Origin of the sequence: Parafilimonas sp. (assembly GCF_051953455.1) — a bacterium.
Taxonomy (GTDB): Bacteria; Bacteroidota; Bacteroidia; order Chitinophagales; family Chitinophagaceae; genus Parafilimonas.
In genome coordinates this window covers 1-48,766 of the sequence record NZ_JBQCIT010000049.1, presented here as the reverse complement: position 1 = coordinate 48,766, position 48,766 = coordinate 1, and the positions used below count along the sequence as shown (strand labels likewise).

Below are 48,766 nucleotides of genomic sequence, written 5' to 3'. Positions count from 1 at the left end.
TAACGATGGGTTTTCTGTTAGGCATCCATCGCTGCAAACTGTTTACCAGCCGCATTTTCAGACGCTGGAAGAAATTGTTTTCAGATGCATGCTTCGTATCTTCTTCCGTGTGCATTACTACTTCATCAACCTCTTTTTCATCCAGCGCCAGGCCTGCATGCGCATGGTCAATTGTTGTATGCTGATATTGAAATTTTTCTGCTTTTAGCATCCAGTTTGATATAACCGGCACCAGCGTTTGCGCCGCGGTATAAGAAACGATCATGGCAAAGCCAATGGATAAAGACAACGGAAGGAACATGGCTTTGGGTTTCCCAAAACCACCGTAACATTAAAACCCGACTGCCATTCCTATTAACGTTATTAAGTTTCACTGCGACATGCGCATTTGCTCAGCCAGGCACATTAGATAAAACCTTTAATGATAGTAGGAAGGTGCATGTTCCCGATTATAAACTTTACAGGAATGACAGCTGAAGAAAATATTCCCTCACTATCCGTGCGACATAAAACCTGATTTAAGAAGTGGACAGATCAATCAACACCTGTATCACTATAAATCCAAACAATCCTTTTGCTATAAAAATCCGATTTCCCAGGCGGTCGGATAATTTACCCCACATCAAGGCAAAAACCAGTTGAAAAAACGGGTAAATACTGGTAAGCGCCCCAAATATGAAAATTGATCGCCTTTTGATCAACCCCCCACTTTTTAAGGCAAGCCTTTCGGCAAAAAATGCAAGCACAGCAACACCCCGTAGCCTGTCCTAATAACAAATAAGCTGAACAGGATGGCTGTTACTTCACCCGTGTGTGCCTTTTGGATAGACGGTTATTTATTCCCGATCTTCCTTTTTAAAAGTTGTGCGTTCATTGCTACAATGATCGTGCTCAGGCTCATAAATACGGCGCCTACCGCCGGGCCTAATACAAATCCTGATGAATATAAAACCCCCGCTGCTAAGGGAATGGCTATTGTATTATATCCGGTAGCCCACACGAGGTTCTGGATCATTTTGGTATAAGTAGCCTTACCAAAAAGAATAAGATTGGCAATATCTTTCGGGTTACTGTTTACCAAAATAATGTCGGCGGTTTCGGCTGCCACATCCGTACCCGAACCAACTGCGATTCCAACATCCGCCTGCGCCAGTGCAGGCGCATCATTTACACCATCGCCGGTCATCGCAACAAATTCCTTTTTGTCCTGCAACTGTTTAACGATTTCTACTTTCTGGTGTGGCAGTACTTCGGCATAAAAGCCGTCCAGTCCCAATTCTTTACTTACCGCTTCGCCCACTATTTTGTTATCGCCGGTAACCATATAGGTTTTAACACCATTACGCTTAAACATTTCAATAGCCACTTTACTTTCCGGTCTTACGGTATCTGCCAAAGCAATAAACCCCGTTACCTTTTCATTCACCAGTACAAAGACAACGGTTTCTGCTTTGCTGGAAACAGCATCCGTGGGGAGTAAAATATTTTTTTCTTTTAAATAACCGGGGCTCACCACTTTTACATTTTTCCCTTCTACTTCGGCCTCCACACCCTTCCCGGTAATGGCATTGAACTGATCGGCCCGGGGAACCTTGATGTTCAGTTCTTTTACTTTTTGAATAATACCAACCGCTATGGGATGCTCGGAAGTTTGCTCTAAAGCGCTGGCCAGCCGCAGTACTTCTTCTTTTGTGAAAGTTGGATCAATAGCCTCAAACCGGTTAACCCCAAACACGCCGGTTGTAAGTGTTCCGGTTTTATCGAACAGAAGCGCTGTTATTTTTCGTGATTCTTCAAATGCGGTACGGTTGCGTATCAGCAAACCGTTTTGTGCAGACACCGCCGTAGAAATGGCAACGACTAACGGTATAGCCAGACCCAGTGCATGCGGGCATGCAATGACCATTACTGTTACCATCCGTTCCAGTGCAAATACAAAGGGCTGGCCTGCAATTAACCATACCGCCAGTGTTCCGAAGCCAATCAATAAGGCAATATAGGTAAGCCATTTAGCAGCCCGGTCCGACAGGTTTTGCATCTTCGATTTGGCTTTCTGGGCTTCCTCCACCAATTTGATTACCTTGTTCAGGTAGCTGTCTTTGCCGGTATGTTCTACCTGTACCTTCAGCGAACCATTGCCGTTTACAGACCCGCCAATTACTTTATTCCCTTTTTCTTTTTTTATGGGTTTTGACTCGCCTGTCAGCATGGATTCATTCAAGTAGCTGCTTCCTTCCACAATGATGCTGTCGGCAGGCACTTTTTCACCCGGCTTGATCAATATGATATCATTTTTTTCCAGCACTTCGAGTTTTACCTCTTCTACCTGCCCGTCGGCTTTCACCCGATGGGCTTCTGCTGGCATCATGCTTACCAGCAGTTGTAATGCTTTGGATGCTCCCAATACGGACTTCATCTCCAGCCAGTGACCCAGCAACATGATATCAATAAGCGTGGCCAACTCCCAGAAAAAGTCAACACCCTTCAATCCAAATACCGTAGCTGTGCTATAAAAATAGGCTACCGATATCGCCATTGCAATCAGCGTCATCATGCCGGGGCCTTTCGATTTGAGTTCATTATAAAAACCCTTCAGGAAAGGCCACCCTCCCCAAAAGTAAATGATGGATGAAAAGGCAAAAAGAAAATAGAATTGCCCGGAAGGAGCAAGGTGTATCCAAAGAAATCCTGGATCATAGGAGAGAAAACGAGGATTGGAATGGTAATGAGAGTGGAAATCCAGAACCGTTTCCGGAAATCCTGTATCATCATTTTATGATGGTCATGCCCCGGCATACCCATGGGGATGGCGCCGTGATCGTGTTGCATTTTGGCATGATCCATTTTGGAATGGTCCATGGTAGCCTGCTCCGTTTTGCTGTGATGCATCTGTTCATGTTCATATTGATCCATGGTAACTAACTTTTATGATTGAGAGTATTTTAATTCAAGCGATCTCAAATGCTTGAACACCGTTTCAGCTACTTTGTAATTCCTGTACCAGTGCTTGCCTGCTGGGATGATATGCCAGGGATGCAGGCCGCAATTTTGATTGATATTTCCTGCATTTCTGCAGAGCTACGTTGACCTACTGAAAGATAATGACTCTATTCTATTGAGATTTAAGTTTATTTCTCACCTGATAACAGAATCGGCATAGCTAGTTTGTAAAATACATACCAGCGATTTGATCAATAATTAATTCAGGCGAACATCCGCTAAGATTAGTCAGCAGTATAATCGATAAATTATCTTCCGGGTAAATCATAAATGCCGCCCGGCCGCCTCCAATTGGGGCAATAGCTGGATGCCTGCTTCGAACAACTACCGGCCAGCCTAGTGCATAACCATTTAAAATATCACCAAAACCTTCAATTTTCCCGTTGTTCAATTTCACAGGCTCCCACATTGTTTTAATATTTTCTTTTTTCCTGAGAAGCCGGTTATCCTGCAGAGCGATAATCCATCGGGCCATTTCCTCTGCTGTACTGAACATACCTGCATCAGCCCTGAATATTTTCGGAAAATTTTCATAAGTTTCAAGCAGTTGATCGCGCTTTACATATTCCCCCGACTCTTTATCGAAATAATAGTAGCAATAAGTCGGGGCTTTATTTTTTTCGACATCATAAGAATTTCCAAAAATGGTTTTCGTCATTCCTACAGGGTTTAGTTGATATTTCCGGATGAATTGTTCGAAAGGAAGTTTGCCATACTTTTCAATTACTTTTTGCAGTAACAGATAATTAGTGGCGTTATAACTGAACCGGTCTCCCGGCTCAGCTTGCATGGGCATTGCTTGAACTGTTTTCCATGCAGTGGCTTCCCCCTTGTTGCCCACAAGCCCTCCGGTGGAATCATCTTCGATGTCAGGAAGACCGGAAGTGTGACCGAGCAATTGCCTGAGCGTAACCGGTTGCCAGTTTGCCGGTAAACTGTCCAGGTAATCCCCGACCGGCTTTTGGATGCCAATTTTACCTTCCTCAACCAATTGCATAATTGCGGTCCCTGTAAACACTTTGGCTATGGAGTTTATTGAAAACAAAGTATTTTTTGTAACCGGAACTGAAAAAGCAACATTTGCCATTCCCATCGCTTCCGACAATACTATTTTGTTGCCTCTGATAACAACCACCTGAAGCCCGGGAATCTGTTCATCCACCATTTTTTCATGAAGAAACTTATTTATTTTTTCAGTGGTTGTTTGTGCTACTGATGCTTTGCCAGCGAGCAATAGAATACTATAAAGAAGTATTGATAAACTATGTCTGATCATTGACATACTATATTAAAATCATGAATAATGAGAACATGTAAAAAAACAGTTGTTTCCAATCAAATATACAGGATGATGCGAATAGGCTAAACAGCCTATAATGGTGCCTTCCGGCACAACACCTTACCGGACATTCGAACAGCAGTACCAAGTTCATACCCGTACAAAAACTGTTCGTTTCCGAACAATAACCAAAATTGTTTTTCCTGAAATGCTTGCTGAATAAGGGTTTTGGTATTGGCATACTCGTTGAAACAGCTTAGCTTGATGAGTTCCGTTCGTGAAGGATTACGCTTTTAAATACTTTCTGCCGGCAGATGGGAAATCGGCAGATTTTTAATCAGGCTGCTTTCATCACTAAATCAACTTGTATGTTTAAAAATTATTGCAAAACCGCGTGGCGCAATCTTGTACGCAATAAAACCTATGCTGCTCTAAATATTGTCGGCTTGTCATTGGGCATTGCCTGCAGCATATTAATTTTTACGATTGTTTCTTATCATTTAAGCTTTGACCAGTTCAATAAAAATAAAGACAGGATTTATCGCATCGTTACTGAAATACATGTTGGCAATATTTTTTATTCACGGGGCACACCTTCGCCATTGGCAAAAGCAATGAGCAGTGATTACACGTTTACTGATAAGGTTGCAAGAGTAAATGTATTCTGGAAGGCATCTGTTACCATTCCATCATCACAAAATGAAAGCAAAAAATTCAGTGAAGAAAATGGCTTTGCTATAACTACTTCAGATTTCTTTGACATTTTTAATTTTCCGCTTGCAGAAGGAAATATAAAAACAGCACTTGCTGAACCGAACACAGCCATCATCACCCAAAAACTAGCAGAAAAATATTTTGGTAATACAGATGCAATGGGCAAAGTGATACGCATTAATAATATTGCTGATTGTAAGATAACGGGCGTATTAAAAGACATTCCTCTAAACACTGACAGAACGCAGGAAATTTATGTAAGCGATAAAACTTTAAAAGCATTTAGCGACTGGCTGGCAAGTGATGACAGTTGGGACGGATTTAGCAGTGAAACCAACACTTTTCTTTTGTTGAAGCCAGGCATAACAGCAGCAGCAGTTGAAAAAGTGTTTCCCCAACTGATGAATAAATATTACGCAAACAGAGAAAACAAAAATGCTTTTAAATTTAAAATGCAGCCATTGAGTGATATTCATTTTAATGCTGATTACGATGGTTATGCAGATAAAAAGTATTTATGGGCCGCTGCTTTTATAGGATTGTTTTTGATAATAACTGCCTGTGTCAACTTCATCAACCTTGCCACAGCGCAGGCATTAAACAGAAGTAAAGAAATTGGAATAAGAAAAGTGTTAGGCAGCATGCGCAAACAATTGTTTCGGCAGTTTATTGCAGAAACAGCGCTGATTACGCTGTTTGCGGTTTTACTCGCTTTTTGTTTGGCAGAATTAAGTTTACCTTTTGTAAACAGCCTGTTCAAAACGGAGCTTACAATTAATCCTGTTTATAATTTATCGCTCTTATTATTTATTGCTATTACAGCCATTGTAGTTGTTTTTCTTTCAGGTTCATACCCGGCGTTAATATTATCAGGCTTTAAACCAATTACAGCTTTAAAAGGAAAACTTTCTCAGAAAAATGTTGGCGGGTTCTCTTTACGTCGAGGGTTGGTAATCACACAGTTTGCCATATCTCAACTCTTAATCATCGGCACTATTATCATAGCGGCACAAATGCATTTTTCAAAAAATACAGATTTGGGTTTTGATAAGGATGATATAGTTATGCTGCCTGTTCCGATCAACGACAGCACCGGTAATTTAAAAATGCACTTATTAAAAAATGAATTGAAAGAAATTCCAAATATTAAGGATGTTAGCTTATGCACGGAAGCGCCAGGTTCAAACCATAGTTATTTGAAAGGCATACGTTATGATAATAAAGCAAAAAACGAGCTATGGTCAGTCAATGGAAAAGGCATTGACGAAAATTATCTTTCCTTATTTAACTTAAAACTCGTTGCAGGCAGGAATATTTACGCTTCGGATACTATTAATCAATATATAGTAAATGAAACGATGATTAAAAAACTTGGCTTAAAATCTCCGCAGGAAATCATCAATAAAATTATAACAGTAGATGGCGTTAGTGCCCCTGTTGTTGGTGTAGTAAAAGACTTTTATGATAAATCATTTCGTGCGGACATAGACCCTGTGGCTATGTTTCCATCTTATGCTTACAGCGAGCATTTTGCAGTGAAGATGAATATGCGGAATATGCAACCGACGCTTACAGCCATAGAAAAATCATGGAACAGTGTTTACCCTCAATATGTTTACAACAAAGAATTTTTAGATGATAAGATTGCGAAGTATTATGAGCTCGACGACATCATGCTAAAGCTGATTGAATTTTTTGCAGGCATAGCTATTTTAATTGGCTGCCTTGGTTTATATGGATTGGTTTCGTTTATGGCTATACAGAAAACAAAAGAGATAGGCGTACGCAAAGTATTGGGCGCACGTATTGAAAGTATTTTATGGTTGTTTGGAAAAGAGTTCGGCCGTTTATTGATAGTTGCATTTGCTATAGCTGCTCCCATCGGCTGGTTGCTTATGAACAAATACTTGCAGGACTTTAAGTATCGAATACAAATAGGCTTTGGTGTTTTTCTTTTAGCTATTTCCATAACGTTTGTTATAGCATTGCTCACAGTTGGTTATCGGTCATTAAAAGCAGCCATTGCCAATCCGGTGAAGAGTTTGAGAACAGAATGAAGAATTATAAATGATGAGTAAAAGCTAACAGCTTACTTATATATAAAATGTACAACTTAAAAAATTGCACAACGTGTTTAAAAATTATTTCAAAACTGCATGGCGCAGCATAATGAAGAATAAAATTTATTCCTTCATTAATATCTCCGGGCTAACTATTGGCATTGCGGCAACGCTGTTAATTTTTATGGTGGTATCGTATGAACTAAGCTATGATACGTTTCAAAAAAACTATAACAGTATTTATCGCATTGTAACCAATACAAGCCATAAAGATGGTAATACCGAACACAATCCGGGAATGGAAGTGCCTGCAATAAATGCGGTTACTGCCAGCTTTCCGCAGTTTACAAAAACAGTTCCTGTAACAGAAGCCGACTGGCCGCAGTTTACAGTTTTAAGTAACAACAAAAACGATGTTGCCGCATCCGATAAAAAATTTATAGAGCAGGAAAAAACAGCGCTTTTCACAAAGCCTTCTTACTTCGATGTTTTTAATACAACCTGGCTCGCTGGAAATAAAAATGTTTTGAATGACCCTTCGTCTGTTATTTTAAACAGAACACTTGCTAATAAATATTTTGGCGACTGGAAGAATGCGATGGGCAAATTTTTAAAACTGGATAACACCATCTTATTACAGGTAAAGGGTGTTGTAGAAGATGCGCCGGAAAATTCGGATTTTCCCATCATTGCATTCCTGCCGTATGATGCGCTTAAAATATATGGAACCATGTACGGGCATTCAGATAATTGGGGCAGCCTGGGAAGCAATAACCAGTTGTATGTGGTGTTACCGCAAACAGGCAATGTTGCTTCCGTAAATGCACAGCTTAATACATTCATCACCAAACAAAAGGAAAAAGATTTAAGCAGTAGCAGGCATTACGAATTGCAACCCTTAAAAGATATGCATTTCAACCGGCATTACGGAACTTTCGGCGACCACATCAGCAACAAGAATATCTTACTAACGCTTGCCTTAATTGGACTGCTGATTATTGTAATGGCATCCATCAATTATATAAATCTTGCAACAGCGCAGGCAATTGGCAGAAGCAAAGAAATTGGAATACGCAAAGTGTTGGGCAGCACACGCAGCCGTTTAATTGCACAGGTAATGAGTGAAACGTTTATAGTGGTGGTTATATCAACCTGCATTGCTGTGCTTATTGCAAAATTATCGCTGCCATATTTATCGCACGTGGCAACCGTACCGGCTGATATCAGCCTTGTTAACGCATCAACTGTATTTTTTCTGTTAGCTGAAGTTGTTATCGTTACTATTCTTTCAGGCATTTATCCTGCTATTGTTTTATCGCGATACAAACCTGTGCAGGCATTAAAAAGCAAGATGGCTTCTGCAAGTATTGGCGGTATGTCGTTAAGAAGAATTTTAGTGGTAACACAATTTGCCATTTCGCAAATGCTGATTATAGGAACTATTGTTGCGGTAAGCCAGATGAATTATGTGCGCAATGCAGACCTTGGATTTGATAAAGATGCCGTGCTGATTTTGCCTGCTTATGCTGACAGTGGACACCGCTACCGCATGGAGCCGTTAAAACAGCAGTTACTTCACAACCCTGGCGTAGAAAGTGTTTCATTTACAAGCGACGAACCTTCATCTAACAATAAATCTGCTACCAATTTTGCATTCAATCATACAGAAGATAAAGACTTTCCCTTGTACCTGAAAAACGGTGATGAAGATTATATAAAAACATTTGGTTTGCACATTATTGCCGGCAAAAATTTTACAGCAAGCGATACTTTAAAAGAAGTAGTAGTGAATGAAGCGTTGCTGAAAAAGCTTGGTATTACTGATGCACAAAAAGCCGTTGGAAAAGATATACGCATTGGTGGCGGCGAATGGGTGCCTATAGCTGGCGTAGTAAAAGATTTTAAAACGACTTCTTTAAGAGATGCCGTGCCTGTGCTTGCTATTTTTCCCGGGAAAGATAATTACTACGAAGTGGCAGTAAAGCTTCGCAAAGGCAACATTGCGCAAACAGTTGCGCAGGTAAAAAGCATATGGGAAAAAACATATCCTGAGTATGCATTCATGAGCCATTTTACTGATGAAACCATTACAAAGTTTTATGCACAGGAAACAAGGCTTGCATTGCTGTATAAAATTTTCGCAGGCATCGCTATTTTTATTTCGTGCTTAGGTTTGTATGGCTTGGTTTCTTTTATGGCAGTGCAGAAAACGAAAGAAGTGGGCATACGCAAAGTGTTGGGCGCCGGTGTTGCCAATATTGTTTACCTGTTTTCAAAAGAATATGTATGGCTTATTGCTGTTGCTTTTGCCGTAGCCGCGCCGGTTGCATGGTATTTTATGAATAACTGGCTGCAGGGTTTTGTGTACAGGATAAATATCAGCTTTGGCATATTTGTACTGGCGGTTGTTGTTTCATTTTTAATCGCATTGTTTACCGTTAGCTATCGTGCCATCAGAGCTGCAAATGCCAACCCGGTAAAAAGTTTAAGAACGGAATAAATCTGTTAACAACGAATAGTCAGCATTAAATCAGCTATCGCAAATCAAATTTTATGTTCAAAAATTATTTCAAAAATGCCTGGAGAAATTTATTGAAGAATAAAATTTCTTCTATCATTAATATCAGCGGGCTTGCTGCCGGAATGGCTGTGGCCATGCTGATTGGTTTATGGATTTGGGATGAAATTTCATTTAATGATTATCATAAAAACCATAACAGAATTGCCCAGGTTATAGATTTTCAAACTTTCAATAACCAAACAAGCAGCAGTGAACTGGCGTCGATACCAATGGCTGAAGTGTTGCGTAATAACTATGCTTCTGATTTTAAGCGTGTGGCGCTTGTTTGGCAGAACTTTACTCATATTTTATCACTGGGTGAAAAAAAACTTTCTGTTTCCGGTGTATGGACCCAGCCTGCGTTGCCTGAAATGCTTACACTTGATATGCTTGAAGGCAGCCGTAATGCGTTAAACGACCCTTCTTCTGTTTTAATTGCACAATCCGTTGCCAAAGCTATGTTTGGCGATGCCGATCCTATGAACAGAACAATAAAGATGGATAACATGATGCAACTGAAGGTAGCCGGTGTTTTTAAAGATTTGCCTAAAAATTCATCTTTCTATGAAACTAAAATATTTCTTCCATTTGACAAAGCCGTAAATGAATTTGCAGGCTGGGTAAAAGATGCACAAGGCGACTGGAACACACGCTTCTGGAAATTATATGTGCAGATGAATGATTATGCCGACATAGAAAAAGTGAGCAGCAAGATAAAAAATATTCCTTCCGCCCATGTGAAAGATGGCAATGAGCAGGTAATGCTCTACCCAATGAATAAATGGCACTTGTACAATGAATTTGAAAACGGAAAGCTGGCTGAAGGGCGTATTCGCATTGTGTGGATGTTTGGCACTATTGGTTTGTTTGTATTGCTGCTTGCCTGCATCAATTTTATGAATTTGTCAACTGCAAGAAGTGCCAAAAGAGCAAAGGAGGTTGGCGTTAGAAAAACACTTGGCTCATTGCGTATTCAGTTAATAAAACAATTTCTTACAGAGGCCTTATTAAATGCATTCATCGCACTGGTAATTGCCGTTGCCATCACTCAATTATCCCTTCCTTTCTTTAACAGGCTTACAGATAAAGCAATTGTTATTCCATATAGTTCTACCCTTTACTGGATATTAATATTAAGCTTCACTGTTTTTACCGGTGTTATTGCAGGCAGTTATCCTGCATTTTATTTGTCGGCATTTAACCCTTTAAAAGTTTTAAAAGGAAACTTTAAAACAGGGCGCTTTGCTTCGGTCCCCCGTAAAGTATTACTGGTGGTGCAATTTTCTGTTTCTATAACACTCATCATTGCCACAATCGTTGTTTACAAACAGATTCAGTTTGCAAAAAACCGCCCTGTTGGTTATGCAACTAATGGATTAATTACCGTTAGCATGAACACGTCCGATCTATACCAGGCTTCTTATAATAACATGCGAAATGATTTAATAGAAACAGGCGCAGCTTTAAACATGACCAAATCATCTGTAAGTTCAACGGAAGTACCAGAAGATGAAAAAGGTTTAAGTTGGGAAGGAAAAGCGCCCGGCACAACGCCCCTTTTCAAAATTATCAGGGCAACGCATGATTATGGCAATACGCTCGGATGGCACCTTTTGGCAGGAAGGGATTTCTCAAGAATTTTTGCAACAGACAGCAGTGGAATAATAATTAATGAAGCTGCTTTAAAGTTAATGGGTTTTAGACAACCCGTTGGAAAAACAATAAGATGGAACGGAAGAAATTTTACGGTGCTTGGTGTAGTAAAAAACCTGGTTATGGGTTCCCCCTATCAACCTGCAGAGCCATCCTTATTTGTATTGGATTATGATTATGCCAATTTTATTACCGTGCGTATAAATCCACAAATGCCTGTACGTATCGCATTAAGCAAAATTGAAACTGTTTTTAAAAAATACAATCCCGCAAGCCCGTTCATTTTCAAGTTCACGGATGAAGAATTTGCAAAAAAATTCGCAGATGAAGAACAAATGGGAAGCCTTGCAACTATTTTTTCCTTGTTGGCCATCTTTATTTCCTGTCTCGGCCTGTTCGGGTTGGCTTCATTTGTTGCGGAACAACGCACCAAAGAAATTGGTATAAGAAAAGTTTTAGGCGCATCGGTATTCAACCTCTGGCATTTATTAGCCAAAGAATTTATCTTGATAGTCATCTTATCCTTTATTATAGCGGTGCCGGTTTCTCATTATTTTATACATCACTGGCTGCAGCATTATCAATACCGCATAGAAGTATCATGGTGGTTCTTTGCATTGGCAGGTATTGGCACAATCATGATCACATTGTCTATAGTAAGCTTTCAATCCATCAAAGCAGCGATAACAAATCCGGTAAAAAGTTTAAGAACGGAGTAAAACTATCTAATAGCTCAAACAAACTTCTATGTTTAAAAATTATTTCAAAATAGCCTGGCGCAATATTTCAAAATATAAATTCCATTCATTCATTAATGTTGGCGGACTTGCAATAGGTATTGCATTTGCATTTTTAATTGGTGCCTATGTTTGGAATGCTTTGCGCGTAAACGCTTCGCTTAAAAATGAAAATGATCAATACATCATTCAAACAAAATATGGAACTGACCCGACTTTTTATTTAACAACATTCGGCAATCTTGCAAAGGCATTGAAAGAACAATACCCGGGTTTGGTTGCCAACTATTATCGCTGGGATGGTATTACTTCAACTGTATCAAAAGGAGATAAACATTTTCGCGAAGGCATTCAAATAAATGACAGCACGCTCTTTTCAATGTATGGCTTTCCGGTTTTACATGGCAATATCAAAACTGCTTTTAATGACCCATATTCCGCAGTAATTACAGAAGAAACTGCAAAGAAATATTTTGGCAGAACAAATGTTGTTGGGCAAACATTTACCATAGATAATTTTTCAGGCGGCCAACACGGTTTTATGATTACGGCAGTATTAAAATCAATGCCGGAAAATTCTATAAGCAAAATAAATGATGATAATATCAACGGCGTTTTTTTATCGCCTGGTTCTATAAATTTTTTTAACAGGCAACAAATGGATAGCTGGAACAACGCATCAATTGTTAGCTATATTCAATTACAAAAAGGTGTTACACCAAAACAACTTGAAGAACCTATCAGGCATTTGATTCATCAAAACACTTCAGTTGATTTAAAGCAAACGCATACGGTGATTGTATCGTTAAACGATTATTATTTGCAGGCGAATAATAACCTGGTTGAAAAAATGTTATACACGCTTTCGTGCATTGCTGCATTTATTTTATTGATGGCTATTATCAATTTCATAAATATTTCCATCAGCAAAGCATCATCACGCATGAAAGAAATTGGTGTGCGCAAAGTGCTTGGCGGCATGCGAAAACAATTAATACTTCAATTCTTAACTGAATCTGTTTTGCTTGTTTTCTTTTCGACGATGGTAGCGCTTATAATTTATGTGTTCATGCGTCCTTATTTAAGTAATGTATTGGGCAAAAACATTCCAACATTCTTCAGTTTTCCTGTTTATATATATTTCATACCAATATTGCTTACGCTTATCATTGGTTTGCTCGCCGGCATTTATCCTGCAACCGTTTTATCATCTCTAAAATCTGCTGAAGTAATCAAAGGAAAGCTTACATCAATAAAAGAAAATATTTTACTGCGTAAATCGTTGGTCGCTTTTCAATTTTGTATTGCAGCAATTGTTTTAATCGGCAGCATCGTTATTTCGAAACAGGTAAATTATTTGTTTGGTAAAGATTTGGGTTATGATAAAGAATATCTCATATCTGCGCAGGTGCCAAGAGACTGGAGTGCACAAGGCGTTGCGCACATGGAAACCATTCGCAATGAAATTGCATCCATGCCGCAGGTAAGTAATGCCGCAGTATCATGGGAAATTCCAAACGGAAATAACGGAAGTAGCGCAGCTTATAAATTAGGGCAAGATTCAACCCAGGCAATTTATACAGAGCTTTATACCACGGATGAAAATTATGCATCAACGTATAAAGTACCCATGGCGGCCGGTAATTTTTTTAATACCAATGAAGCGAACGATTCTTCAAAAATTGTTATCAACGAAACGTTCGCAAAAGCCTTTGGCTGGAGGGATGCACATGATGCCATCAACCAGCAAATAAAATTACAAGGTTTCGGCAATACCCTCTTTACTATTTCAGGCGTGGTTAAAGATTTTCATTTATGGAGCATGCAGGGAACCATCCCGGTAATGTGTTTTGTGAATGTAAAACTCAATCCGTTTTATCGTTATCTCACCATCAGGTTAAAGCCAGGAAATATTCCGGATGAAATAAATGCGCTGCAAAAAAAATGGTCTGCATTAATGCCTGGCGCTCCATTTGAATATCGCTTTATGGATGAAACGCTGCAAAAGATTTACAGCACCGAACTGCAGTTGAAACAAGCTGCTTATACATCAACTGTTTTATCATTAATTATTGTGTTGCTTGGTGTGCTTGGATTGATTTCATTAAGCATTCAAAAACGCACGAAAGAAATAGGTATCAGGAAAGTGTTGGGTTCTTCAGTAAGTGGTATTATTAGTTTATTCATGAAAGAATTTTTATGGATTATTGTTATTGCTGCGATTGTTGCATGCCCGCTTGCTTACATGATTATGCATGGCTGGCTGCAAGGTTATGCTTACAGAATTAATGTAACAGCAACACCATTTATTATTTCAATTATTTGTCTGGGGTTGATAACAGCATTATTGATTTGCATTCAAACAATAAAAGCAGCAATCGCAAATCCTGTAAAGAGTTTAAGAACAGAATAAATCTTAGATAACAGCTAATGACTGAAAGCTATTAACCAAACAAAAACTTATGTTTAAAAATTATTTTAAAACAACATTTCGGCACCTATGGCGGCAACGACTATTTACTGCATTAAACATTTTAGGGCTGGCCATCAGCATCAGCGCCTGCTGGGTTATTTACTGCATCGTAAGTTATGAGTTCAGCTACGAAAAAAATCTTCCCGGTAAAGAAAACATTTATCGTGTACTAACGGGCTTTGTGTTTGATGAAAAAGAGCAATACAATGGTGGTGTGTCTAAACCAATGTACCAGGGCATTCGCCAGGAAATTGTCGGTATTGATTATACAGTGCCTTTGCTTGGTGCAGGGCTTAAAGCGCTCCAGGTAAATTACAGCAATGGTAAACCGTTAATGGTTGACGAGCCTGAAAATGTGGCAGCAACCGATTCCACCTATTTTACTATGCTGCCTTACCATTGGCTGGCAGGCAATAAGCGATCAGCTTTTACTGCGCCAAACAGTGTTGTACTTACAGAGAGCCGGGCAAAAAAATATTTTCCTAATCAAAAACTGGCCGGTATACTCAATCAAACTATTACCTATTATGGCTACCAGGATACCGTTACGCGTACTATTACCGGTATTGTTGCCGATTACCCAACGCCTACAGAATTTACTACACAGGAGTTTTGTTCGCTGCCAGCGAAAGCCTATGAAATGGCGCAATGGACAAACACCAACGGCTCAGATAAGCTTTACCTGCAATTAAAACAAGGTGTAAATCCTGCTGAAATAACAGCAAAAATTGACAGCCTTTCTGCTAAAAAAAGACGAGCATTTGAAGCAACACGAACTGATAATTTCAAATACAAACAATGGTATGAATTACTCCCGTTGAAAGAATCGCATTTCGCTACCATGCTTCAATGGGAAGAGCGCAAAGCCAGCAAACCCGTGTTATATGGTTTGATGGGCATTGCCCTGTTCCTGCTGCTGCTGGCTTGCATCAATTACATTAACATGAGTATTGCCGGCCTTCCGCAACGGGCAAAAGAAATTGGTGTGCGCAAAACGCTGGGCAGTAGCCGCAGCCGGTTAATCAGCCAGTTTTTAAGCGAAACCTTTATTACAACTATACTGGCAGGCGTTTCTTCATTCGTGCTAAGCCAGCTTGGTTTCTGGTTGTTAAGCGATATTATTCCGCAAGGAATAACGCCCTTTGCCAACGTATGGCAGCTCATTATTTTTATCATCATACTGGCAATTATTGTAACGGTATTAGCGGGTCTTTACCCGGGCTGGCTCATCACAAAAGTGAAGGCAGTAAATGTATTCAGAAATACGTCGCTCAGGCAAAAAAACAGCAGCGGCTTTAGCCTGCAAAAAGCGTTAATCGTGTTTCAGTTTGTAATTGCACTGGTGTTTATTACAAGCGCCATTATTGTAGCAAAACAGTTACAGTATGTGCTTAACAGTGATATGGGTTTTAATAAAGATGCGGTAGTGCTGGCAGATGTACCATGGAAATATGCAAGCAATAAAAACTATGCAGGCAAACAATTTACGCTGCTGGCAGAACTGAAAAATATTCCCGGCGTACAAAATGCTGCTTTAGGCGATGCGCCGATGAGCAGGAATTACTCATCAAGCCAGTATGATTATACACCCAATGGAAAAGAACCCGTTAGCAGGCAGGTTTTCAGGAAAGAAGTGGATACAGCCTACCTCCGTTTATATGGTATGAAACTGGTAGCCGGAAGAAATATTTATGCATCAGACACTACCAATGAATATGTAATTAATGAAACGGCTGTACATGCTTTTGGGTTCGCATCGCCGCAGGATGCACTTGGTAAAATGATTGGACAGCAGCATGCAAAGTTTCCCATTGTTGGTGTGGTAAAAGATTTTCACCAGCAAAATTTTTACACCACCATCGACCCGATGGCTTTTGAAAGCGATAAAGAAGGCCTCTCTTCATTTAATATCAAACTTGCAGGCGATCCATCGCGGTGGCAAAAAACATTGAAGGCTATTGAAAAAACCTGGTACCAGTTTTATCCACCCGAAAGTTTTACCTATAAATTTTACGATGAAGCCATTGCCAACATGTACCAACAGGAAGAAAACCTGGCGAAGCTTATCAATCTTGCTACAGCCATTTCTATATTCATCAGTTGCCTTGGCTTATTTGGAATTGCCGTGCTTACTGCATTTCAGCGAACCAAAGAAATTGGTATCAGGAAAGTGCTGGGTGCATCTGTTGCGGGTATTGTGCAGTTGTTATCTAAAGAATATGTAGTGCTGGTTATTATCGCCACGCTCATTGCATCGCCGCTTGTGTGGTGGGCAATGAACAAATGGCTGCAAAAATTTGCTTACCGCATCAGTATAGAATGGTGGATGTTTTTACTGGCAGGCATGGTGGCATTATTGCTTGCACTGATAACGGTAAGCTTCCAGGTAATTAAAGCAGCAAGAGTGAACCCGGTGAAGAGTTTAAAAACGGAATAAAAATTAGCTAACAGCTAATGGCTGGTAGCTATTAGCTTAAACAAAACGTATGTTTAAAAATTATTACAAGATCGCCTGGCGCAATAAAGCTTATTCAATACTAAGTGTTATCGGAAAAAAATTCATGGAAAAGTTTTTAAATCAAAATTGATCTTGCAATAAAACGTTTGGAGAAAGTCTATCAGTGCACAAGACTATTCTTTGAAATCTTAAATGTGCTTAACGATTTTTTCAGCTTCTTATTTATCGATAGCCGCTATTAATGCAGGGCAATTTTGTGCTGTGATTGAAACAGTATTTTTTAGATATTAGCGGATCATCTCGATAATGCGGAGGGTAAATAGTACTCAAACAGAAGTTGCCAGCCTCTATGAAGATTGGCTATAGCTTTGGCATATCACCCGCTTACGTAAAAGCCCTTGCGACAGCATATTGCTGCAAAAACCATTTGAAAAGGAAAAGATTGTTAATTGTATCTCGGTTGCAGAAAATCTCATCAATTTTTTATCAAAGGAATGCCATTATAGCGGCTAATGAACCATTCAGTGGATGTGTTGGTGCCGCATTAGTTTGGCAGCCAATAACCGGTAGAATGTTTTATGGAGGATTAAGGCCAGGATGAAATAACGGACGATGAAACAGGCGTGTTGATTTTATGCTCGTATATTTTTCCAATTAAAAACTTTTTGTTATTATCCGGCTTGTGTTTGCAATCGCGCAACAATAATTGTATTTACCTGTAAAATTTGAATCATGAATAACCTTTTAAACAATGTTTATTTTGGAAACACCTTGCTTACATGGATAATCGTTATTGGCGGCATTTTGGTCGGATTGGCTATGTTAAAATTAATCAAAGGTGGTTTGCTTAAACGGCTTAAAAAATGGTCACAAAAAACAAAAACCTCGTTGGACGATTTTATCATAGAGTCATTTGAAAGATCACTAATACCTATTTTATATACCCTTGTGGTCTATGGAGGTTTAAACTACCTCAATTTTCCGAAAAAAATAGATGACATTATCCATGTCGCGTTGCTGTTGGTTTGCACTTTCTTTATTTTAAAATTTATTAGTGCAACCGTACAATATTTTGTATTAAGCTTTTTAAAACACCAGGATGATGCTGATCTTAAGCAAAAGCAGGCACGAGGTTTATTGGTTATTATCAAAATAATCATATGGATGCTCGGCATCGTTTTTCTACTCGATAATTTAGGATATAATGTAACTACAATTATTGCAGGTTTGGGTATTGGCGGTATTGCCATAGCATTGGCAGCACAAGCTATTTTGGGTGATCTCTTCAGTTATTTTGTAATTCTTTTTGATAGGCCATTTGAAATAGGCGATTTTATTATTGTTGATGATAAAATAGGGCTTGTTGAATACATTGGCATTAAAACAACAAGGATTAAGGCTATTACAGGCGAACAACTTGTTTTCTCCAACAAAGACCTCACTGATTCCCGCGTACATAATTTCAAACGTATGGAAAGAAGAAGAGTGGTCTTTAATATTGGCGTTACCTATCAAACGCCTGCTGATGTATTGGAAGCTATTCCGGAAATAGTAAAAGATATTATCACAAGCAATGAAGATCTAACTTACGATCGTGGTCATTTTTCAGGCTTTGGAGATTTCAGTTTAAACTTTGAGTTTGTTTACTTCGTACTTACGGCAGATTATAATCTTTATATGGACAGGCAGCAGGCTGTATACCTTAACCTTTACAGGATATTTGAGAGCAAAGGGATTGAATTTGCTTATCCAACACAAACATTGTTTGTTAACCGGAATACGCCTGAACAGAAAATCGCTTAAGCTGGTTAAGCTTATAAATAATTAAAGTGAAAAAGAGGTTGAAAATGGCATTATTTTGACTTCATTTGATTTCTGCCATATAGGTAACGCTGAACACCGAAGAGGTTTGCTTTATAGTAGCTGCCATATATGTCCTGATGATCTTATGTGTTTTGAACTTTGATCATTTCAGATGGAATGATGGTAACTTTTGCCAAACCCATACTGTGCGTAAAATAATGCGGGAATAACGCCACAAAACAAATTACTAGTTACTCAGAGCTGTTCCAGGCATAGTCTGCCCGCTGACGCTAACTCAAAAAAAGTAAATGATGGAAAGCGACTTGAAGACATATTGCCAATATTTGGTGTGGAGCATGATTGCATCCTTTCAAAGCAAGGTGACATTACCATTGCTTATGAAGTGCGGCTGCCGGAACTCTTCACCTTATCCGACCAGAAATACGAAGCTTTACATCAATCATTGATCAAGGCGGTGCGCATACTGCCAAAGCATGCGGTATTTCATAAACAGGATTGGTTTGCGGAAGCAAAGTATGCTGCAGATTTCAGTAAAGAGGATACCAGCTTTTTGACGAGAAGGAGTGAACGCTTTTTTAATGAACGCCCTTACCTCAATCATCTCTGTTTTATCCTGTTGACAAAGAAGCCTGCCGGAAGGAAAGTAAGCAGTTCTGTTTTCTCCAACCTGCTGTGTTCTTCCATCGTTCCCGAACGAACATTAAAGCCCCAACTGTTGCAGGATTTTTAGACAGCACGGGGTAATTTGAAAGAATTTTAACGGATAGCGGTTTTGTACAATTGGCGCGGTTAAATGATGATGCCTGTTGGGCACTCGTTGAAAAGTATATGAATCTGGAGCCGGAGGATGATTCTATCATACTGAAAGATATACTGGATATTTCGCCCCATAGTTTACCAGTTATTTCGGAGGGTAGTTTACCAATTATTTCGCGGCAAAGTTTACCAGTGTCTGATGTATAAGCACGTGTATTTCGGAGTAAACTTTACTACAGGTTATTAGTTTTTTCGCGCTGACAATACGGCACAAAGTTTATCACTTTCTTAAATAGTATAAGAGCATTTTATCACCGGCTTCGTCTTGCATTCAAAAGCAAAGCATGCCCAATAAAGTGATTACGATACATTTTGTACGTTCCGTTATCAGTTATCTTTCAAAAGGTTGCTCCCTTCGTTGTATCAGCAGAGAATTAAATGTATCACGCCCTACCATTACTGCGTATACTTCCGCTTAAAAAGCCATCCAGGTTCGCATTTGATGATTTATAGTCATTGGATGATGCGCTCGCTTCCATTGTATATGCACCCATAAAACCAATAACAGAAGATGCCCGTAAAGCAGACTTTAGCCAACGGGTTTGTTACTTTTTAAGCGAGCTTAAACGTACCGGCGTCAGACTGTGAAAAAACTCTTTAGAATTAAAAACGCGGGCTGGTAAATATATTATAAGCGTAATAGCTTTGCCCTTACTCCATTGTTTATTTTGTTGATGACTTTATAGGCAACAACTAAAGCAGCACATTTTTGAAGATAGAGTTGTGCGATTTCTTCAGATATGTTGCGGTCATACCGATCTCTAAAGTATGTAATTGTATAGGAAATAAGTTCTTTTGAAAACACATAAACATTGTTTCAAAAAAGATCGGTAGAAATAGGTTGAATTATGTTGCAGTCAGCTTCATTTCTCACTAGTAAAAAATGTTGCAGTTAGAATAACGCGGCCTGACGGTTATCGGTGAGGCCTATCTAGTTGTATAAAATGAGTTATAGTTTGATTGTATTTGGCAAATGCTTCCGTTCTTAAGCCTGTAAACTGAAAAGAATTTTCTTTGGATATAGCAAAAAAATGTATGAGATATGTTGGTATTTACAAAATGCACCATTTTTAGTACAGAAAGATCTGAACCGAATATTTCAACTAAAAGTTCGTACTGATCCTGATCTAATGCCAGTATATATTCCTTACTTAAAGCCTTTAAATACTTTACCTTGAGCGTTTGCGATAATAAATTACGATTTAGTTCATCTAAAAACTCTAGTGAGATTTCCATATAGTCGAACAAATCAATGGTGTTGTTCGCGTCTTCCCAGGTTTCCATAAACCACTTTATATGAAATTTAGCCGGATCAGTATGTTCTTGATATAACATTCTTTTCTGTTCAGACGCTGGTTCAGTAGGTGGAAAAGGAGAGATACTTACAGATGAATCAGTTTGATGCAATTGTAAGCCTGGCAGTCTATTGTATATCCGTACTTTCAAAAATTGCTTCAGATGGCTATTTCCTCTTAAAAAATCATAGAGACTTATAAGGTTTGTATTTATAGAAGGTATGACGCCCCCATGGCGTTCTGCATCACGTTGCCTGGCAATTATTGATGAAGGATTTAATAATAGAATTTGCACTTGCGGACGCTTTTTTTCTGATACAAAGCATGCATGCAATTTTTAAAGTCATGCCAATTACCTTGATTCTCAGCCTTTTTCTCCTGGTTTGGGTGATGGTTACGCTTAATTAAATACGAGAATGTAGAATGAATTCTAATTATCCGACTTGAATTTCGCATTTGTATGATAAAGTCAGAATATTTAAGGGACTTGCCAAAAAAAAATTTAATCTGATTCAAAAAAATTTCTCCTCACTGATTGTAAGATCAAGTATAAAGTTTTACAATTTATACTATGCATTATTTGGATTGATACATACATTATAATTGCTGACACCTAAACAAATCTCTATCTTCTCAAACCCTTCTCTTTGTTCTCCTGAAGTATACGTTGTATGTCTTCATAATCGAAGAAATGAACACCGCCGATTTTGCTATAAGGAAGTACGCCTGATGACTTAAGCGTTTGAAGGGTTCCGATTGAGATATTCAACAATTTGCGTACCTGGTGTGCTTTTAACCACCGCTTTTGTGTTTGCGCTGAATAAGATTTAAAAAGCTGTTCAAACTCTGATAATAGCTCGCTTTTAAATTCAATCAGATGTTCAGCTGTAATAATTTGGTTTGCGAACAATCTTGTTCCCTGGGGATATGGCATTCCCATTCTGATAGATTTTTTTGATTCCATAACTCACCGTTCTTTTTCACATTAATCAAAAATAAATTCAATAGCAAAGTAGTGATTAATCATATCAAATGATATGGTGCTCATAACTCAATTTGAGCTGCATGTTAAGCGATGTTCAAATAGATAAAACTCAATAAAGCATAATTTGTTAAATCATGCTTTATCATAAAAATTCTATTCATTTCATCCAATAATCATATTGCTTTCAGTTTGCTGTTTATAATATCCAACTTGTTTTGCAGTCTTTCCATATCCATTCCAATTTTTGTTTGCGTAACCTTTGCATAGATCATTGTTGTGCTCAGCTTTGTATGTCCCAGCATCTTGCTGATTGATTCGATGGGAACGCCATTGACAAGCGTAACAGTTGTAGCAAACGTATGCCGGGCCAAATGAAAGGTAAGGTGCTTTTTAATGCCGCATACTGCTGCAATTACCTTAAGGCTCCTATTTATTTCCTGGTTGCTTATCCAGGGAAATATTGTTTCCCTTATTTGTTTCTTATTTTCCTGTACATATTTTTCAAGAATCAATAACGCTGGTTTTAATAATGGAACCTGCACGCTCGTTTCCGTTTTTGCCCTGCTTGTCTTTATCCATTTTGAACCATCTATATTATTGATAATATTTTCAGGCTTAAGCATTATTACATCAATATAGGCCAGGCCTGTATAACAACAAAACACAAACAGGTCCTTTACTTTTTGCAATATTTCATTATCGAATATTTGTGTTTCAATAGAAGCAAGTTCATTCAACTGTAAAAACTCCCTTTCGTATCTTTTAAATTTCAACTGGTAATTAATAAACGGATTTTTTTCCATCCATTCATTTTTCACGGCCCAGGTAACCATCTTTTTTAAACGTTCCAGATGTTTCATAGTGCCGTTGTTTGTACAGGGGTCATTTTGTTTTCTTGGATTTGAACGCACATAAAATTCAAAAGCAGTGATGAATTCATAAGTAAGATCTTTTAAGTGGATATCTGCTTTATGAAATTTCTTTTCCAGAAAGCTTTTCAGGTACTTTTCCGTAGTGAGATAATTTTTCATGCTGCCTCTTTTCAGCACCGCATTCATGACAGTATTATGTTCCTGCACAAGCCACAGCATCGTATAATTTTTCTGTTCTTCTGTTTTGCCAATAAGAGCATTTTTTACACTCTCCGCTGTCACTTCTTTTTCCTGCATCAAAAGCTCCCGGTAATGCCTGGCAAGCTTTCCTCTTGTTTCTTCAAGGTAACTGTTGAGTTGTCTTAGTTCTTCATTAAGCGGCCTCGCAATACCCTTGCCTTCATTCCAGTTTTTCTTTTCAAGATAATACTTCAACGATAGTTCGCATCGGGTTTTGTTCACTGTAATCCTTGCATACACGGGCTGTTTACCATCAGCCGGTCTGTTACGGAGTATAAAATGCACTCCGAAAGTGTTTGAACTTCTCATAGAAAATCATTTTTGTGTTATTAAATCTATTTTGCTCATCAGTTTACACGAAACACAGAAAAATGAACTTTAAAAGCTTTTAAATCTACTGCTAACGACAATATCCAAATTGCCTAGCAACTGAAAGCAAGTGCAGTGCACCCGAATTTGCGAACTGGAAGATAATTCACCTTTCAGTTCACCTTATTGTTCGCACAACATTTGATATTTTTTGCAATGATTTGATACGGTAAAAAACAGAAAAGCTTGTAAATCAATGATTTTTTACAAGCTTTTGATGCGGTTGAAGTCTTAAAAGTCGGGTGGACTGGATTCGAACCAGCGACCCCTTGCACCCCATGCAAATACGCTACCGGACTGCGCCACCACCCGAAACCTTTTTTGTTTGCACTTAAAAGGGCTGCAAATGTAAAGGGCTTTTAATTAAAATCAGGTTATATTTGCCAAATTTTGCCGAATTACATGAATATTATACTGCAGCAGGTTTCAATTGCAGATTCAAACTCTCCTTATAACGGAAATAAGAAAGATATTTTAATTACAGATGGCATTATTGCTAAAATTGATAATGCCATTACAGATGAATCTGCACAGGTTTTTACATCAGAAAATACATTTGTTTCTCCCGGCTGGATAGATATTTTTTCGCATGCCTGCGACCCGGGTTATGAATACCGCGAAACAATAGAATCGCTTGCCGCCGCCGCTGCCGCCGGCGGGTTTACGCAGGTGTTTACATTGCCCGATACAAACCCGGTTGTTGATAACAAAACGCAGGTGGAATATGTAAAGCAAAAATCAGCCAACACTAAAATGAATGTGCACCCGCTTGGCGCTATATCTAAAAAAAGAGAAGGCACAGCGTTGGCTGAAATGTATGATATGAAGCAAAGCGGCGCCATTGCTTTTACAGATGGCCTTTACCCGGTTCAAAATTCAGGGTTGTTTTTAAAGGCGCTTCAATATGTAAAAACTTTTGATGGCGTTATCATACAATTGCCGCAGGATAAATCCATCAATGCTTCGGGTTTAATGAATGAAGGAATTGTATCAACCCGCATGGGTTTGCAGGGCATTCCTGCCATCGCAGAAGAACTATTAATTGCAAGGGATATTGAACTGCTTCGTTACACACAATCTAAGTTGCATATAACGGCAATTACTACAAGAAAATCGATCGGATTAATTAAAGCAGCTAAGGCTGAGGGCTTAAAGATCAGTTGCTCTGTTACGCCTTACCACCTGTTTTTTTGTGATGAGGATTTAAAGAATTATGACACTAATCTTAAAGTAAACCCGCCGTTGCGCAGCAAAAGCGATATGATGGCTTTACGCGAAGCTGTATTGCATGGCGATATTGATTGCATCGCCTCGCATCACCTGCCGCAGGATTGGGATAATAAAGCCTGTGAATTTGAATATGCAAAACCCGGTATGATTGGTTTGCAAACCGCATACAGTGTTGTGCAAACCGTACTGCCGGAATTACCGGCAGAAAAAATTGCTGCTTTATTTTCTGTAAATGCCGGTAAAATATTTCAGTTGCCTGCAAGCATAAAAGAAGGCGAAAAAGCATCGCTTACGCTTTTTAATAGAAATGAATTTGTGTTTACAAAAGAAAAAAATAAAAGTAAGTCGTTTAATTCACCGTTTTTTAATGTTGAATTGAAAGGAAGTGTGGTGGGTGTGGTTTCAAAAGGAGCGTTAATTTTAAACAATTAATAAAACTTATTATGGAAAACAAAATAACAACACCACAGGTAAAGGGCTTTATTATATCATTAATATTGATCGTGTACGGCCTTATCATATATTTTGTAGATGGCATGAAGCATCCTGAGCTTTCTTATGTGCAGTATGTGCTTTTCTTAGCCGGCATTATATGGGCTTGCGTCAGTTATTCAAACCAGTTAAATGCCAATGTTACTTTTGGTAATTTATTTGCTCATGGGTTTAAAACCACGGCAGTTATAACGGTGATAGTATTACTTTATACCATACTTGCTTTTAAGGTTTTATTCCCTGAAATGATTGATAAGAGCATTGAAATGACAAGGCAAAAGATGGAAGCAGACGGTAAAGCTTCGGATAGCCAGATAGACCAGACCATTAGTATGATGAGAGAACATTATGTGTTATTTGCAATAGTTGGAGTTATAGTAGGTTTCGCAATCATAGGCGCCATTAGTTCATTAATTGGCGCGGCTATTGCTAAGAAGAAGCCACAGGACCCCTTCGGTAATCAACCAATTTAATTAAATGGATCTTTCGATAGTTATTCCTTTATATAATGAAGAAGAATCGCTGCCTGAATTGTGCGACTGGATTGTACGTGTGGTAACTGCCCATAATTTTTCTTATGAAATTATTATGGTGGATGACGGCAGCACAGATGATAGCTGGTGCATCATTGAAAAATTAAGTGCAGATAATCCGAATATCAAAGGCATAAAATTTCAGCGCAATTACGGCAAATCTGCAGCATTGAATGAGGGTTTTAAAGCAGCACGGGGCAATGTGGTTATTACGATGGACGCCGATATGCAGGATTCTCCCGATGAAATTCCGGAACTCTACCGCATGATAACGGAAGATAAGCTTGATATGGTGAGCGGCTGGAAAAAAGTGCGGTACGATAATAAGCTCACTAAAAATTTCCCTTCAAAGATATTTAATGCCATGGCGAGAAGCATATCCGGCATTAAGCTGCACGACTTTAATTGCGGCCTTAAAGCCTATCGTAAAAAAGTGGTAAAGAGCATTGAAATTTATGGTGAAATGCACCGCAATATCCCGGTGCTTGCAAAATGGTCGGGCTTTAGAAAAATAGGAGAGAAAGTGGTGGAGCACAGGCCCAGGAAATACGGTGTTACCAAATTTGGGTGGGACAGGTTTATTAATGGCTTTCTTGACCTTGCAACATTAACTTTTGTTGGCCGATTCAGTAAAAGGCCTATGCATTTTTTTGGGTTATATGGCACGTTCTTTTTTATCATCGGTTTTTTTAGCAGCCTATACCTCGTCATTGCCAAAATTGTTGATGCAAATTATGGCATTACCAATAAAGCGCTTTTCTATATTGCATTAGCTGTTATGATCATCGGTATGCAATTGTTCCTTACCGGTTTTATTGCAGAGCTGGTAGTGCGCAATGCAACCGACAGGAACAATTACCTTATTGAAAGGAAAGCAGGGTTTAATTAATGCTATCTATAGTTATCATAGGGCCAGCTTACCCGTTGCGTGGCGGCGGGCTTGCGTCTTTTAACGAAAGGCTGGCAAGGGAATTTCAATACCAGCATGATAACGTCACCATATATACATTCTCTTTACAATATCCTTCATTTCTTTTTCCAGGCACTTCTCAGTATTCAAATGAGCCGGCGCCAACAGATTTGAATATTAAAGAAGGTATCAATTCAATCAATCCTTTTAACTGGATTAAGATTGGTCATGAACTAAAAAAATTGCGGCCCGATATTATCGTTGTGCGTTACTGGCTGCCTTTTATGGGGCCATGTCTTGGAACTATTTTACGCGTTGCAAAAAAAAATCATCATACTAAAATCATTTGTATTGCCGATAATATTTTGCCGCATGAAAAACGTGTGGGCGATAAACAATTCACTTCTTACTTTATAAAACCGGTCGATGCTTTTATTACAATGAGTGATAGAGTGATGAATGACCTGCGCTTATTCACTAATAAACCTGCACAAAAACTCGTGCACCCCTTGTATGATAATTTTGGTGATAGGATTGATAAAGCTGAAGCGCGAAAGCATTTGAATTTAAATGTTGATGACCGGATTATTTTATTCTTCGGCTTTATACGTGAATACAAAGGCCTTGATATTTTGCTGGAAGCCATGGCGTTGCTAAAGCAGTCAGCAGTCAGCAATCAGCCATCAGCAATTCCCAAACTGCTCGTTGCCGGTGAGTTTTACAAAGACCGCAAATTATATGATGATATTATCGAACAAAACAATCTTCAGTCGCTGGTAATCTTAAGAACAAATTTTATAGCCGACAGTGAAGTGAAATATTACTTAAGCGCCGCCGATTTTGTTATCCAGCCATACCGGAATGCCACGCAAAGCGGCGTTACGCCTTTAGCCTATCATTTTGAAAAACCAATGCTCGTTACCAATGTGGGCGGCCTGCCGGATCTTGTGCCTGATGAAAAGGTTGGTTTAATTGCAGAGCCCAATGCTGAAAGCATTGCACAAAAAATTAAACAGCTTTATGCGCTTGGTGAAACACACTTTTTACCTTATTTAAAAGAAGAGAAAAAGAAATACAGTTGGGCAAAACTGGTTGAAGCTATTAAACAATCTGTGACCTCATAAACTCTTAAACTCATTTGATTCAATCAGCCGGCAGGCATTAAAGCAACTGCGAACCCGCAATCTTGTGAACTTTTAAACTTCATACAACTTAAATTTGCAGCCTCGTTAAAAGAGGTGCAAGTAAATGAAAGAGCAATTGCAGCAGTTAGCCCAAAGTCTGGATGGTGAATTTTATACAGATAAAACAATGCGCATTTTATACGCTACCGATGCGTCGGCGTACCGCGAAATGCCGTTGGCAGTTGCTATCCCCAAAACCAAAGAAGATATAAAAAAACTGATTGCCTTTGCCCGCGATAATAAAACTTCATTAATTCCAAGGACTGCAGGAACATCACTTGCCGGGCAGGTGGTGGGTAACGGGATTATTGTGGATGTGTCAAAAAATTTTACAAAAATTCTTGAATTAAATCCGGCAGAAAGATGGGTGCGTGTACAGCCCGGCGTTATACGCGATGAGCTTAACATGTTTTTAAAACCACATGGTTTTTTATTCGGGCCTGAAACTTCAACTGCCAACCGCGCCATGATGGGCGGCATGGTGGGCAATAATTCCTGCGGCTCTAACTCTGTTGTTTACAGAAGCACCCGCGAACATTTGCTGGAAGTAAAAGCTTTTTTAAGCGATGGCAGCGAAGCGGAGTTTAAAGCATTAAACATTGATGAATTTCATGCAAAATGCGAAGGCGAAACCCTTGAAGCAAACATCTATAAAAACATCCGCAGCTTATTAAGCAATTATGAAAACCAGCAGGAGATAAGAAAAGAATTTCCGAAGAAAAGTATTGAAAGAAGAAATACGGGGTATGCTGTTGATGTGTTATTGGATACAGCGCCTTTCACTGCGGGCGAACCGGATTTTAATTTCTGCAAACTCATTGCCGGTTCTGAAGGAACGCTTGCCTTCATCACTGAAATAAAACTGAATGTTGTTCCGCTGCCGCCAAAAGAAACGGGCCTGCTTTGTGTGCATTTTAATAATGTGGATGAATCGCTGCGGGCAAACCTTATCGCTTTACAATATCATCCCACAGCAAGTGAGCTCATCGATCATTTTATTTTAGAGTGTACAAAGGATAATATCGAACAAAGAAAGAACCGCTTTTTTGTGCAGGGCGATCCGGGCGCTATTCTCGTAATTGAATTTAAAAAAGATACAAGGGCAGAAATTGAAGTCATTGCAAAACAGGTGGAAGCCGGGATGCGTGCGGCGAACCTCGGTTATCATTTTCCTTTATTGTTTGGCGAGGATACAAAAAAGATATGGAACCTGCGTAAAGCTGGGCTAGGTTTATTAAGCAACCTGCCCGGCGATGATAAAGCCGTACCAGTTATTGAAGACACCGCGGTTGACGTAAATGACCTGCCCGCTTTTATTGAAGAGTTCAATGTTATCCTAAAAAAATATGACCTGTATTCTGTGCATTATGCGCATGCAGGCAGCGGCGAAATTCATTTACGGCCCATCATTAATTTAAAAACAGAAGAAGGCAACCGGTTATTCAGGACAATTGCCGAAGAAATAGCCACGCTTGTAAAAAAATACCAGGGTTCCTTAAGCGGCGAGCATGGCGATGGAAGATTACGTGGCGAATTTATAAAGCAAATGGTGGGTGAAAAAAACTACCAGTTATTGCGGCAGATAAAACAAGCCTGGGACCCGCAAAATATTTTTAACCCGGATAAGATTGTTGATACACCTTCCATGAACACGATGCTGCGGTATACGCCGGGGCAGCAAACACCAAAGTTTAAAACGTTGTTTCGTTTTTACAACCAGGATGTATTGCAGCATGCAGAACAATGCAATGGCAGCGGCGATTGCCGAAAAACGCATTTATCAGGTGGCACCATGTGCCCGTCATTCATGGCCACACGCAACGAAAAAGATACAACAAGGGCAAGGGCTAATATCCTTCGTGAATTTTTAACCCATTCAGATAAAATCAACCGCTTTGATCATAAGGAAATTTATGATGTGATGGATTTATGTTTGAGCTGCAAAGGCTGCAAATCCGAATGTCCTTCCAACGTTGATGTGGCTAAGCTCAAAGCTGAATTTATGCAGCATTACTATGATGCGAATGGTGTTCCTTTCAGGAGCAGGCTTATTGCCAACTTCACTAAATCTGCAAAGCTCGGCGCTTTGATGCCCGGCCTTTACAATTTTGCAGTAAAGAATAAAACCATCAGCCATGTTATAAAAAAAATATCCGGCTTTGCCGTGGAGCGTTCTTTGCCCACTGTATATAAAACAACATTGCGGAGCTGGTATGAAAAAAGGCAAAAGGCGGAAGGCGTAGGAGGGAAGGCCGTTCACTTCTTCTGCGATGAATTCACCAATTATAACGATACGGAAATTGGTATCAAAGCTATTCTCCTGCTTGAAAAATTAGGTTATGAAGTAATTATGCCGGCGCATGAGGAAAGCGGCAGAACCTGGCTTTCAAAAGGGCTGATACGCGATGCAAAAAAGATCATTAATAAAAATATTGCAACGCTTCATCCTTTAATAACAGAAGATAAACCGCTTATTGGCGTTGAACCTTCGGCCATACTTACTTTCCGTGATGAATATGTTGATCTTGCTGATGATGATTTGTTTGAAATAGCAAAAGCGCTTTCAAAAAAAGTGTTTACAGTAGAAGAATTTATTGCGCGGGAAGTTGATAAAGGCAACATTACCGCGCAACAGTTTAAAACTGAAAAAAGGAATATAAAACTGCATGGCCATTGCCAGCAGAAAGCGTTATCATCTGTTGCACCAACCGAAAAGATTTTATCATTGCCGGAAAATTATTCGGTAACAATCATACCTTCCGGCTGCTGTGGCATGGCCGGTTCTTTTGGATATGAAAAAGAACATTATGACCTGTCGATGAAAATAGGTGATTTGGTATTATTTCCTGCAGTGCGTAATAAAACAGAAGACACTATTATTGCAGCGCCGGGCACAAGCTGCCGCCACCAGATTAAAGATGGCACTAAAGTGATAGCTAAACACCCTGTTGAAATATTATATGAATCGTTGATATAAACCGCGAAGTGCTTTCTGTTGTCATTTGTTTCGAGATTGCGCTTTATAATTCCGTATAAAAATATACATGAACGCTACTATAACGGCGTAGGTTAAAATATTAAAACTGGTATGTGCATCAAACCGCATTGGATAGCGCCAGTGATTATGCAGGCTTATTACAATGGTAATTACCCTGAATATATTTACCGCGCAAATGAGAATGATGCCTGTTGTTATCCATTTCAATTTATATGTTGCAGAAGCCTTATGTGCCGTTATAAATCCCGCCCATAAGCTCATGGCTCCTGCGCCAAGACAGCCCCAGGCAATATTTACACCGCCACCGCCTTCCATAATAATATTAGCCGGATTTTTCTGAGAAACTGTGTAGCCTGCCAGCTTAAGTAATAACACGGAGGTTTTGGCTATAAAAATAGTGAGCCATTCGGGCAAGTTGGCGTATTTGTCCAGGAAAGGAGAATAGAGCTTGCCGCCAGGTGAGGTAATGCCCACATACAGGTAAAATCCCTGCAGCAATATCACATACAACAGCACAAACAGCAGGATATTAAACCCGGTTTTTTTATTGGAAAACAATGCAGTTTTAGTAATGGTTTGCACTTGCAGTTATTGCTTTATTAAAACAAAAATAGCTATTAAAGCGTGATAGTTTATTCACGCCGGGCACACGCATTTTAATTATAAAGCCATAGCAGCGATATAGCACCGGAACATTTACCTGTCAATATAATTGCCGCATTGTCGTAATGATTTGTTTACACAACAATATCCCTTAATATGCCAAGTTCTTCAAGAATTTCCTTCATTGCCTTAACCACTTCGCTGTCTGTTAAACCTCTCGGCTTTGTTGCTGTAATTTCCAATTCTTTCAATATAGTTGCAGGCCTTTTGGATAATACCAGCACACGGTCAGCCAACTGTGCCGCTTCTTCAATATCGTGCGTAACAAAAATTACAGTACGCGGCCTGTTTTCAAGCAGGCGCACCAGTTCATAACGCATGCGAAGCCTTGTTTGATAATCCAGTGCAGAAAAAGGTTCATCCATCAGCAGGATATCAGAGTTGCCGGCAAGCGCCCTTGCGAGCTCCACACGCTGACGCATGCCTCCCGATAATTCATGCGGATAATGGTTCTTAAAATCTTCCAGATGAATGAGATCAAAAAGCGATTGCAGTTCTTCTTCACGTTGCCGTGCATCGCCCACAGAACGCAATCCCATACTGATATTTTGTGAAACGGTGAGCCAGGGAAAAAGGCCGTCTTTCTGGTATACCGTGCGCATAACGCCTTCCCTATGTATAATTCCGGAATCCGGTTGTATATGGCCGGAAAGTAAATTCAGTATGGTTGTTTTGCCGCAGCCCGACGGGCCTACCAGCACCACAAATTCCCCCGGATTTACAGTGAGATTCAGGTTTTGAAGCACAGGCATTTTTCCAAAGCTTAAAGAAACATGCTGCAGTGTAAGCCCCTTGTTGTGTATTCTATCTTTCATATCCCCAGCGTACGTTTGGTAATTTTGAAAACTGTAATAAAAAGCGGTCGATACCCATTCCCAGCAGGCCAATCACTATCATATAACATGCAGCCGAATCGAGCCTTAACCCGTTTCTTGCTTCCCATATTCCATAACCTAAACCATCCTGGCAGCCCACCATTTCAGCGGCAACAATCACCACCCAGGCTATACCATAACTCACACGAAGCGCTGTTATGATTTGTGGCAGCACTGCCGGGAAAGTTACTTTGGTAAGCAATTCTGCTCCTTTATAATTATAATCCTTCGCTACCCTGAAATAAATAGCGGGAATAGTAGCCACGGCTGACATGGTAGCCAGCGCCAGCGGGAAAAAAGTAGCCATGAAAATAAGAAATATAGCAGGCTTATCGCCTATATGAAACCAGAGTATGGCGAATGGAATCCACGCAAGCGGTGAAAGAAAGCGGAAGAAATTAAGCATGGGCAAAAAAGCCTGTCTTCCTGTTAAATGTTGCCCCAGCCATAAGCCTGCGGGAATGCCCAGTACGGCAGAAATAACAAAGCCAACTGCAACACGCCATAATGAAGCAACAATATCATTTAATAAACTGCCTGATTCAAAATCTTCTACAAAACTTCTTGCCACGGCGCCGGGCCCCGGCATGGCGTAAGATGGAAAAACATTAAAGTGAACAAGAAAATACCAGATAAGCAAAGCACCGAGAAAAACAGAAAAGGGCAATAAAAACGTGCGCCAGCGGCTGGCCTTGTAAGTGCCGGCAGGCCTGTTTTGTACAGGTGCAGATAATTTCCGGGAGTTGAATGACGTCATTGAGATTTATTTCTTCGTAACAAATGTTGAATAATATTAAGCCCGGAGCATCAAACTCCGCAAACTTTTCATTCAAATAATAATATTGATGTTGAAATAGCTAACCCGCTACTAATAGCATAATGATTTTACCGGGCATAGAGGCTGCGCAGTATTGTGGTCATATTATTTCAGGAGGTTTTTCGGGCGATGCGATATAAAAAGAGCAGAGTGCATAATCGTTTTTATTTGCGTACCATTGAGAGAGACCGGAAATGCACGCAGGCAGGTCGTAACCGGTTTTATTATTATATTCAAAAAAGAAAAGCTTTAACAGCGAGATCATGGCTTGCTGGTGGGAAGAAGACGTTTGCGCATCGCCGGCAGTTTTTGCATACGCCCCTCTTGCATCACACAGTTTGCTTTTTTCATTGTTGGCAATACATTGCAAAATCAAAGTATCATTAGCCAGTTTGCGTTTTACATAATTATAAAAAACACCATTGATCTTTACTGTGCCATCACAACGTTCAAATTCACTTTTGTCGTTGGTGTACGGCATATTAAGCGGTATTTTAATCGTTAAGAGGTCTGCATCGTTATATTGATTGCTGTTTAATTTTTGCACCAGTGATTTATCGGCTTTCTGTTCCAGGTAACCTAACACAAGCCGGTAACCCGCCAGCGTAAATAAGTGGATTGATAAAAGCAATATGGCAACAAAATTTCTCAACAACAGCTATTTATGGCATAAAGATACGGGTATTGCCAGTTGCATTCAAATCAACGCTGTGTATAGGCTTGCAAATCAGGAAAGATGAAGCTTGCAGTATAACTTCAGTTTACGATTTTGTCTCAACATTTTCAGCTTTCATATCAATTAATATTCTGTAAACATTCTTTTTTAGAGAATATTAAAACTGCATAAATAGATTTGCTGTTTATAACAAAACCATTTGCATTTTTCGGTAGCTCTTGTTTAAATATTTTCATTGATCTTGTAGTTGCTGTTGAATAAACAACAGCGTTTTATCATCGATGCTGCAAGCTTGCAGGAAGCGAAAAAAGTGTAAACGGCCTTTGGTTGCACACAATTATTTGTAATTAATGAATATCTCTGAACTTTCGCTTAAGCGCCCGGTGCTTGCCACGGTAATGAATATTATGATTATTGTGTTTGGCGTAACCGGTTTTACTTTTCTTGCCGTACGCGATTATCCTGCTATTGACCCCGCTATTGTAAATGTGCGCACGTCATATACCGGCGCCAATGCAGATATTATCGAAAGCCAGATCACAGAACCACTGGAGAAACAGATCAATGGCATACCCGGCATACGCACCCTTACTTCGTCGAGCACCTTGGGCAACAGTAATATTACGGTTGAATTTAATCTCGGTGTTGACCTGGAGGCTGCGGCAAGCGACGTTCGCGATAAGGTAAGTCAGGCTGCACGAAGTTTGCCGCAGGATGTTGATGCGCCGCCGGTTGTTTCAAAAGCTGATGCCAATGCCGATTTTATTTTAATCCTTGCTATTCAAAGCCCCACCAAAAGTTTGCTCGAGTTGAGCGATTATGGTGAGAATGTTTTACAACAACAGTTTCAAACCATAAATGGTGTAAGTTCTGTGGGGCTGTTCGGACAAAAGCGTTATGCCATGCGGCTTTGGCTCAAGCCTGATAAAATGAACACCTATAACGTTTCATTTACCGATCTGCGCAATGCGCTTAATTCTGAAAACATAGACCTGCCGCCTGGCAAAATTTATGGCAGCAATACAGAGCTTACTATCCGCACTATGGGGCGGCTTACCACGGAAGATGAATTTAAGAACCTGATCATTCGCGAAGACAGCACCGGCATTGTTCGCGTAAGTGATTTTGCTGAAGTGGAATTGGGTGCCGAAGATTATGAACAAAGCTGGAAGTATAATGGTGTAAATGCAGTGGGACTGTATGTAATTCCCCAGCCCGGCGCCAACAACATTGCTATTGCCGATGAATTTTATAAACGCCTTGATGCCATTCAGAAATCAAACAAAAGTGATATACAAATTAAGGTGCTGATTGATAATACTGTCAACATCCGCAATTCATTGTCTGAAGTAAAAGAAACCCTCATCATCGCCTTTATACTGGTGGTGCTTGTAATATTCATCTTTTTCCGCAACTGGCTTATTGCCATCCGGCCGTTAATAGATATTCCCATTTCGCTTATCTCCACTTTCTTCATTATGTATATTTCAGGGTTTACAATAAATGTGCTTACGCTGCTGGGCATTGTACTGGCAACAGGTTTGGTGGTGGATGATGGCATCGTGGTAACCGAAAATATTTTCAGAAAACTGGAAAGTGGCTTGCCAATACGCAAAGCCGCATTGGAAGGCAGCAGGGAAATTTTCTTTGCGGTATTATCAACCTCAATAACATTGGCGATCGTGTTTTTACCGGTAATTTTCCTGGAAGGATTTATAGGAAGATTGTTCCGCGAATTTGGTGTTACGCTGGCCTGTGCCGTTTTAATATCGGCATTTGTATCATTAACTATAACGCCCGTTTTGAATGTTTATTTAACAGGAAAGAAAGCAGGTCACGGCAGGTTTTATGAGCGCACAGAACCTTTCTTCAAAGGCATGGAAAACGGTTATAAGAAATTGCTCGAAGGTTTTATGAAAATACGCTGGGTTGCTTTTGTAATTGTTGCAGTGTGTTTTGGGCTTATACTGATATTCATGAACAGCCTGCAAAGCGAGATTGCTCCGCTGGAAGACAAGAGCTCTGTACGCCTCAGTGTTACAGCGCCCGAAGGCACCAGCTTTACCTATATGCAGCGCATAACAGACCAGATAGCGGATTATTTATATGACTCCGTTCCGGAACGGGATTTTGTTTTTGCCAGAACACCCACCGGCTCTACTAACCAGGCGCAGCCGCGTATTGGCCTTGTACCGCCGCAGGAGAGAACAAGATCGCAGACTGAAATAGCCAATGACCTGCAGCGTAAATTATCAAAATTTAATGATGCAAGAATTTTTACCACAGAAGAACAAACCATTGCCGTGGGTTCCGGTTCACGCGGCGGTTTGCCTGTACAGTTCGTATTGCAGAATATGGATTTTGAAAAACTGAAAGAAGTGATCCCCAAATTTTTGGATGAAGCAAGACAGGATCCCACGTTTTCAAATGTTGATGTAAATCTTAAATTCAATCGTCCCGAAATCCAGCTTTCTGTAGACAGGATGAAAGCAAAAGACCTCGGTCTTTCTACAGAAGATATTGTGGCGGCCATACAGGCGGCGTTCAGCGGCGGAAGACTGGCTTATTTTATTATGGGCAGCGATCAATACCAGGTAATTGCCCAGGTGGAACATGCCAACCGCACAGAGCCTGCGGATATTTCGCGTTTATATGTGCGCAATGCAAGCGGGCAAAGCATTCCATTAAGTGCGGTGGTGCATCTTGTTGAAAGCAGCAGCCCTACCACATTGTACCATTTTAACCGGTATAAAGCAGCTACCATTTCTGCATCGCTGTCAGGAGGAAAAACTATTGGTGATGGTATAAAGGCGATGCAGGCAATTGCCAACCGGACGCTGGATGAAAGCTTTCAAACGGCATTAAGCGGGCCGTCAAGGGATTATTCGGAAAGCTCTTCCAACATTGGGTTTGCTTTTACGCTTGCATTACTGCTTATCTATTTGGTGCTGGCTGCACAATTTGAAAGTTTTCTTGATCCGTTCACTATCATGTTTACTGTGCCGCTGGCTTTAGCCGGTGCTTTATTGAGCTTGTGGATATTCGGGCAAACATTAAATATATTTTCGGAGATTGGTATGATCATGCTGATAGGGCTGGTAACGAAAAACGGGATTTTAATTGTTGAATTCTCCAATCAGAAACGGGAACAGGGCATGGGTAAGCATGAAGCTGTAATAGAAGCATCCACGCAGCGTTTGCGCCCCATATTAATGACGAGCCTTGCCACATCGCTTGGCGCTTTGCCTATTGCCATGAGCCTGGGCGCTGCAGCAACAAGCCGCATTCCGCTTGGTATTGTGGTGGTAGGCGGTATTTTATTTTCGCTGATATTGACGCTGTTTGTAATCCCGGCTATGTATTCATATATATCTGGTAAACATAAAGCGCATACAACAGTGATAAGCGAATAAACTTTGCAAGGATTATTTAATAAAACATTCATGAAAATAATCGACTCCCATCAACATTTCTGGAATTACAATGCGCAGGATTTTGCCTGGATAACAGATGATATGGCTGTTATCAGGAAAGACTTTCTGCCGGCTGACCTTGAAACTGTTTATAAGGAAAATAATGTGGAAGGCTGTGTAACGGTTCAGGTAAACCAGTCAGAAGAAGAGAATGAAATTTTTTTAAAGTATGCCAACGAAAATGATTTTATAAAAGGCACAGTGGCATGGGTTGATCTGATGGCTGGTGATATGGAAGACAGGCTTGCTTACTGGCACCAGCATAAAAAGCTTAAAGGCTTCAGGCATATTTTACAGGGCGAAAAAGACAGGGCGCTCATGCTGAAGCCCGCTTTCAAAAATGGCATCAGCAAACTGCAGCCATTCAATTTTACGTATGATATTCTCATCTTTCCGGATCAATTGAAATATGCACTTGAACTGGTGCAATCTTTCCCTTCTCAAAGATTTGTAATAGACCATATTGCCAAACCTTATATTAAAAAAGGAGAGATTGAACAATGGCAGAAAGATATAGAAGCATTTAAACAATGTGAAAATGTTTATTGCAAAATATCGGGCATGGTTACCGAAGCCGAGCGAAAAAGCTTTTCAAACGAAACCTTCAAACCATACCTTGATGTGGTAACATCAACATTTGGAACCAAAAGATTAATGTATGGCTCCGACTGGCCGGTTTGCCTGGTTGCTGCTTCTTATAAAAAAGTCTTGCAAATTGCAACTGAATATTTTGCTTCGTTTTCAGCAGATGAAAAAAATAATATCTTTTATAATAATGCAATTGAATTTTACAACCTTGAAGCTGCAAAATATTAAACCGCAGTTTTTAGCAACTATTCATATTTCGTAAATAAATTAAATTATGGCAACAAAAGCTTATGCAGCGCAAAGCGCAACTGCGCCTTTAGCGCCCTGGAGTTTAGACAGGAGAGAACCCACACCACACGATGTGCAGATAGATATTTTATACTGCGGTGTTTGCCACAGCGATTTACATACAGTGCGCAACGAATGGGGCGGCGCTGTTTATCCTGCAGTGCCCGGCCATGAAATTGTTGGCCGCGTTACAAAAGTTGGTAATCATGTAAAAAAATTTAAAGTGGGCGATCTCGCTGCTGTAGGTTGTTTGGTTGACAGTTGCCGCGAATGTGCCAATTGTAAAGAAGGCCTTGAACAATATTGCTTAAATGGTTCAACAGGCACATACAACAGTAAAGACAAACACAGCGGCGGTGTTACTTATGGCGGCTACAGCAAGCAGATTGTGGTGGATGAAGATTTTATACTTACCATTAAGGAAGATCAGCCGCTGGAAGCTGTTGCACCCTTGCTTTGTGCGGGCATTACCACTTATTCCCCGCTTCGTCACTGGAAGGTAGGCGAGGGGCAAAAAGTTGGTATTCTCGGCCTTGGCGGCCTTGGGCACATGGGCGTAAAACTGGCTGCATCTTTTGGCGCAGAAGTAACCATGCTCAGCCATTCGCCGTCAAAAGAAGCGGATGCAAAAAAACTCGGTGCACATAATTTTGTACTTACCAAAGATGAAAGCCAGGTAAAGAAAATGACTGGCTATTTCGATTTTATTCTTGATACGGTTTCTGCTGAACATGATTATAATATGTATCTCAGCATGCTGAAAACAAGCGGCACCATGGTTTGTGTGGGCGCGCCTCCAGCACCTGCTAAAATCCCGGCATTCAATCTTATTATGGGCAGAAAAAGTATTGGCGGTTCATTGATTGGCGGCCTTCCGGAAACACAGGAAATGCTGGATTATTGTGCTTCGAAGAATATAGTGTCTGATGTGGAAGTGATCGACATAAAATATATCAATGAAGCGTATGAACGTATGCTGAAAGGTGATGTAAAATACAGGTTTGTTATTGATATGGCAACGTTGTAAAACAATGCTGTATCAAAAAATACTTCTATAAAATTTATTAAGAATTATCGCCACAGGTGAACAGATAAAATCTGTGCATCTGTGGCTTATTTTTTAAAACTATTTATTTGAACAACCTCCTGTAAACAAATAACTGAAACAATTTTTCAAAGTTTATTCCGCATCTTCTTTCGCTTTTAAGCCTTTAATAAAATCAAGCGCTTCCGATACCACGTCGCACATGATGGTGATTAAAGAACCAGGCTTTGCATTGTTGTAGGCATGCAGTATAGCATCCTGTTCATTATAAATTATCTCGAAAGGAATTTCTTTTGTTTTCGCTTCATTAATGCCCTCAACCAATAAATTCACAATTTCTTCTGCAGTACGGCCACGTAAATTTTTATCGCAGCGGATAATGATCTCATCAAAATATTTTGCTGATAAGCTGCCCAGTTCGCGAATATCTTCATCCCTTCTGTCGCCCGTTCCACTTATAATGCCCACTTTGGGCGAGCCATCCATCTTGCTCACAAAATTACCAAGCAACTCCAGCCCGGCAGGGTTATGTGCAAAATCCACAAGGAACTTGCATTTCTTAAACTCAAACATATTCAGCCTGCCCGGCGTTAGCGCAGGCGAAGGCACAAACGTGGTTAAGCCTGTTCGTATATCTTCAATAGAAATATCCCTGAACATATAAGCTGCCAGCACGGCAGGCAATGTGTTCATAATATTATGAATGGCTTTGCCATCAAAGGTTATAGGAATATCGTTCACTTTCATTACGCGTATTTTCCAGGTGCCTTTCAAGATGGTGATATAACCATTTTCATATACGGCGCCAAATCCGCCTTCCGCGCAATGTTTTTTTATACGCGGGTTATTTTCATCCATGCTGAAGAAAGCAACATTGCAATCGAGGTTATCTTTCATTTTATAAACAAGGTCATCGTCTGCATTCAATATGGCAAAGCCGCCTTTTCGTACAGTTTCGGGTACTACGCTTTTTACCCGCGCCATCTGTTCCAGTGTATTAATGCCGGCAAGCCCCATGTGATCTGCTGTAACATTGGTAACAATAGCAACATCGCATTTGTCAAAAGCCAAACCCGATTTTAATAAACCGCCCCTGGCGCTTTCCAGCACGGCGAAATCTACCGTAGGATCACTTAATACAAACCTGGCGCTGACAGGGCCGGTACAATCGCCTTTCATCATTAGCTGGTTCTGAATATAAACACCATCGCTTGTTGTATAACCCACTTTTTTACCTGCGGCTTTACAAATATGTGCGGTTAACCTCGTGGTGGTGGTTTTACCATTCGTGCCTGTAATGGCTATGATTGGAATGCGGCCTGTGGCCCCTTTGGGAAACAGCATATCAATCACAGGTTCCGCTGCATTTCTTGCAATGCCTTCCGATGGCTCAACATGCATGCGAAAACCCGGCGCAGCATTCACTTCAAGGATAGCGCCACCATTTTCCGTAACAGGCCTTTTAAGATCAGGCGCCATTATATCAATGCCGCAAATATCAAGGCCGATGATACGGGCAATACGTTCGGCCATAAAAATATTTACCGGATGTACTTCATCCGTAACATCGGTTGATGTGCCGCCTGTTGAAAGATTGGCGGTTGGCTTTAATAATACCAGTTCTTTTTTTGACGGGATTGTTTCTAATGTATAGCCTTTTTCATCCAGCATTTTTTGCGTGAACTGATCGATGGTTATTTGCGTTAAAACTTTTTCATGGCCATAACCGCGGCGGGGGTCTTTATTGGTTTCATCAATCAGCCATTGAATCGTATGCTCGCCATCGCCTATAACGCTTGCCGGCGTTCTTAATGCAGCGCATATAAATTTATAGTTGATGACCAGCACACGGAAATCAAAGCCGGTAATAAACTTTTCAACAATAACGCTGCGGCTGTATTGTTTGGCTGCTTCAAATGCTTTCAGCGCCTGTTCATAAGTTGTGATGTTAGTGGTATTGCCTTTGCCATGATTGCCATCAATAGGCTTTATTACCAACGGGTAACCATACCGTTCCACCGCATCTTTTAAACCTTCTTCACTACGTATAACCGTACCTTTTGGCACAGGTATTTGTGCTGCATCGAGTAAATTTTTCGTTTCTTCTTTATCACCTGCAATATCCACTGCGATGGTGGATGTGGTGCTTGCAATGGTTGCCCTTATGCGTTTTTGATGTACACCATAACCTAACTGCACGAGGCTTTGTTTATTCAGCCGTATAAAAGGAATATCGCGCTTTACAGCTTCTTCAACAATGCTGCCGGTTGAAGGGCCCAGCCTTGTATCTTCCCTTATTTCACGCAGCCGCTGAATATCCTCATCAAGGTTATACGGTTGTGCATCAATCAATGCTTCTGCAATGCGCACAGCAGCTTTTGCCGTATAAACCCCGGCATCTTCTTCCATATAATCAAACACAACAAAGTATTCACCTTCTTTGCCTGTGCCGCGTGTGCGGCCAAAGCCGCAATCCATGCCGGCCAGCGTTTGCAGCTCCAATGCAATGTGTTCAATCACATGGCCCATCCACGTACCGTCCTTTACGCGGATAAAAAACCCGCCGGGTTTACCCTCGCTGCAACGGTGTTCATACAGGCTTGGCATAAGCGTTTGCAAACGCTCAGGGAAACCATCAATTGTATTGGTTGGGCGTTGCTCCATTTCTTCAAGGTCAAGCGTCATTTGAATGAGCTTTGGACGGCGTATGCTCCAGTAATTCGGGCCCCTTAAAATTTTTATTTCGCGTATTTTCATTCGTATAGTTTTATTATTTCAATTGCCGGGCAACATGCTTTTTGGTGTTTTCATGATGCAATAAAAGCATCTCATAAGCTTTGCTTATTTTTTATTTATGTGTGATGAGCTGTTGTATTCCTATAAAGCACGGTTGCGTTGCACGCTGCAGCAGTTGATAGTTTAATCAGCAGCGGTTGCGGTTTAACCTGTTTGCAATATAACTTATTATACAACTAAAAGTTTTAAATGCGTTTCTGTATTCAACTATATATTTGCACCGGCGATGGGGTTCGCCATTAACCGCCGTAAAAAGCTGATGACTCCTGTTCGTAGTTTAATAATTTTGTTGCTATGTTCAGGAATTTATTGTTTATAGGAATAGGTGGTTTTATAGGCGGTATCTGCAGGTATTTACTTCAGCAATATGTGCAAAATAATTATCCTTCTTCTATTCCGCTTGGCACATTAATCGTAAATATTATTGGTTGTTTTGTCATTGGCCTTGTGTATGCGTTATCCGATAAGGGCAACCTGCTTTCACCGGAAATGCGGCTTTTTCTCGCTACCGGTATTTGCGGCGGGTTTACAACATTTTCTTCCTTTGCTTACGAAAACGTAAGTATGGCGCTCGACGGCGAATTCCTTTATGCTTTATTGTATGTATCACTTAGTGTGATCATTGGGTTTGGCGCTGTTCATGCCGGTATTTTATTCATTAAATTAATATTCTGATTATGGAACCGGGGCACGATTCAAAGCTGCTGCGCCTGTTTATTGGCGAAGCAGATAAACTTGGCCACCAGCCATTGTATGAAGCCATTTTATTTGAAGCAAAAAAGCAGCAGGTTGCAGGCTGCACTGTTTTGCGTGGTATTATGTCTTTTGGCGCTTCTTCATTGGTGCATACTGCCAAGCTTATAGAAATATCGCAGGACCTTCCTATTGTTATAGAAATAATAGATGTTGAAGATAAAATAAATGCATTTGCAGAAACGGCAGGGCAAATGCTTGAGCAAACAGGTTGCGGAGGTTTAATGACAATTGAAAAAGCCAGTGTGCTTTATTATAAACCCCGTGTACAAAGAAAGAAGGATAAATAAGTTATGCTGATTTATGTATCTCGCTTGTAAAATGAAATACAATATCAGGGTTGTTTGTAATCTCTGTATTTAAAAACCATTCACTCTGGGCAAGGTAAACTGGGTTGCCATCTTTATCTTCCGCGCTGTTTTGCTGTTTAAAACGAAGAAATTCATCCAGCTTTTTCTGGTTATTGCTCGTAAGCCAGCAAGCCTTGTAAAACGGTAAAACCCTAAACTCGCAGGCTGCGCCGTACTCATTCAATAAGCGGTACTGAATTACCTCAAACTGCAGTTCGCCCACACAACCAATAATTTTTTTATTGCCGCCAAACTGTGTGAACAACTGGGCCACACCTTCATCTGTTAACTGCGTTATGCCTTTTTCCAATTGCTTTGTTTTCATCGGGTCTTTATTCACGAGTTCTTTAAAAATTTCCGGTGAAAAAGAAGGTATGCCGGTAAAATAAAAATCTTCGCCTTCGGTAAGCGTATCGCCTATTTTAAAATTGCCGGTATCGAACAAACCAATTACATCGCCGGGATAAGCGTCTTCAATAATATCCTTGCTGCGTGCCATAAAAGAATAAGGATTGCTGAAACGGAAATCCTTATCTAACCGCACATGATGATAATATTTGTTGCGTTCAAACTTACCGCTGCACACACGCATAAAAGCAATCCTGTCCCTGTGTCTTGGATCGAGATTGGCGTGAATTTTAAAAATAAAACCACTGAGCTTTGGCTCATCCACTTTTACAATGCGCTTACTCGTTTCGCGGTCTAATGGTTCCGGTGCAACTTTTATAAATGTATCAAGCAATTCCTTTACCCCAAAATTGTTGATGGCACTGCCAAAGAAAACCGGCGCCACGCTGCCTGATAAATAATCTTCCGTATTCAATTTGCCATATACGCCATCTATGAGTTCCACATCTTCACGCAGTATGTTAGCATCATTGTTGCCAACTTTATCGTTCAGAAAATCATCATTTAAGTCTTCAATTACAATACTATCATCTTCTGTGGCTTTTGTATTAGCCGTAAACAGCAGCAGGCTTTTGGCATCAAGGTTATATACGCCTTTAAAATCTTTACCGCTGTTGATGGGCCAGGTCATCGGATGCAATTGTATCTTCAGTTCTTTTTCAATTTCCTCCAGGAGGTCAAAACGGTTTTTACCATCGCGGTCCATCTTATTAATAAAAACAATCACCGGCGTTTTGCGCATGCGGCAAACTTCCATCAGGCGGCGGGTTTGTTCTTCCACGCCATTCACACTGTCAACCACCAGCACTACACTGTCAACGGCTGTTAATGTACGGTAGGTATCTTCCGCAAAATCTTTGTGGCCGGGTGTATCTAAAAGATTAATGAGAAAATCTTTATACTCAAACGTCATTACACTGGTAGCCACCGAAATACCACGCTGCCTTTCAATTTCCATAAAATCACTCGTGGCATGCTTTTTAATTTTATTGCTTTTTACAGCGCCCGCTGTTTGAATAGCGCCGCCAAACAACAAGAACTTTTCGGTTAATGTGGTTTTACCGGCATCGGGATGCGATATAATAGCAAATGTTCTCCTGCGGCTTATTTCTTTCTCGTTGCTCATTTGTGCTGTTTGCGAATCTTTTTGGGGCGCAAATGTAGTATTTTGTTACAAGGGAAAAGATAGGCGGTTTGTTGTTTAACAGTTAACACAGATCGCGGTGCTGTTAATTATGGCTTCATCCGCAAGTTCTTACCATTCGGCCCTTGCCGTAGGGCTTATACTCAATCCGGCAAAATCGCCGGCGAGATATTTATAATAAGCCGTGATGGCAATCATAGCGGCGTTATCGGTACAATATTCAAAAGCAGGAATAAAAGTTTGCCAGTTATATTTTATACCATATTCTTTAAGTGCAATGCGCAGGCCGCTGTTAGCACTAACGCCGCCGGCAATACAGACCTGTTTTATGCCGGTTTGTTCCGTTGCCTTCTTCAGTTTTTTCATTAAAATATGGATGATGGTATATTGAACGGAAGCGCAGAGATCGTACAGGTTTTCTTCAATAAAAGCGGGATTATTTTTTACTTCTTTTTGCAGTGAATACAGTACGGAGGTTTTTAACCCGCTGAAAGAAAAATTCAAACCCGGAATTTGCGGCTCTGCAAATTTGAAGGCTTTGGCATTGCCCTGTTTGGCATATTTATCAATGAGCGGGCCGCCGGGATAAGGCAAGCCAAGCATTTTGGCTGATTTATCAAAAGCTTCACCTGCAGCGTCATCAATGGTTTCCCCAATTATTTCAAGCTGCAAAGGTGAATGCGCCAGCACAATCTGTGTGTGCCCGCCGCTGACAGTTAAACACAAAAAGGGGAATGCAGGCCTGGGCTCTGCAATAAGATTGGCCAATACATGCGCCTGCATGTGGTGCACGGCAATTAGCGGTTTATCCAGCGCCAGCGATAACGATTTTGCAAACTGTGCGCCTACCAGCAGACTGCCGATTAACCCCGGCGCCTGCGTAAAAGCAATGGCATCAATAGCCGACAGTTGATAATTGGCAGCAGACAGGGCAGCATCAATAACGGGCACAATGTTTTGTATATGTGCCCTGCTGGCAAGTTCGGGCACAACGCCGCCATATTGTTCATGCACGGCCTGGGTGGCAATTATATTAGATAAAATCTTTCCGTCAACACAAACGGATGCCGACGTTTCATCGCAGGAAGATTCAATGGCCAGGATAGCGGTTTTGCTTTTTTCCAATGAACCATTGCCGGAAACTTTTTCTTCTGGGTGAATGCTGTTGTTCACCCCGCAAAAATAAGCCAATGACGGATGTGATAAAACAGTGGGGCCGAAAAGGTTCTGTTTGGAAATATAGGCCGGTACACTAATACTTGATGCAAACTTTAGCAAGGGCCGCGGTGTGAACAGGAAACAGGTATGGCTTTAATGCTCAAGAAAAGTTACAAATTTTAATACAGGGATGAAGTGAAGAAACACAAACATCGGGCGAGCATTTCACCAACCATACTGCCAAGCCGATGTTAGCAGTTCGTTGTTTTTTTCGTAATTGTCAGTCATCATTTCTTTTCAGGCTTTTGTCAAGAAATCTTTCAATCATTGGAACTGCAAAGTCACTTTCTTTAAAGTCAGGTGTTATGTCAGGAGTTTATTGGTAGAAGCCACATGGGTAGCTGTAAGAACCGATATGGCTTTACAAACTTATTATCGTAAACATTCTGCGAAGGAGCCTAATAAAGCCATCATTAAAGTAGCGCATAAGCAGGATGCGGGCCGTTATAATAAGCGGTGTTCCTTATCAGACAGTATTGGTGAAATAATTTTTAATCATTATTTAAGCTCAGTCAAAAAGCATTCATGGAACAGACTGCAAAACATGAGGGGCAGCGTTTATTATATAACGACTGCAATCGCAAAGCAGGCAGCTGTTCTTTTTAAACTAAGACCTGATGCAGGTAGCGTTTATTTTATTGTTGAACGACTACAAATAGGAAGCGGAGCTGAATAATTAAAACAATGAACCACTTTGTTTTTGAATGATTGAAACCTGTACTGCAGCAGCATTGATCGGCGGTTTATGACTGCCTATCTACTTAGCGCTTTTTACAAAAGCAATTCCTTCGCCTAATATTTTCAATCCAACAATCTTATTTTCTGTATCCCGATCAAACTTCAGGAAGCCAAAACTGTCATTCCCGGAGTATTTCAATTTAATCGTTTGCATGCGGGGATGTTTAATTACCAGTCTGCCGTCCTCTGTTTTTAATACCCACACACAAGAGAGTTCTTCAGAAAAATAAGTTCCAGTGTATGGGCTCAGGTCGATTGTTTCTCTATACTTGTCACCCTCTTCCATTTTTTTCACTACTGTTTCTGCTACTGGGATATTATTCGTTGTGGGTTTTTGTTCCCTTAAATTACCATTCAGAAACAAGTCACTCATCTTTAAATAACGTTGGAAAGTAGCATCGTTGTCGTCGTTGGAAAGATAAACAACAGCTAGCTTTTCTTCTGGAAATCGTACAATGGCCGTGCGATATCCGATAACCAATCCAAGATGGATGATTTGTTTCTTTCCGCCGGTTTCTTTCCACTCATTGCCAAAAGAGTAAGCTGTTTTGCTACCGTTATTCAAGGAACCTTTCGACTCCAGTAATTTTTCAATGTTTGGGTTGATTAATTTTTTCGTTTCGAAGCTGTTTACCCATTTCGCCAAATCATCCAACGTGGTACAAAGGGCAGAAGCACCTGTGGCCGCCCAATTGTTTTGCTTTTGCTGAAAACCCGATTGTATTCCTTTATAGCAAAGCACCTTGTTGACATAAACCTGGCCAGGCTCTGTTTTAAAGAAAGTGGCCTTCATTCCCAGCGGTTCAAATATGTTTTCTTTGGTCCAACTGGCAAAACTTTGCTTTGTAACTCTGGTCACAATTTCAGCCAGCAAATTATAATTGGTATTGGAATAGTGATACTGCTCTCCTGGTGTAAACTTTAAATGCTGTTGGGCCACGGCGAAATTGATACACATAGGAAGGGTAATGATGTCTTCGGGTGTGAACCCTGCAAATTCCAGGTCGTCGGTACTTCTGATTCCCGAGGTGTGGTAGACCAAATTGGCAATGGTTATGGTGTGTCCATAGTCGGGCATCTCCGGAATATATTTCCGAATGTCATCTTCTAACCCAATCATGCCTTTGTCGATCAGCATAGCCACAGCCAGCCCGGTAAATTGTTTTGAACAGGAGGCAATCTCAAAGACTGAGTTGCTTTGCAAGGGAACTCTGTCTTCCAGGTTGGCTAAACCTTTGGTACCTTTAAATACAACCTTGCCATTCTTCATGACAAGAACAGCGGCTCCTGGCGCTTCGTTCTCGTACCAACCATCAAACAACTGGGCTGCTTTTTGTACCGGCGTTTGGCCGCTCATTTCCAGCTTATCTAAAATAATAGAATACTTTCCGGACAGCGGCTTGATAAACCCCCACATAACCTTAACCTTATAGTTGCCAGAAGCTTTGCTAAAAAATGAAACCACCTCTTTGTTGCCCATTTGGTTTTCATCTACAATCATGAACAGGCTGTCCGATGGATCAAACACTTCTACAAAAACCCGAACATTTTTTTCAGTTACTCGTAAACTTGCAAATTGGCTCTTTTGCATTTTTATATAAAACGAGTCCGGCTTTTGTGGGTTTATTTCTGATGAAACGGCTTGGTGCAGTACTAAAAATTGATGCTGACCAAATGCATTTGCATGGAGCAAAGAAAAAAGGAAAAGCAAGATAGCGGTAAACTTCATCATCGGCTTATCGTTGTTTTAGTTTTGAAGCTTTTAAATCATAGTTGGTTCCAGCCGATTTGGACGAATAACTATGCCTTTTTAAAAATTATATGATTTTCAGATTGTTGGAAAACCTTTCCCGGTGCTGAGTGTTCGCTTTCGTACAATGATTGTGCGGTCTTGAAAGGTTAATACCTTTTGATCTAATGTGGCGGCGGTAGTTTATTCCTGCAAAAATTACAGAGAAAGCGAAGAGCACGGGCTGTATTCTTCGTTGCCTTTCTTTCTTTGAATCAACCGGATGAAATAATGGCAGGTAACGGTTCTCGGCTTGGCGCAGGGCAGTTGAACCACTTCCGTTCGATTAATATACAAAAGATAAATCTTAACCAGCACTGCATAAAAAACAAACCTGATAGTTTGCTCAAATACCCTTGCATCGCAGACCGGCAACCCCATAATGTAACACCGGCAACCGTAGGTTCCGTTCAACAGCGCTTTCATTGTTCGTCCTGCGGACGCAACGAATGCTTAGTTATTG

General features: G+C 40.3%; 32 protein-coding genes, 1 tRNA gene and 1 riboswitch. Of the genes, 17 read left to right on the top strand and 16 right to left on the bottom strand.

Going from position 1 to position 48,766, the window contains the following annotated elements; translation table 11 throughout:
• The 4 genes from ACTHN6_RS17615 to ACTHN6_RS17600 form a co-directional block, all read right to left on the bottom strand.
• Window positions 1-301, bottom strand: a 301-nt coding sequence (locus tag ACTHN6_RS17615) for a hypothetical protein (RefSeq protein ID WP_440437095.1), incomplete at its 3' end; no start/stop codon positions are given.
• A 531-nt stretch (window positions 302-832) separates the two neighbouring features.
• Entirely contained in the window at window positions 833-2,554 is a 1,722-nt protein-coding gene (locus ACTHN6_RS17610; protein WP_440437094.1) for a heavy metal translocating P-type ATPase, read from the bottom strand.
• Between the two features lie 38 nt (window positions 2,555-2,592).
• Window positions 2,593-2,913, bottom strand: coding sequence for a hypothetical protein (locus ACTHN6_RS17605; RefSeq protein WP_440437093.1), 321 nt, complete (start codon window positions 2,911-2,913; stop codon window positions 2,593-2,595).
• A 247-nt stretch (window positions 2,914-3,160) separates the two neighbouring features.
• The gene (locus ACTHN6_RS17600) at window positions 3,161-4,282 is read right to left on the bottom strand and encodes a serine hydrolase domain-containing protein (protein ID WP_440437092.1); all 1,122 of its coding nucleotides are present in this window, start codon (window positions 4,280-4,282) and stop codon (window positions 3,161-3,163) included.
• A gap of 365 nt (window positions 4,283-4,647) precedes the next feature.
• On the opposite strand from ACTHN6_RS17600, the gene ACTHN6_RS17595 reads away from it, so the two are divergent.
• From ACTHN6_RS17595 to ACTHN6_RS17565, 7 genes are all read left to right on the top strand, one after another.
• Window positions 4,648-7,050, top strand: coding sequence for an ABC transporter permease (locus tag ACTHN6_RS17595; RefSeq protein WP_440437091.1), 2,403 nt, complete (start codon window positions 4,648-4,650; stop codon window positions 7,048-7,050).
• Between the two features lie 112 nt (window positions 7,051-7,162).
• Window positions 7,163-9,553, top strand: coding sequence for an ABC transporter permease (locus ACTHN6_RS17590; protein ID WP_440437090.1), 2,391 nt, complete (start codon window positions 7,163-7,165; stop codon window positions 9,551-9,553).
• 53 nt (window positions 9,554-9,606) lie between these two features.
• The gene (locus ACTHN6_RS17585; protein WP_440437089.1) at window positions 9,607-11,985 is read left to right on the top strand and encodes an ABC transporter permease; all 2,379 of its coding nucleotides are present in this window, start codon (window positions 9,607-9,609) and stop codon (window positions 11,983-11,985) included.
• A 28-nt stretch (window positions 11,986-12,013) separates the two neighbouring features.
• Entirely contained in the window at window positions 12,014-14,416 is a 2,403-nt protein-coding gene (locus ACTHN6_RS17580; RefSeq protein WP_440437088.1) for an ABC transporter permease, read from the top strand.
• Between the two features lie 49 nt (window positions 14,417-14,465).
• Complete coding sequence (locus ACTHN6_RS17575; protein ID WP_440437087.1) at window positions 14,466-16,913, top strand: ABC transporter permease; 2,448 nt, start codon at window positions 14,466-14,468, stop codon at window positions 16,911-16,913.
• 753 nt (window positions 16,914-17,666) lie between these two features.
• On the top strand, window positions 17,667-18,737 hold the full coding sequence (locus tag ACTHN6_RS17570) for a mechanosensitive ion channel family protein (protein WP_440437086.1): 1,071 nt from the start codon (window positions 17,667-17,669) through the stop codon (window positions 18,735-18,737).
• A gap of 334 nt (window positions 18,738-19,071) precedes the next feature.
• Window positions 19,072-19,488: a DUF3875 domain-containing protein gene (locus ACTHN6_RS17565; RefSeq protein ID WP_440437085.1), complete on the top strand. Its 417-nt coding sequence runs from the start codon at window positions 19,072-19,074 to the stop codon at window positions 19,486-19,488.
• A gap of 1,013 nt (window positions 19,489-20,501) precedes the next feature.
• On the opposite strand, the gene ACTHN6_RS17560 is transcribed toward ACTHN6_RS17565, so the two are convergent.
• The 4 genes from ACTHN6_RS17560 to ACTHN6_RS17545 form a co-directional block, all read right to left on the bottom strand.
• Entirely contained in the window at window positions 20,502-21,164 is a 663-nt protein-coding gene (locus tag ACTHN6_RS17560) for a hypothetical protein (RefSeq protein ID WP_440437084.1), read from the bottom strand.
• 330 nt (window positions 21,165-21,494) lie between these two features.
• Window positions 21,495-21,833: a helix-turn-helix domain-containing protein gene (locus tag ACTHN6_RS17555; protein WP_440437083.1), complete on the bottom strand. Its 339-nt coding sequence runs from the start codon at window positions 21,831-21,833 to the stop codon at window positions 21,495-21,497.
• A gap of 194 nt (window positions 21,834-22,027) precedes the next feature.
• Window positions 22,028-23,275: a site-specific integrase gene (locus tag ACTHN6_RS17550; RefSeq protein ID WP_440437082.1), complete on the bottom strand. Its 1,248-nt coding sequence runs from the start codon at window positions 23,273-23,275 to the stop codon at window positions 22,028-22,030.
• Window positions 23,276-23,573: 298 nt separating this feature from the next.
• Window positions 23,574-23,647: transfer RNA gene (locus ACTHN6_RS17545), tRNA-Pro, on the bottom strand.
• A gap of 90 nt (window positions 23,648-23,737) precedes the next feature.
• On the opposite strand from ACTHN6_RS17545, the gene ACTHN6_RS17540 reads away from it, so the two are divergent.
• The 5 genes from ACTHN6_RS17540 (at window position 23,738) to ACTHN6_RS17520 (ending at window position 30,661) form a co-directional block, all read left to right on the top strand.
• Window positions 23,738-24,997, top strand: a complete 1,260-nt coding sequence (locus tag ACTHN6_RS17540; protein ID WP_440437081.1) for a dihydroorotase — start codon at window positions 23,738-23,740, stop codon at window positions 24,995-24,997.
• A gap of 11 nt (window positions 24,998-25,008) precedes the next feature.
• Window positions 25,009-25,530, top strand: coding sequence for a DUF4199 domain-containing protein (locus tag ACTHN6_RS17535; protein ID WP_440437080.1), 522 nt, complete (start codon window positions 25,009-25,011; stop codon window positions 25,528-25,530).
• A gap of 4 nt (window positions 25,531-25,534) precedes the next feature.
• Window positions 25,535-26,479: a glycosyltransferase family 2 protein gene (locus ACTHN6_RS17530; protein WP_440437079.1), complete on the top strand. Its 945-nt coding sequence runs from the start codon at window positions 25,535-25,537 to the stop codon at window positions 26,477-26,479.
• A complete protein-coding gene (locus ACTHN6_RS17525; RefSeq protein ID WP_440437078.1) occupies window positions 26,479-27,624 on the top strand; it encodes a glycosyltransferase family 4 protein in 1,146 nt (381 codons plus the stop codon). Before ACTHN6_RS17530 ends, ACTHN6_RS17525 begins: the two co-directional genes overlap by 1 nt.
• Window positions 27,625-27,748: 124 nt before the next feature.
• Window positions 27,749-30,661, top strand: a complete 2,913-nt coding sequence (locus tag ACTHN6_RS17520) for an FAD-binding and (Fe-S)-binding domain-containing protein (protein WP_440437077.1) — start codon at window positions 27,749-27,751, stop codon at window positions 30,659-30,661.
• Between the two features lie 21 nt (window positions 30,662-30,682).
• Here the strand turns inward: ACTHN6_RS17520 and ACTHN6_RS17515 are convergent, their stop codons facing one another.
• From ACTHN6_RS17515 to ACTHN6_RS17500, 4 genes are all read right to left on the bottom strand, one after another.
• Complete coding sequence (locus tag ACTHN6_RS17515) at window positions 30,683-31,264, bottom strand: hypothetical protein (protein WP_440437076.1); 582 nt, start codon at window positions 31,262-31,264, stop codon at window positions 30,683-30,685.
• 155 nt (window positions 31,265-31,419) lie between these two features.
• Window positions 31,420-32,160, bottom strand: a complete 741-nt coding sequence (locus ACTHN6_RS17510) for an ABC transporter ATP-binding protein (RefSeq protein ID WP_440437075.1) — start codon at window positions 32,158-32,160, stop codon at window positions 31,420-31,422.
• Window positions 32,150-32,977 carry an ABC transporter permease gene (locus ACTHN6_RS17505; RefSeq protein WP_440437074.1) on the bottom strand — a complete coding sequence of 276 codons (828 nt, stop codon included), beginning with the start codon at window positions 32,975-32,977 and terminating at the stop codon, window positions 32,150-32,152. Before ACTHN6_RS17505 ends, ACTHN6_RS17510 begins: the two co-directional genes overlap by 11 nt.
• Window positions 32,978-33,137: 160 nt before the next feature.
• Entirely contained in the window at window positions 33,138-33,689 is a 552-nt protein-coding gene (locus ACTHN6_RS17500) for a hypothetical protein (RefSeq protein ID WP_440437073.1), read from the bottom strand.
• A 374-nt stretch (window positions 33,690-34,063) separates the two neighbouring features.
• On the opposite strand from ACTHN6_RS17500, the gene ACTHN6_RS17495 reads away from it, so the two are divergent.
• Genes ACTHN6_RS17495 through ACTHN6_RS17485 form a run of 3 tightly spaced genes read left to right on the top strand, consistent with a single transcriptional unit; the run spans window position 34,064 to window position 39,089 of the window.
• Window positions 34,064-37,126: an efflux RND transporter permease subunit gene (locus ACTHN6_RS17495; protein ID WP_440437072.1), complete on the top strand. Its 3,063-nt coding sequence runs from the start codon at window positions 34,064-34,066 to the stop codon at window positions 37,124-37,126.
• 30 nt (window positions 37,127-37,156) lie between these two features.
• Window positions 37,157-38,002, top strand: a complete 846-nt coding sequence (locus ACTHN6_RS17490; protein ID WP_440437071.1) for an amidohydrolase family protein — start codon at window positions 37,157-37,159, stop codon at window positions 38,000-38,002.
• 46 nt (window positions 38,003-38,048) lie between these two features.
• Window positions 38,049-39,089 carry an NAD(P)-dependent alcohol dehydrogenase gene (locus tag ACTHN6_RS17485; protein ID WP_440437070.1) on the top strand — a complete coding sequence of 347 codons (1,041 nt, stop codon included), beginning with the start codon at window positions 38,049-38,051 and terminating at the stop codon, window positions 39,087-39,089.
• Window positions 39,090-39,242: 153 nt separating this feature from the next.
• Here ACTHN6_RS17485 and cphA read toward each other — a convergent pair whose 3' ends face one another.
• A complete protein-coding gene (gene cphA, locus ACTHN6_RS17480; protein WP_440437069.1) occupies window positions 39,243-41,864 on the bottom strand; it encodes a cyanophycin synthetase in 2,622 nt (873 codons plus the stop codon).
• A gap of 252 nt (window positions 41,865-42,116) precedes the next feature.
• A riboswitch (Fluoride riboswitch) is annotated at window positions 42,117-42,179 on the top strand.
• 18 nt (window positions 42,180-42,197) lie between these two features.
• Between cphA and crcB the strand changes: the two genes are divergently transcribed.
• Entirely contained in the window at window positions 42,198-42,578 is a 381-nt protein-coding gene (crcB, locus tag ACTHN6_RS17475) for a fluoride efflux transporter CrcB (RefSeq protein ID WP_440437068.1), read from the top strand.
• 2 nt (window positions 42,579-42,580) lie between these two features.
• Entirely contained in the window at window positions 42,581-42,946 is a 366-nt protein-coding gene (locus ACTHN6_RS17470; RefSeq protein WP_440437067.1) for a DUF190 domain-containing protein, read from the top strand.
• A 1-nt stretch (window position 42,947) separates the two neighbouring features.
• On the opposite strand, the gene ACTHN6_RS17465 is transcribed toward ACTHN6_RS17470, so the two are convergent.
• From ACTHN6_RS17465 to ACTHN6_RS17455, 3 genes are all read right to left on the bottom strand, one after another.
• Complete coding sequence (locus tag ACTHN6_RS17465) at window positions 42,948-44,540, bottom strand: peptide chain release factor 3 (RefSeq protein ID WP_440437066.1); 1,593 nt, start codon at window positions 44,538-44,540, stop codon at window positions 42,948-42,950.
• Between the two features lie 129 nt (window positions 44,541-44,669).
• Entirely contained in the window at window positions 44,670-45,836 is a 1,167-nt protein-coding gene (tsaD, locus tag ACTHN6_RS17460) for a tRNA (adenosine(37)-N6)-threonylcarbamoyltransferase complex transferase subunit TsaD (protein WP_440437065.1), read from the bottom strand.
• A 697-nt stretch (window positions 45,837-46,533) separates the two neighbouring features.
• The gene (locus ACTHN6_RS17455) at window positions 46,534-48,246 is read right to left on the bottom strand and encodes a serine hydrolase domain-containing protein (protein WP_440437064.1); all 1,713 of its coding nucleotides are present in this window, start codon (window positions 48,244-48,246) and stop codon (window positions 46,534-46,536) included.
• Window positions 48,247-48,766: the final 520 nt, after the last annotated feature.

What these genes read in the sequence shown, in the direction of transcription:
- ACTHN6_RS17610 (WP_440437094.1), bottom strand. Translation starts at nt 2,554, where the DNA reads ATGATGACGCTGATTGCAATGGCGATATCGGTAGCCTATTTTTATAGC.
- ACTHN6_RS17605 (WP_440437093.1), bottom strand. Translation starts at nt 2,913, where the DNA reads ATGGATCAATATGAACATGAACAGATGCATCACAGCAAAACGGAGCAG.
- ACTHN6_RS17600 (WP_440437092.1), bottom strand. Translation starts at nt 4,282, where the DNA reads ATGTCAATGATCAGACATAGTTTATCAATACTTCTTTATAGTATTCTA.
- ACTHN6_RS17595 (WP_440437091.1), top strand. Translation starts at nt 4,648, where the DNA reads ATGTTTAAAAATTATTGCAAAACCGCGTGGCGCAATCTTGTACGCAAT.
- ACTHN6_RS17590 (WP_440437090.1), top strand. Translation starts at nt 7,163, where the DNA reads ATGAAGAATAAAATTTATTCCTTCATTAATATCTCCGGGCTAACTATT.
- ACTHN6_RS17585 (WP_440437089.1), top strand. Translation starts at nt 9,607, where the DNA reads ATGTTCAAAAATTATTTCAAAAATGCCTGGAGAAATTTATTGAAGAAT.
- ACTHN6_RS17580 (WP_440437088.1), top strand. Translation starts at nt 12,014, where the DNA reads ATGTTTAAAAATTATTTCAAAATAGCCTGGCGCAATATTTCAAAATAT.
- ACTHN6_RS17575 (WP_440437087.1), top strand. Translation starts at nt 14,466, where the DNA reads ATGTTTAAAAATTATTTTAAAACAACATTTCGGCACCTATGGCGGCAA.
- ACTHN6_RS17570 (WP_440437086.1), top strand. Translation starts at nt 17,667, where the DNA reads ATGAATAACCTTTTAAACAATGTTTATTTTGGAAACACCTTGCTTACA.
- ACTHN6_RS17555 (WP_440437083.1), bottom strand. Translation starts at nt 21,833, where the DNA reads ATGGAATCAAAAAAATCTATCAGAATGGGAATGCCATATCCCCAGGGA.
- ACTHN6_RS17550 (WP_440437082.1), bottom strand. Translation starts at nt 23,275, where the DNA reads ATGAGAAGTTCAAACACTTTCGGAGTGCATTTTATACTCCGTAACAGA.
- ACTHN6_RS17540 (WP_440437081.1), top strand. Translation starts at nt 23,738, where the DNA reads ATGAATATTATACTGCAGCAGGTTTCAATTGCAGATTCAAACTCTCCT.
- ACTHN6_RS17535 (WP_440437080.1), top strand. Translation starts at nt 25,009, where the DNA reads ATGGAAAACAAAATAACAACACCACAGGTAAAGGGCTTTATTATATCA.
- ACTHN6_RS17530 (WP_440437079.1), top strand. Translation starts at nt 25,535, where the DNA reads ATGGATCTTTCGATAGTTATTCCTTTATATAATGAAGAAGAATCGCTG.
- ACTHN6_RS17525 (WP_440437078.1), top strand. Translation starts at nt 26,479, where the DNA reads ATGCTATCTATAGTTATCATAGGGCCAGCTTACCCGTTGCGTGGCGGC.
- ACTHN6_RS17520 (WP_440437077.1), top strand. Translation starts at nt 27,749, where the DNA reads ATGAAAGAGCAATTGCAGCAGTTAGCCCAAAGTCTGGATGGTGAATTT.
- ACTHN6_RS17510 (WP_440437075.1), bottom strand. Translation starts at nt 32,160, where the DNA reads ATGAAAGATAGAATACACAACAAGGGGCTTACACTGCAGCATGTTTCT.
- ACTHN6_RS17505 (WP_440437074.1), bottom strand. Translation starts at nt 32,977, where the DNA reads ATGACGTCATTCAACTCCCGGAAATTATCTGCACCTGTACAAAACAGG.
- ACTHN6_RS17495 (WP_440437072.1), top strand. Translation starts at nt 34,064, where the DNA reads ATGAATATCTCTGAACTTTCGCTTAAGCGCCCGGTGCTTGCCACGGTA.
- ACTHN6_RS17490 (WP_440437071.1), top strand. Translation starts at nt 37,157, where the DNA reads ATGAAAATAATCGACTCCCATCAACATTTCTGGAATTACAATGCGCAG.
- ACTHN6_RS17485 (WP_440437070.1), top strand. Translation starts at nt 38,049, where the DNA reads ATGGCAACAAAAGCTTATGCAGCGCAAAGCGCAACTGCGCCTTTAGCG.
- cphA (WP_440437069.1), bottom strand. Translation starts at nt 41,864, where the DNA reads ATGAAAATACGCGAAATAAAAATTTTAAGGGGCCCGAATTACTGGAGC.
- crcB (WP_440437068.1), top strand. Translation starts at nt 42,198, where the DNA reads ATGTTCAGGAATTTATTGTTTATAGGAATAGGTGGTTTTATAGGCGGT.
- ACTHN6_RS17470 (WP_440437067.1), top strand. Translation starts at nt 42,581, where the DNA reads ATGGAACCGGGGCACGATTCAAAGCTGCTGCGCCTGTTTATTGGCGAA.
- ACTHN6_RS17465 (WP_440437066.1), bottom strand. Translation starts at nt 44,540, where the DNA reads ATGAGCAACGAGAAAGAAATAAGCCGCAGGAGAACATTTGCTATTATA.
- ACTHN6_RS17455 (WP_440437064.1), bottom strand. Translation starts at nt 48,246, where the DNA reads ATGATGAAGTTTACCGCTATCTTGCTTTTCCTTTTTTCTTTGCTCCAT.